The sequence below is a fragment of the Flavobacterium sp. genome (assembly GCF_004211145.1).
Classification (GTDB): domain Bacteria; phylum Bacteroidota; class Bacteroidia; order Flavobacteriales; family Flavobacteriaceae; genus Flavobacterium.
This window is the reverse complement of record NZ_SEBS01000005.1, coordinates 1-57,671: the sequence shown is the minus strand read 5'-3', so window position 1 is coordinate 57,671 and position 57,671 is coordinate 1. Positions and strand designations below refer to the sequence as shown.

Below are 57,671 nucleotides of genomic sequence, written 5' to 3'. Positions count from 1 at the left end.
ATGGTCGACGTTCGAGACGTTCAATGTCGCGGTGATGTTGTTCGCGATCGAGAATTTGTTGCGGATGTGATTTCTCTGGAAGCCCGGACGTTGGTTCGCGAATCCCGTCTGATAATTCATATACCAATCGAAATCGCCCATGTCAAAAGCACTCCAACGTTGCGTGTGCTCAGGAAGTTCAGGGAAAATGACATCCTTCATCGCGTTCATTTTTCCAGTGACGACAGCCGGTAAATAATAACTGTTCATCATGTCGGCAAAACGGTTGACGAAGTAATTTTTAAAACCTTCGTTCTGGATCATCCGGCGCAACCAAAGCGTGGACCAAGCCGGATTTATGTTTTCAGATCCGACCGAGGTCGCGATTTGCAGATTGTTGTGGTTATAATCGTCGGTTCCGAATGAAAACGTATCGTCCATATCGTGGAAAACCCAACGCCAGCGACCGTCAGCGCCATAACTGGCCGTCGGTTCGTATTGTGCGGTTTTCTTTCTCCAGAACTGTTGGTTGTTTCCGGGCCAGTCAGAGTTGTCGAAATAAATATTCGCGATGTAATAATCGGCGAAACTCTCAGGATCAAGCTGCGTCACGACGTAATCGAAATCGGCCTGATTGGAAAGATTATGGCTTTGCATGTAGGCCGACAGCGCATCGTAATGATCATCGTCACCTTCTTCCACATCGCCATCGTTTTCCAAAAGATCGACATCCTCGAAACCATATACCTGTTTGAAGTAGTTGTTGTCGTAACGCTCGCGCAGGTTCATGATTCCCCAATATTCCCCATTTATAAATGTAATCGTGGGCTGGTAATCCTCGTTTTCGCATTGCATCTCATAACAGATGTTGTGACAAAGCGCATCGCGGAACATCGTGTTTCGGAAATCACTTCCCGATGTCGACAACGTCAGGCGTTCGTAATCCTGATACGGCAAATCTGAAAAGAACGGGTAGCTCAGGTTTTCGTCCCCAAATTCGGAACGCGCATAGATCGTAAGCGATTTGTTCTCGTATTTGCGGGTCGAAGCACCTCGTACCCGAATTCCGACATCCTGGCTGATTACCTGGTTTCCGTTTACGTAATAGGACATGTTGGCTTTTTGCTCGGTAGTTTCGCCACTTCGGTAATAATTCCCGACGCGAAGGCTTCCCGGATGAATACCCGGATTTTCAGCTCTCCAGTCTTCGAAGTCTTTTCCGGCGACGAAAATTCCATCCTCGTAATCGTAAAAACTGGTTTCAGTGAAAGAAAGGGAAACCACAGGCAATTCAAAACGGCTCGTGCCTTCAGGCGTTACGAAATACGTTTGGGAAATCGTCGGACTCGCGAGTGCTCCGGGTTTTACGACCTTCGAGCGAACGACCGTGCCTTTGAAAAGCGGATTGTCGGGAATGTAGAACGACGGATCGAAATGATAGGTCGATGAGATCGCGGCCAACTTATTGGGTAAAGGCGAACGATCGACGATGTTTATCGGAGTGTTGTAAGTAAGCGTTTCATAGCTGTTGGTGAGCATCGGGCCCGGCGTTTGCGAACCTGTCTCGTTATAGGAATTGCGATAGGTATAGGTTTGTCCGCCGATATTCGCTTCACTTGGTTCCGACCCGTCGAGCGTGTACAGAATCGTCGCGCCCGGTTCATTTGTGGAAAGCGTCAGGTCAAACGCCGATGTCGAAAATCCGCCTTGCTGCGAGAAAACAGGAGCCGACAAAAGGCCCGTGTAGCCAACCGCGGCGTTCATGGCCGACGGCGTCACATCCTGGAAAAACATGAAAGGTCCGGTTCCGTTCGGGAAACGTCCGAACGAGAAATTCTGCATGATAACCGTTGACGGGACTTGATTTACGGTAACGGCCTCGGCGTTCGTAAGTGTGATCGTTTCGCCCGACGAGCTGATTTTCCAATTCGTGTGCAAGGGCTGTCCGACGACGGTTCGGTTCTTGTCGGAACAATAGATGAGCAGGTATTGGCCTGAGCCTAAATTCACGTTCGGGAAAACCCATTTGAACGGCAACGTCGGATCGTCGGTAAGACCGTAACCGTTGAGGTTCACAGCACTCGGCCCGTTGTTGTACAGCTCTACCCAATCTTGATAATCTCCGTCTTCATCGGTGTTCAACGTCGTATTCGAAGTCACGATCTCGTTGATCACGACTTGTGAAAACGCGGGTGAGACAAATGTAAAAAGTGCCGATGCAAGCAGCCAGAACGTAATTTTTTTCATGTTTTTTACCTGTTTTGTTGTGTAAAGTAAAGCGGGATTTTAAGGCAGTTGATTTTTAATCGATACAAAACTATGTTTTTCGACGAACTACGAACAACTGCAAATCTGCCAAAAATGTAAAAAAGGAGACAGCGAAAAGCCATCTCCTTTGTAATCAATATCTTATCAAATTATCTTTTGATAATTTTCTTTGTTTCATTCGTTCCTTCAGATTGTAACTGTAACAAATAAATTCCTGAAGTCAATCCGTCGAGGCCGATTTGAGCGGAAGTCCCTAATTTTCCTGCCTTCACCAAGCGTCCGTCGATTGCGTAAAGCGAATAATCGGCATCGGCGTTCGCACCTGAAACGTTTACGATCGAGCTTGTCGGGTTCGGATACACCGAGATTTTCGATGCGACCGGAGTCGTCGGCAATCCCAATGTCGAAGTTCCGTGGACCGCGATGTTGTTGAACGTGATGCGGTTTCCGGCATCGACCGTCATGTCGCCCGAACCTGTAAAACGCACGCGTATCTTGAAGTTCACGTTGTTGTCGGCCGCCGTGATAGACGAGAAGTCAACAGTGAACAAGGCGAAATCAGCGGTCAGCGGCAATGTCGATGAAGCCAAACCTGTCGTGATCCAGTTCGGAGTTCCGGCAACGGTCGAGTAATCCACGACGATGTTCTGCGCGTTCGTCAATTCGTTTTTGGCGGCGAACGAGAAAATAATGTTCTCGTAATTCACGGTCGTGAACGCGAAAACCATTGTGTTTTCAGCACCTGCGCTCTGCAACGGTTCCTTGATCTGGATGCCGCGCATCGCACTTGCAGCGTAAGCCGCGCCTCCGTTTGCCTCGGCGATGTAGTTGATCGGAGTCGGTGAATTTCTTCTTTCCATCGACGCGTGTTGGAACAACGGGTTTCCGGCTGCATACGGATATCCTGGCAAGCAAGACGTGTAGTTGATTACCGCGTCGGTTGCCGGAACTTCGAACGAAGAGTTCAAGGTCAAAAGTGGCGTGTCGTTCGCGATCGCAGTTCCCATGTACCAGAAATAGATCGGTTGGCTTGCGTTGGTATTCGTCGGAACAAAAACCGCTTTCACTGAAAACGCCGCGGTTTGCGTTAGCGTAATTTGATCAGTTGTCGCAGTTGAGGCGCCTTCCCAGTGATCGAATACGAAACCTGCGTTCGGGATCGCTTTCAACGTAACCGGAATTCCTGAAAAGTAAACGCCTGTCCAAGGATATGGATTCGCGGCGATATTATCGGTTGTCGATTTAAGGTCGATCGTGTTCATTTTCACATAGCCGTGCGCCACGTTTGAAACGTCGACGGTCGCGTTGATGTTCGCTGCGATCGTGAATTTGCTGCGGATGTGGTTTCTCTGGATCGCCGGACGTTGTGTCGCGAAGCTCTGTTGAAAACCGTAATAGAAATTGAAATCGCCCATGTCGACCGGAGCCGTCCAACGCTCGATCTGTTCTTCGAGTTCAGGAAGGATCACGTTTTTCATTTCTTCCATCGTCGTATTTACGAAAGCCGACGAATACGTCGTGTTGATCTTGTCGGCGAAACGGTTGATGAAGTAATTCTTGAACGTCGTATTTTCGAGCATCTTGCGCAACAGGAACGTACTCCATTCCGGGTTTGGCCATTCCGGGCCGCCGGTTGCAGTGGCGATCGCCAATGAATTGCGGTTGATGTTCTCAGATGTGGTTGCGAAAGTCGCATCCATGTCGTGACCGATCCATCTCCAACGTCCGTCGTGCGGAGCGGTTGCATTTGGGGCGTCGACCTTTTCTCTCCAGAATACGATGTTGTTTCCAGGCCAGTCGAGGTTGTCGAAGAAAATGTTGTGGATGAAATAATCGGCGAAGTTCTCGTAATCGAGTTGCGTCAGAACGTAATCGTAGTTCGCTTGCACCGACAATGGATTTGCAGTGATATAGTCGATCATCGCGTTGTAATCATCGGCGTCGCCTTCTTCGATCTGCGCCTCGCTCTCCAAAATATCGACTTCTTCAATGTCGTATACGCGCTTGAAGTAATTGTCATCGAACTTGTCGCTTAAACTCAGGATTCCCCAATATTCACCGTTCATGAACGTAACGGTCGGTTGGTAACCTTTTGCCAGTACGTGAGATTGCTTGAGCAAACGCATGTTGAGCGCGTCGCGGAAATGAGTCTCGTAGAAATCGGCACCTGAATTACGCAGGATCAAGCGTTCGAAATCGATCGGTTGGTTCGGGAAGAATGCGTAGTCCATGGTCGCGTCCCCATAATCGGAACGTCCGTAGATGTTGAACGACTTGTTCTGCCAGTCGCGCGACGAACCTCCGTGAAGGCGCAAACCTACGTTCTGGTTGATCACTTGCGTGCCGTTTACGAAATACGTCATGTTGGCTTCGCGTTCCCATTCGAGGCCGCGTCGGTAATAGTTAGCCAAATCTTCCTGGCCTTCAGGCTCGAGATCGGGGTTGTCGATTCTCCAGTTGTCGAAATCGACTCCGGGAACGTAAATTCCGTCGTTGTAGTCGAAAAGTGTTTTCTCGGTGATCGCCAATGAAACGACCGGCAACGAAAAACGGCTGCTGCCTTCAGGCGTCACAAAGTACGTGTTGCTCGCCGTTTTACTCGGCAAAGCGCCCGGTTTCACTACTTTCGCGCGAACGACCGTTCCTTTGAAGATGTTGTTTTCAGGCAAATAGAACGCATCGAAATACGTCGTTGAAATCATCGATATGTCGTTGGGTTGTGACGTACGGTCAACGATCGCGATCGGAGCCGTGTAGGTCAAACTGTTGAAGCTCTTCGTCAAAAGCGGACCTGTCGCATCGCCCGGATGGTGCGGATATACGTTCTTGTATTGATATGTCGTTCCCGCCAAGTTTGCCGGATCGGGCTCGCTTCCATCAAGCGTGTAAATAATCGTTGCGCCCGAGGTTGCAGTCGCGAGGCTCAAGTTGAAAGCCGTCGTGAAAAATCCGCCGCCTTGTGAAAATGTCGGAGGCGTCAAAATTTCGTTGTAACCGACAGTCCCGTTTTGCGCAGCCGGCGTTACGGCCGAGAAGAACACGAACGGTCCGGTTCCATTGGGAAGACGTCCGTACGAAACATCGCTCGGGATCGCAGTCGCTGGAACCTGGTTTACGGTAACGCTTGCCGCGTTCGTCAATGTAACGGTTTCGCCGCCCGAACTGATCTTGAAATTAGTATGCAACGGCTGGTTTACGACCGTGCGGTTTTTGTCGGAACAATAAATGATCAGGTACGAACCCGGCGCCATGGTTTGTGCTGGGAAAGTCCATTTGAAAGGCAACGTCGGATCGTCGCTTAGTCCGTAACCGTTGAGGTTTACGGTAGCGGCCGTTCCGTTGTAAAGTTCAACCCAGTCTTGATAATCGCCGTCCTCATCGGTGTTTGTCAAGGTATTCGAGGTTAAGATTTCGTTGATGACGAGATTTTGTGCGAACGATGCAACGCTCATCAGCAAAAACACACCAACGAAAAATGGGGTAATTTTTTTCATGACTTTTTAACAGTTTGATTTTTAAGGGAGTGAAATTAGATAACTAATTGGTAACGTTTTCTTTTTGTCGATATATAGCTTATTTATACCCGTGAATTACATTTTTTAAGACAATCCCGATGTAATCGGACGATCAACCTCGATGTTTGGGATGATTCGGTGCGATTATGGGAATGGGTTACCGCTACGTGAAATACGCGTTTCTGAGTTGAAAGAAGCTCGACAGCCGCCGCGTAATTGGGATCGGGCATTGCGATATCCGATGCTCAAACTCTTGTAAAATCTACTTTTTACTTCAGAAAATTCGCAAAAATGAATAGCTTTACGCCCGATTAACTAATTGTTTTACCGTGACCGACATCTCTATTGTAGTCCCGCTATATAACGAGGAAGCCGTATTCGATCAACTCATCGCAAGGTTGCAAAGCGTGATGGACTCGACACCGTTCGAGTGCGAAACGATTTTGGTCAACGACGGCAGTTGTGACGACACGGCCTCGCTCATCGAGCGGATTTGCACGATCGACAAACGTTTCGTTGGCGTGTTGCTTTCTAGAAACCACGGGCATCAACTCGCTGTGACCGCCGGACTGGCGAACGTCACGGGCCGAAAGGGAGCGATGATCATCGATGGCGATTTGCAGGATCCGCCTGAACTGGTCGTCGATTTTTACAAATTGCTCAACAACGGTTACGACGTGATCTACGCGATCCGCAAGAATCGCAAGGAGAGTTTCTTCAAGAAACTTGCGTATTCTGCCTATTATAGATTGCAAAAGAAGATTTCCAATTTCAACGTCCCGATCGACAGCGGCGACTTCTCGATGTTGAGCAGGCGAGTCGTGGACCGCATGAACGAAATGCCTGAGAACAGTCGTTACCTGAGAGGCATGCGCGCTTGGGTCGGATTCAAGCAGATCGGCTTCGAATACGACCGTGACGAACGTCAGGCCGGAGAGACCAAATACAGCTGGAGCAAATTGTTTGAGTTGGCGTTTAACGGAATTTTTAATTTCAGCGATTTCCCGGTACGCATCATCACGCGATTGGGTTTCATCACGATCATGTTCTCGTTGGCATACTTCGCCTATAATTTATACCGAAGATTTTTTTATAACGACGTCCCGCCAGGATTCACAGCTACAATTTTGGCGATCATACTTTTCAGCGGCGTGCAATTGATCTCGTTGGGACTTATCGGCGAATACGTACTCAGGATTTACAACCAAGTGCGAAACAGGCCGTTGTTCATCATCGACAAAGTAATCCGAACCAACCAAAGTCCGGAAATAGAAAAACCACAATAACATGCAACAGGAATACTACAGGGAATACTATGAACTTGAGCGCTACCATTGGTGGTTTACGGCGCGCGAAGCGATAATTTCAGGTTATATTTCATCGATGCAAAAGAAAGGACAATTGCCACAAGGCGCGTTGAAGATATTGAACGTCGGATGCGGTCCGGGCAGGAGTTCTGAATATTTATCGAAATTCGGTGAAGTTACCTCGATTGAATACGACGCCGAATGTTGCGTTTTCGCCTCAGAACTTACCGGATTGAACATTCAACACGGCTCAATCACCGAACTTCAATTTCCTGAAAATACATTCGATTTGGTGTGCGCCTTTGACGTAATCGAACACGTTGAAGACGATCAACTCGCAGTCTCGGAATTGATTCGCGTCGCGAAAAACGGGGCCAACGTCTTCATCACGATCCCGACGTTCATGAGTTTGTGGAGCCATCACGATGTGATCAACCATCATTTCAGGCGTTATCGCAAGACGCAGATCCAGGCACTTTTCGCGAAGTTCCAGGGCCGACAATTGTTTTCGTCCTATTTCAATTTTTTCCTGTTTCCGCCGATTTACGCGTTCCGAGCGATCAGCAACATGCTCAAGTCGGGCGAGAAAAGAACCGGTTCGGGCAGCGATTTCGAAGCGTTCAAACCCGGATTGCTCAATAAGATCCTGTTTTGGGTGATGCGACCTGAGGGTTGGTTTATGAATGTTGGGCTGAAGTTTCCGTTTGGAGTTTCGATATTACATTCCTGGAAAAAAGGAGAATGAGTTAGTCGCGAGGTAATTTAACCGCGCACGTTGCGTCATGCCAAAAAAATAGAATAGTTTTACGACTACTTTTTTCGCCTTCGGGCTAACAGTAAAAATAGAATCGATGTTAAGAATATTGGTAACAGGAGGCGCAGGTTTCGTAGGCTCGTCGCTTTGCTTGCAACTAAAACAACGCTATCCCAATTATGCGATAACCGCTTTCGACAACTTAAAAAGGCGCGGTTCTGAATTCAATTTGTCCGACCTTCAAAAAGCCGAAATCCCGTTTATTCATGGTGATATCCGCAATGCTGAAGATCTCGCGGGCGTCGGCGCTTTCGACGTTCTGATCGAAGCTTCAGCCGAACCGTCGGTAATGGCAGGTTTGGATTCTGACCCGACATACGTGATCAACAACAATCTTTACGGATCGATCAATTGTTTCAACGCGTGCCTCAAAAACAAGGCGAAGGTTATTTTCCTGTCGACGAGCCGCGTATATCCGATCGAGAAAATCGAAACGGCGAATTTCGTCGAAGCCGACACACGATTCGACTTTAGTTCCGACCAAACACAGATCGGAATCTCTGAGAAAGGAATCTCGGAACAACTTTCACTTGAAGGCGCACGCTCGTTTTATGGAACGACGAAACTGGCATCGGAACTTTTCATCCAGGAATACGCCGCATTTTACGGGCTTCAAGCCGCCATTACGCGTTTCGGAGTTATCGCCGGGCCTCGCCAAATGGGTAAAACCGACCAAGGCGTCGTCACACTTTGGATGGCGAAACACTACTGGAATCAATCGTTGAAATACATCGGATACGGCGGAACCGGAAAGCAAGTGCGCGACATTTTGCATGTGGACGATCTCGTTGACCTCGTCGATTTGCAAATTCACGAGACCGAAAAATTCACGGGCAAGATTTTCAACGTCGGTGGCGGACTCGAAAACAGTGCGTCGCTATTGGAAATGACGAACATTTGCGAGAAAATCACGGGGAATACGATTACCATCGGATCCGAAACTGAAACACGTCCTGCCGATTTGCGCAGCTATGTCACGGACAATTCCCTTATCGAAAAGGAAACGGGCTGGAAACCGACGCGATCGGTGGAAACTATTTTCAAGGATATTTTTGAGTGGATTAAGGAGAATGAGAAGCAACTTGAACCGATACTGAAATAAATGAAATTCGAAATTAAAAATACCTATCTCAACGCTGTCTCGTTCGTACTGATTGTAGGTCTGATCGGCTATTTTTATTTTGAGTTTTTCACGTACACGAGTAACATTCCCGTAAACGACGATTACAAAGCGATCCTGGAATTCTTAAATAATTTTAAGGCCGACGAATCGTTTTCATCGCGCATGTCATTGCTGTTCGCGCAATTCAACGAACACCGAATCGTATACGACAGGATTTGGACGTTGGTGAGTTACAAACTTTTCGGGAAAGTCGATTTTAATTTTCTGGCGTTGATCGGGAACTTGAGCTACCTCGGCATTTTTTTATTGCTTGCTTTGCCGTTGCGAAAAAGAGGCTGGTTTTATGTGCTTCCGGTCGCGATCCTGATTTTCAATTTTGCGTTCCACGAAAACATGACGTTCCCGATGGCGACATTGTCGAATAATACCGGCGTACTGTTTTCGTTGCTAAGTATTTACTTTGCCGTGAAAAGTGAAAAACATGCATATTTAAGCATTGTGTTCTTTGTTTTGGCGGTGCTTACGGTTGGTTCAGGGTTGTTCCTGATATTTTTGTTGCCCGCAATTTTTTGGTATAGAGGCAAGAAGAAACTTTTTTGGGCATTCATTGGTGTGGCAGTCGCGACGCTTGCTTTGTATTTCATCGGATACCAAAAACCACCGCAAACGCCTGATGTTTTCGAAACGATTTTATATTTCAAACTAAAAGCGACTACGTTCTTCTTTTCGTTCATTGGAAGTATTTTTTCATACAACCTCATTTTTACGAACGACCTGACCGATTCGGTCGTGTTCTCCGCGATGTTCGGATTGGTCATGGTAATTTTTTACGGCTATCTCATCAGGAAAAGATACTACAAGGACAATTTGTTGGCTTTCGCAATGATTTCATTCGTCATTTTGGTTGCGGGCATTACGAGCGTGACGCGCGCCCAGTTCGGGATTGAAACGGCGATTGCCTCGCGTTATAAATTATATAGCGCGATCATGTTGGTATATTGTTACTATTATTTTCTCGAAAAGGTCGAGTTGCGTCAAAGTTGGCGAGACGGTATTGTCGCGTTATTTTCGCTTGTATATTTTTTTGGGATCAGCAACAAGCAAACCGAATATCTCGCGTACAGGCAGCATTTGAATTATCTTGGCGTGGTCAATTTCTATTCTGGCAACCATAAAATGCTCAACGGTTTCGAGCAGGATTTGTACAAGGAAATTCTGGAAAAGGCCAAAAATTATAAAATTTACACGTTGCCCGACGAATCGGAAGTAAATGCGCTGTACCCGTTTTCGCAAAAAGTGTCGAATCTCACGCAAAACACGAACACTGACGCTTGGTTTACGCACGACGTCGAACAGATCTACGAATTAAAAGACAGCTTCCTAATTTTCGGGAAAGGCTTTCTGGACAGGCAATCGTCATACGAACAAAATATTTATTTGGAGTTGCAGGACAGCGCTTCGGGAGAAAAACGCACCTTTGCCACGCAAAGAATGAAACGTTACGACACGAATCCGTATTTCAAGAAAGGCAACCTCGATTACGCAGGTTTCGTATGCCGAATCAAGAAGGAAGATTTGGGTTCGGCCGAATATTCAGTCATCACAAGTATTTCAAACGACGGATTGTTCAGAAGAGAACCGACCGACAAAAAAATCAAAAAGACATTTTAATGAAAATTTGCATAATCACAGGTTCATCAGGACTTATCGGAAGCGAATCGGTAAACTTTTTCGCCGACAAATTCGACAAGGTCGTAGGTATCGACAACAACTTGCGCCAGGCATTCTTTGGAGCCGACGCGTCGACCGAATGGAACACGAAGAAACTCATCGACACGATTCCGAATTTCGAGCACCACGCCGCCGACATCCGCGATGAAGCAGCGATCGATGAGATTTTTGCAAAATACGGCACCGACATAAAGTTAGTCGTCCACACCGCTGCGCAACCAAGCCACGATTGGGCGGCATCAGCTCCGTTTACTGATTTTACGGTGAACGCAAATGGTACGCTGAATTTGTTGGAAGCGACGCGGAAGCATTGTGAACAAGCGGTTTTTATCTTTACATCGACCAACAAAGTCTATGGCGACACGCCGAATTACTTGCCGCTTATCGAACTCGAACACCGTTGGGAAATCAACGAATCGCATCCGTATTTCGAAAAAGGAATCGATGAGAAAATGAGCATCGACCAAACCAAACACTCGCTTTTCGGGGCTTCAAAAGTGGCCGCCGATATATTGGTTCAGGAATACGGGAAATATTTCGGCATGAACACCGGAGTTTTCCGCGGCGGATGCTTGACGGGTCCGAACCATTCGGGAACAAAATTGCACGGCTTCTTGTCATATTTGATGAAATGCGCGATCACGGGCGACAAGTACACGGTGTTCGGATATCACGGCAAACAGGTTCGCGACAACATTCATAGTTGGGATTTGGTGAACATGTTTTGGCATTTCTATCAAAATCCGAAGCAAGGCGAAGTCTACAATGCCGGCGGCGGACGTTTCTCGAATTGCTCCATGGCCGAAGCGATCGCGATGTGCCAGGAGATTACGGGCAAACCGATGAATTACGAATATACTGAAGCGAACCGCATCGGTGACCACATTTGGTGGATCAGCGACGTTTCAAAGTTTCAGTCGCATTATCCTGAGTGGACTTGGAAGTATAACATCAATGACATCCTTACCCAGATTTATGCGGCTACGTCTGCAAAAAATTAAAATGAACTTATCAGGTTTATCGTTTTGATATTCTTGCGGCAGAAATATACAACCCAGTGAAGTTAAGTATTGTCATTCCGGCCTACAACGAAGAAGAATCGATCATCGAAACCATCGACCAGATCGAAGATGCTTTTTCAAAGGTCAATATCGATCACGAAATTTTTATCGTCAACGACAATTCGAAAGACGGCACGCTCGCGGTCCTGGAACAGTTGGCGGCCAAATATCCGTCGGTGAAATACGAAACCAATTTGGGGCCGAATGGTTTCGGATACGCCGTACGTTACGGTTTGGAGCGATTTTCAGGCGATTGCGTGGCGGTCATGATGGCCGATTTGTCGGATTCTCCGTATGATCTGATCCGCTACTACACGACAATGGTCGAAGGCAATTACGATTGCGTTTTCGGAAGTCGATTCATTAAAGGCGGGAAAGTAATCGATTATCCGTGGATCAAGAAAGTCATAAACCGGATCGCGAATTTCATTATTCGAATGACGATGAGCATCCGCTACAATGACACGACGAATGCATTCAAATTATACAAACGCGAAGTGATCGACGGCGTAAAACCGATTTTGTCTCCACATTTCAATCTCACGATAGAACTTCCGTTAAAGGCAATCATCCGCGGTTTCTCGTACACGGTCGTCCCGAATTCGTGGACCAATAGGAAATACGGCGTTTCAAAATTGAAGATTAAAGAAATGGGAAGCCGCTATTTCTTTATTTTAGTGTATTGCTTCGTGGAGAAATATTTTTCGAGGGGTGATTTCAATAAAAAGTAAATTCATGAGGGTAATCAATCGGATCAGACAAAATAAATGGCTACTCGTAATTTTGGTTGTAGGAGCATGTCTTCGTTTTTTTCGTCCCGACCAACAAAGTTTTTGGCTCGATGAGGTACTGACGATGATGAGCAGCGACCCTAGTTTTACTTTCGGTCAAACTTATAAAAGCGTCCTGTTCTGGGAAGCGCTCCCGCATTTGTACTTTTTGGGATTAAAATATTTTATGTTGGTGTTTGGGTATTCGACATTGAACGCAAGGATTTTTTCAGCCATCATTGGTTTGTTTGGTGTTTATGCCATGTATCTTTTAGGCAAGGCCATTTATAATAGGCGCTCGGGGTTGATTGCCGCCGCGATTACGTGTGTTAGCGTGTTTCACATAACGTATTCGCAAGAAGCAAGACCTTACGGGATGTTGTTCCTTTTCACCGTTTTATCGTATTACAGGTTGATCTTGTTTGTCAGAAATCCGACGATGAGAACGGCATTGATTTATGGTGTATTCTCTGGTTTGATTATCAACTCGCATTTTTTCGGAATATTGACGATCGGCGCGCAAGCGTTATTGCTGTTGTTGATTTTGTTTAAACAGGATGCGTCAGACCGAATGAAATTTCTGCGTTTGTGTTTCGCGTCTGCAGGCGTAATTTTAATATTGGCGCTTCCGAATATTGAAGCTTTGCTGCACGTGGCTCAAATCAAGTCGTTTTGGATATTGCAGCCAGGTCCTGAGGCTTTTACCAACATGTTCAAGGAGTTTTTTGGAAACGCCGAATTGCTCATGTTTGTAATCAATGTGCTCATCATCTATTACCTGTTTTCAGTCTTCCGACAAAAACTTGTCCCTGGAATCAAAAACTTTAACGGCAATCGACTGATTCTAAGTTTTTTCGTTTTGTGTTCTTGGCTCGTCGTTTCGCTCGTTATTTCGATGCTCAAATCGTATCTCGACGTGTCGATGATCCTTTCGCGCTACTTCATTAATATTCTACCGGTTTTTATTATTGCAACCGCTATCGGTGCGGCTCGCATTCGAAATGCAATGGTGCGCAATACCATAGTTGGCTGTCTTGTGGTTTTTAGTTTAATTGATTTGGTTGTCGTTCGAGATTATTACAACAGGCCGTCGAAATGCCAAATGCGCGAGATGACCACAGCTCTTAAAGCGGCCAATACCAATAACGCGAAAATTGTGACCTTCTACTCGTGGATTTATCCTTTTTGGTTCAAGGATCAACCCGAGACAAAATTCGAGAGCAAATCTTTTGACGATTACGTAACGGCCATGCGCGCGAACGAAATTGGACATGAGCCTTTTTGGTATAGCAATATCAATCCATATGCGCTTAGTGAGGTAAATGAAAAATACCTTAAAGAGCATTTTATCCGAACCAAAAAACTGGAATATTTCGACTGTTGGGCCTACTATTACAAACCGAAAAAAAATTCGACGCAGGATGGCGAAGGAGAAATAAGCCTAAAAATTTTCAAGACGGCAAAGTTTTCTGATAAGGGAATTACGTTCAACCAAAGCGGAAGCTACATTTCACCACCTCTGGACTTCAAGAACGGGCAATACGAAATGATTCTCTCAGGCAGCAGCGCTGAAAAAACCCATTTTAAGATTAAAGCCAACGGCAATGAGATCGCCGATTTCTTTTGGGAAGGTGAAAATCAGCAGCAAAAAATTACATTTGATAATTTGAAACAAAATAAAGTCCGTTTTCAGATTATTTTTGACAACGGCGCAACGCAACGAACTGCGGTTATAAGCGACATGAAACTGAACATGAAATAATTCGGTAAATAAAAAAATAGAAAACACGCATCGAAAAAGTTAAACTATTATTTTTGCAAAAATTTAAAATAAAAAAACATGAAGAATATTGTTATCGTCGCCATGCTTGCTTTGGCGTTTGTAGGCTGTAAAGACGAGAAAAAAGCAGAAGATGCCGCCCAACCGGTTCCTGAGGTAGTCAAAAACGACTTTTTCCAAGTAACACTCGATGTTACCGTAAAGAAAGACGATCATTTCCATGTTTACTACACTGAAGACGGAAGTATTGACTTTGTAGATGATAATTCAGTTTGGGCCGACGTCAAAGGAAGCGACGCGCCGCAAAAAGTCACATTCAATTTGCCAAAAGACGTCTTGGCTACCCAGTTGCGTATCGACTTCGGTTGGGCAAAAGATCAAGGAGAAATTGTCATCAACAACTTGGAAATTTCATATTTAGGGAAAACAAGATCTATAGCAGGAGCTGATTTCTTCAAATATTTTAGACCTAATGAAGGTTATACGATCGTAAATATGCAGAATCATTCTGTAAAGTCAATCCAAAACGACGGCAAAGTCGGACCATCAGTTTATCCGTTAGCGCCGATTGCTGAGGAGTTGGAAAAGTTGGTTAGCCAATAATCTATTGGCAATTAAACTTGCTTAATCTTTATCAACGTCCCCGGACAATTTGAGTCGGATTGGATTTGTCCAGTAAAAGCAAGCCGTAAAGTTCAATTTACGGCTTTTGTTTTTTCACACACCGACTTTTTCTCGACGTCAACCCTGCATTTACGAAATTGCTACTTACCTTGGTACGCCAGTTTATGTGTACAAAATAGTCCAAAATGAACTGCAAAATCTGCGCAAGCCCATCCCAAAAAATTTTCACCAAAAAAGTACTCTACAAATACGACGTAGCCTACTTTCAATGCCCGTCCTGTGATTTCGGACAGACTGAAGAACCGTACTGGCTCGACGAAGCCTACATAAGTTCCATGAATTTGTCAGACACGGGCGTGATGCTGCGCAGCGAACGTATGTCGAAAATTACGACGTCGCTTATTTGCCTTTTCTTTAAAACCAGGGGACAATTTTTGGATTATGCGGGCGGATTCGGCGCTTATGTCAGGACGATGCGCGACATCGGGTTCGATTTTTATTGGGCCGATCCTTATACTAAGAACGAACTCGCACGCGGATTCGACGGTAGCCTCGACCGCAAATACGACATCGTCACGACGTTTGAAAGCTTCGAACATTTCAAGGATCCGTTGCCCGAAATCGAAAAAATACTCGCGCTTACCGATACCATAATTTTCACGACCGATCCGGTTCCGGCCAACCCAATTCCAAAAGATTGGTGGTACATCGCGCCTGAACACGGCCAACACGTCGCCTTCCATTCCCGGAAATCGCTCGCCTTCACGGCAAAGAAATACGGCATGCGTTATTACTACACGGCGAACGTTCACATACTCACGAAAAAGAAACTCAATCCGCTGGGTGCCTTGTTTCTGAAACTTCCGTTTTCGAAGCACATGTTGTACGCGGCTTACTTTATCTTTACGCCGTTCCTGAAATCAAAATCGGTTTCAGATATGAACAGTTTCTACATCAAGGACAATCGATCGTAAGACATAGCCGCAAAGCATGGCAAAAACAGACGGGATTTACAACAAGAAAAAACTCAGCGACCTTTTGGTTTACGGTTTTGGACAAGGCTTTAATCTTTTGGGGCCATTGCTTGTCATTCCGCACCTTATCTCGATTTGCGGTCAGGACGGTTTGGGCCGAATTGGTGTCGGGTTTGCAATGGCGCTGACACTGAACGGCATTATCGATTACGGTTCCTACATAAACGGAGTGCGCGATATTTCGATAAACCGCGAAGATCCGAATTACGTGAGGCGCAAATTCCACGCGATCTATTTCTCGAAATTCCTGTTGTTGCTTGCGGTCACGGCCGTAATGACCGTCCTGATTTTCACGGTTCCGTATTTCTCCAAAGACAAACCGTTGTTTTTCTTGAGTTTTGCCGTCGTGCTCGGGCAATTCATCAGTCCGGCTTGGTTTTTTCAGGGAATCGAAAACTTCGCGGCTATTTCATTTGCGAACATCCTTTCAAAAATCCTGTATATCGCAGGCGTTTTCCTGTTTGTATTAAAACCCGATGATTACATTTATGCGAACCTGTTTTTCGGCATCGGAACCATCGTCGCCAACCTCTTGATCTTTCTTTTCGCGGTCAGGAAAGTCGGTATGATTTGGGGAAAGACTGATATCGTGCCCGCGCTCGAAATCCTCAAAGGCGAATTCTCTTTCAGCTTTTCGCAGTTTTTCCTGTCGATTTACCAGTTTTTCCCAATTATGGTTATCAGCTATTTGGGCGGAGATTTCATGGCGGGCGAATATCGCGTGATCGACCAGGTCGTGTCGATCTTCAAATCCTATCTTACGCTGTTCTTCTATTTTTCGTACTCGGGCGTGTGTTTCGCGATCAATGCCGACTTGAGAAAAGGAATAAAAGTGTGGTTCCAATATCATGGCGCGAATTTGTTCGCCGTGCTTGTGCTGCTCGCGATTTTCTACCTCAAGGCCGAACTGTTGTTCACGTTTTTCAAGATCGACGCGGCATCGATTCCTGAAATCTCACATTATTTCAGGATCGCGTTGTGCATTCCGCTGATCATCGCATTCTCGCTTCCGTTGCGACAGCTCATGTTCGCGTTCGAGAAAAACAGGATCTACATCACCATGACCATCGCAGCTACCGTTTTTAATGTCGGTTTGTTGTTCGCGTTGACGAAATGGGCGGGACTTCAAGGCGCCCTGTTTTCAATTGCCGTAACCGAATTTATCGTCGTAACTTTGTACCTTGTCATCCTGAACCGATATTTTACAAAAGCGCTTAAAATCCAGTAATGTCTCGCACAGTCTCTAAAAATTTGCCGTATCAGATACTCTTCGCGCTTTGTGTATCGGTTACGTACCTCAATAATTACGAGCTTACGTTCGCTGTCTGGTCACTGTCGATCCTGGCGACGCTAAAAAAGCGGTATTCGATGACGCTCGTGCATCTCCTGGCGTGCTTCGCCGGAATTTTCGCGGTCGCATTCGTGGTCGCGTTCTTCAAGGAATTCCCGTTTTATGTCTATGTGCGCGATGTCACGTATCTGCTCAAACCGATTTTGGGCATTCTACTGGGTTATCAATTGTGCCGAAATTACGAGGTCAAACCTTTCGAAACGATCATCTACACGAGCCTTTTCATCGGTGTGATCCATATCGGGATCATCTTTTACAGCGCGATGTATTACAAGATCCTCAACATACACGAGCTGCGTTTCTACGGCGGTTACTTTGGGGATTTCGAGTTCTTCGCGTTGATATTCCTTTTTTTCAGCAAGGAGTTCCAGCTCGATATCAGCCAAAAGCGAAAATGGTTGCTGTTGTTGGTTATCGGATTTTCAGCATTTCTATACGTTTCCCGAATCAACTTCATCCAGTTTTTCATTATCCTGCTCGCGCTCAAAGGCTATTTCAGGTTGACCAAGCGTGCGATCATCATCATGACGACGTTCATCGTGGTCGTCGGGACCAGTTACACGATCATCTACAACATGCACTTGTCGCGCAACGGAAACGGCATGGAGGCATTTCTCTTCAAGATAAAAAACGCCCCGATCGAAGCCTTCAAGACCAAAGTCGATAAAGACGATTGGCAGGATTTCAATGACAATTATCGCTCGTTTGAGAACATTATTACGGTAAAGCAAGTCAGTTATGACGGCACGGTGACGACACTTTTCGGGAAAGGAATGGGATCTCGGATCGACCTTGGGCGCAAGCTTTGGACAAACGATCAGGAATTTATCCGATATATCCCGATGCTGCACAACGCGTTCATGACCATATTTCTAAAATCAGGACTCGTCGGGATAATCCTGTGCCTGATTTTCTTATATCTCCTGGGGCGCCGGAAAGCCTCGACCGATCCCGTCGTACACCAATTGAACCTGTTCTTTCTGGGCATGGCTATTTTCATGCTGTTCGCGCACTGGGTGTTGATGGGCTTTTACCTCAAGACCGACAACAAGGCGCTCGTAGTCGGGTTCCTATTGTGTTACCGCGAAATCCTGATCAAACGAACGCGAGAATTGCCGCAGCATGAATGATTTGAAACGCACGAGGATTTTTGTCGATTGCCACGTATTCGATGGCGGGTTCCAAGGCACGCGGACTTATATCAAGGGATTGTATTCCGTTTTGGTGCAGGACCGATCGCGCGACTTTTTCCTCGCGGCCTGCAACGTCGAAAAACTCAAAGCCGAATTCGGCGAACAACCGAACATCACCTACATACAATATCCCGGAGAGAGCAAAATCAAACGGTTGCTTTTTGATTTGCCGCGCCTGTTAAAGAAACACAAGATCGATTACGCGCATTTTCAATATCGCGTGCCGCCCGTCAAAGTGTGCAAATACATCGTGACGACGCATGACGTGCTGTTCGAGGATTTCCCTGAATTTTTCCCGAAGTTGAATAGACTCCAAAGCCGCATCACGTACAAGTACAGCGCGCGAATGTCGGATATCGTCTTCACGGTTTCATCGTATTCCAAGAACGAGATCTCGCAGTATCTTGGCGTGACCGACGCGATTGTGATGCCCAACGGCGTTGACGACATATTCTTTGAAACGTACGATAAAACCCAGATTAAACAAGAAGTCGCCCAATCGTATGGACTCGGCGATTATTTGATTTACATCAGCAGGCTCGAACCAAGAAAGAACCAGCATTTAGTATTGCAGCATTTCATCGACCTCGAGCTATACAAGACCAGGCAATTGGTATTCGTCGGGCATGAAACGTTTTACATTCCCGAGTTGCACAAGATTCTCGACGGGTTGTCGTCCGACATAAAAAAGCGCATCATTTTCATCGAACATCTCGCATATCCTGAAATGATCAAATTATTGCGCGGTTCAAGTGCGTTCATTTATCCGTCGATTGCCGAAGGTTTCGGAATTCCGCCATTGGAAGCCGCGGCTGCAGGAATTCCGGTTTTGTGTTCGAACCAAACCGCGATGTCGGACTTTACGTTTTTCGGGAATAATTTATTTGATCCGTCGAATGAAAAAGAATTCAAGGAAAAGTTATTGCGCATCGCTACGTCGGCTCCAAATGAAACGCAACTCAATTCGCTGCAGCAAACCGTAAAGGAAAACTACAATTGGGAGAATGCCGCGCGAATCTTCAATTCGTCGATAAAAGAAAGATAATTATTGGTTTTTGGCCGTCGCGCTTCCAAAGAATTTGTTCTTGGTCTGAACCAGGAAATTGTAATTCTTGGCCAATTGTTTTTTGAGGAAAGACGAATCTTCGCTCGGGAACCAATCGGTAGTGCGTGGCGTCTCGATTAATCGTTCGTGCAATTGATACGCATATGTCGCGATCGACGTACGATATCGGCCTTCAGGAAAACTCGTCATGTCGTAACCGTGCAACGAATACGGCGCGCATTGCTGGATAATCATACGATTGAACGGAACGGCAAGTTCAGCCTCGTCGTTCGTGCGCAAATCCTTGATCTTCAAATGACCTTTGTATTCAGGTTTCCAATCTTTGTTGAGGTACAAAAGCAGGTTGAGTTCGCGGTACCAGTTCTTGTGCAACGGATGGTAATTGAAATCCAGGTGCATGTCAAGGAAGCTGTTTTTCTTGCCTTGGTGAAGCCCGCCTCCAAAGTTTTTGGGATCTACGAAAGTCTTTTTCGCGGTTATGAAACTCAATATTATGTTGAACCGCTCTGATGAAAGATCATCGTAAAATTCCTTGAGTTCCGGACAGATTTCCTTGTAATTTGATTTTTCGAACTTGTTGTTGGCAAAGGCGTAATCGCGGCTCTTATTGTTGAGTTCCGGAATTTGATCGTACGCGCGCCCAAGTTTTTCGGAATCGCAAAAATCATCGATTATCAAATGCGGGAACGGTTGGGCGGTTAGATATTTTATGCGCAGGTCTTCAAGATTTTGTTCAAGGAAATCAAATCGGATCATGAGTCGTATAAATTGCAGATTACCTCACAAAAGTAGCAATTAATCGACAACGCAATCATGATGGATATCATTTAACACTATAGTTGCATTGCGTATTTTGGCAGATCGAGTCGCTTTGATTTTAATTTACGTATAAGAAATCGCTGTTTTTTAATAAATAGGTCGCGCCCGATTTTTGAAAACCCCAAAAGATGCTATTTTTGCAACAGATTTTAAATGCCTGTATGAAAGTAGCGATTCTCGGAACCCGTGGAATACCCAATCACTATGGTGGTTTTGAGCAATTTGCCGAATTTTTCTCAGTGTATCTCGTCGAGAAAGGGCATGAGGTCTATGTGTATAATTCGCACAACCATCCGCATCAGGAAAAGACGTTCCGCGGCGTGCACATCCTGCATTGCAACGATCCCGAACACAAAATGGGAACATTCGGGCAGTTCATCTACGACTACAATTGCATCATGGACGCGAGGAAGCGCGACTTCGACATCATTCTACAATTGGGTTATACGAGCAATTCGGTTTGGTTTTTCCTGCTCCCGAAAACCCCGCTCATCATCACCAACATGGACGGCTTGGAATGGAAACGTACCAAATATTCGCGCCCGGTTCGCCAGTTCCTGAAATTCGCCGAACGTTTGGCGGCCGTCAGCAGCGATTATCTCGTGGCCGATTCGCCGGGAATCAAGTCGTATCTCAAGAACCGATATGGAAAAGAATCGACGTTCATCGCTTACGGCGCACATCCGTTTAACGAACCGAATCTTCAAATTACGGAACAATACGACGTAACGCCCGGAGGTTACAATATGATCATGGCACGTTTCGAACCCGAGAACAACCTCGACATGGTGCTCGAGGGCGTCGCCAAGAATCCTCATAATCCCGTTATTCTCGTCGTCGGAAACCACAAGACCAAATACGGCGAATATCTCAAGTCGAAATTTTCGGCCAAAACCAACATCAGGTTCATGGGCGGGATTTACAACATCGAACACCTGAACAGCCTGCGTTATTACTCGAACCTTTATTTCCACGGACATACCGTAGGCGGAACCAATCCGTCGCTGTTGGAGGCGATGGCGTCCCAGGCATTCGTGGTCGCGCACGATAACGAATTCAACAAAGGAATTCTAGGTGACAACGGGATCTATTTTTCGTCGGCCGATGATGTCGATCACATTCTTTCCTCTGTCAAAAAAAGTGATAACTTGCACCGCGTGCGCAACAATTACGACGCCATAGTTAACAAGTACAACTGGAACAAGATCAATGGCGAATATCTCCAATTATTTGAGACGACTCTGGCAAAAGGCGCTTGAACTCGGTAAAAATCACCCCGTTTCTCTTTTTGTGCTTTTCTTGCTGTCGAGCATTCCGCTGTCGTTGGCTCTGGGCAATATCGCACTCATGTTATTTGCCGCAGCCAGTCTGTATTTTTTCTCGAAACACAAGTTTTTCAGGGTTGAATGGCAGTTGTTGTTGCCTGTGGCGCTTTTCATCTCAATGGCTTTGTCAATTGCCCGGTCGATAAATCCATCGCGATCGGCCAACGCCTTACCCAAGGAAATCGTGCTGTTCGCCGTGCCGGTTTGTTTCATGATGTTTCCGGTTTTTTCGAGGACGCAAAAAAGCGCACTGCTTCAGAACTACGCGTATGTGATGACGGCATTGGGCGTTCTTTACGTACTTAAATCACTTTTCAGGTTCTTTCAAAGCGGCGATAAAAACGTGTTTTTTTACCACGAATTGGTCACCAAGGAAGTCAATGCCATACACGTTTCGATTTATATGGCAGTCGCGTTTTTCGCATTGCTGCCTAAAGTCGGGAAACAGAGATATGATTGGTGTTGTCTCGGATTCTTGGGCGTGCTGATGGTACTGCTTTCGTCTAAAAACGTGATTGCGATATTTTTGCTTCTGCTTACGGCGTACGCGTTTTTCTTTTCCGGTTTTTCTACTAAAAAGAAAGTCATCGCGCTTACCTTATTAATTGCGATGATCGCGCTTCCAATCCTGGTTTTCGATAAAATCACTGACCGATTCCAAATCGAATATCAAACGGCTTTCACCGCGGGAACCGTGAATGAAGAATTAAGCAATGGAGAAGACAAAGTGTACAATGTAAGTGTTCCCCAGGCTTGGCAACAGGAAATGTTCAAACAAAACGATTTTTTTCCCGGAACGGCTTTTCGCGTCTATCAGGCTCGGATTTTCTTCGAGATGTTAAGCGAAGACAACGTTTTCTTTACGGGTTACGGGCTTAACGCATCGAATATCAAGATCCGCGAAAAGTCGATTGAACACAACTTATGGGCAGGCGATGCGAACGATGCCGGTTACAAAGCCAAAAACTTCCACAACCAATACATCCAGAACTTCGCCGACCTTGGAATTTTCGGGTTGATCCTGCTCGTTGCGATGCTCGTCGTAACCCTAAAAAATGGTCTCAAGATGAAAGATTTTACACATATTTCTTTCGCAGTTCTTATGATAAGTTTATTTTTGACCGAGTCCTTCTTGTGGAGACAACGCGGCGCCGTGTTTTTCGTTGCGATGTACTGTCTTTTCAATTCGGGCGTGGTTGCTGTTGCTGCCCCAAAAAAAGAATAAGTCTATGAAAAGAATATTGATTACCGGCGCTGCGGGCTTTTTGGGTTCGCACTTATGCGACCGTTTTATAGCCGAAGGATATTTCGTTATCGGCATGGACAACCTGATCACAGGCGACCTTAAAAACATCGAGCATCTTTTCAGCCATAAGAATTTCGAATTTTACCACCACGACATCACCAAGTTCGTGCACATTCCCGGCAATCTCGATTATATTTTGCACTTCGCTTCACCGGCAAGCCCTATCGACTATCTCAAAATTCCGATCCAAACCTTGAAAGTAGGCTCGCTCGGAACGCACAATCTCTTGGGGTTGGCACGCGTGAAGAAGGCGAGAATCCTTATCGCATCGACATCTGAAGTATATGGCGATCCGCTTGTACATCCGCAAACCGAGGAATATTACGGGAACGTAAACACCATCGGGCCGCGCGGCGTGTATGACGAAGCCAAGCGTTTCCAGGAGTCGATCACGATGGCGTATCACACTTTTCATGGCGTCGAAACCCGTATCGTTCGGATTTTCAACACCTACGGACCAAGAATGCGCCTCAACGACGGACGCGTAATTCCCGCTTTCATCGGGCAAGCTTTGCGCGGCGAGGATTTGACGATTTTTGGCGACGGCATGCAAACGCGTTCGTTCTGCTACGTCGACGATCAGGTCGAAGGTATTTTCCGACTGTTGCATTCTGATTACGAACAGCCGGTCAACATCGGAAACCCTGATGAGATCACGATCAAAGACTTCGCCGACGAAATCATAAAACTCACGGGCACGAACCAAAAAGTGGTGTTCAGGGATCTTCCCGTAAACGATCCGTTGCAACGCCAACCTGATATTACCAAGGCGAAAGCGCTTTTAGGCTGGGAGCCGAAAGTTTCGCGTTCCGAAGGCATGAAAATCACGTACGATTATTTCAAATCCCTTTCAACTGAAGAGCTTCTCAAGGAAGAGCACAAAGATTTTACAGGATACATCCACTAGTATATGACGGCAGCGCAAAGCGGTAGATATTCCAAATTCATCAGGCCTATTAGTATTGTGCTTGATTTGTTGGTTATCAACGTATTGTCGTTGTTTTTTTTCCGTGACTTAAATCTCAATCTCGAATATTATTTACCGTATCAAAACGCGGTCTGGATTTCGGTCGCATTCCTCATAAAATTCTATGGCGTGTACCGTTTTACGACGCCTGTCGAGATTCTGTCGAAACTCGTCCGCCAGGGAATTTTATTCCTTTTGCTCGTCATCGCATTTTTCCCGTTCGCCAAGGAGACCATTTTCAGCGGGCGGGCGATCGCACTTTTCATGTGTTCGTCGATGGCATTGATCACGGTTTTCAAATGGTTGCTGTTTTATTACCTCAAGAAATACCGCATCATCACGGGAAGCAATTTCAGGAATGCGGTCATCATCGGTTATACGCCCGAAGCCATCCGCCTGAAGCAACTCTTCGAGAACAGGAACGATTACGGATATCGTTTCATGGGATTCTTTTCAGACAAGAAATCGAACGAAAACATCAAGGGAAAACTCGATTCACTTAAATCATTCGTGCTCGAAAACCGCGTCGATGAGATTTATTGCTCACTGAATGAAATTACGAACGACCAGCTCAAGGACTTGGTCGAATTCGCCGACGACAACAACCGTACGATAAAATTCATTCCCGACACGAAAGAGATTTTCGCCAAGAACCTAAAAATTGATTACTACGGATTTTTCCCCGTGCTTTCGCTTCAACGCACCTTATTGCACGAACCGATCGTAAAAGCATTCAAGCGCGCGTTCGATATCGCGTTCTCGCTTTTCATCATCATTTTCGTGCTTTCGTGGCTCGTTCCAGTCTTGTCGGTCCTGATAAAACTTGAGTCGAAAGGTCCTGTATTTTTCAAACAAGGACGTCCCGGGCTCGATGAGGAAGAATTTTACTGCTACAAGTTCCGATCGATGCGCATGAATAAAACCACCGAGAAGGAAGCGTCAAAAAACGACCCGCGCGTCACGAAACTCGGCCGAATTTTACGCAAGACGAGCATGGACGAACTGCCGCAATTCATCAACGTCTTGGCTGGCGACATGTCGGTTGTCGGGCCGCGTCCGCACTTGTGGTCGCAGAACAAAGCCTACGGATCGAAGATCAAGAAATACATGGTCAGGCATTATGTAAAACCTGGAATCACAGGATTGGCGCAGGTTCGCGGCTTCCGGGGTGAAATCGAAACTGACGAGGACATGATCAACCGCATCAAGTTCGACGTGTTCTACATCGAAAATTGGTCGCTGCTGCTCGATTTGAAGATCATCCTGCAAACCATCATCAACATATTTAAGGGAGAAGCGAAAGCGTACTAGAAAACGCCTTGCGAGATCAGTTCCGACATTTGGTTGTCGAGGTTGAAATTGCGTTTCGCCGTTTCCAGAATTTCAACTTTCATAGGCTGTAGTTCCGTTTTTCCGAGGTTCGAAATGTCGGACAATACGGTATTCAATTGCGCGAAATCTTCCACTCGGGCAACCCAGCCCAATTTATTTTCACGCACGATATCTTCGCCTTCGCCTCCGCCAAAATACAGGATCGGCATGCCGAGCGCGCCGTATTCAAAAATTTTTGAAGGCACCGAACCGTAAATCCTCGTAGCAAGCGGAACATACGCGATGTCGAATTCCTCGAGTTTCGAATGCAGTACTTTGCGATCCACCATGCCGTGAAACACGATGTTTTTTTGAGGATGCGATTTGATGTACGATTCGATTTGCGTTTTCTCGGCTCCGTCGCCAAAAATGTGGAATTCGAAGTTGGCGGGAATCTGCATTTTCTCGCACGATTCCAAAACGCCTTGCGCCACGCCCAGCAATCCGGCGTAAAACATTTTTATGTTGCCCGAATCCGACGGTCGGAAATTAAAAACCTCTTTGTGGTCGGGGAAATTACGATACAAAAAGCGTTTTTTGTCGGGAAACATTTGTCCGACATGCGCCAGAATCTCATCGGACTGACCCAAAACCAACGACGCGTTTTTGTAGATGAATTTCTCGAAAAACAGCGCGAATTTATGCGAAAAACAACCGTATTCCATCACCTTGAGCTCGAGCGCGGCCATCGGCCATAAGTCGGAAACATTCAGGATGATTTTCCTGCTTCGGAATTTCAGTGCCAGAACCGCGATGAACGATAGCAGCAACGGCGGCGATTGCACGATGACTTTTTGCGGCAATTTCCCGAACAGCAACCTAAAGAACAAAACCGTCGAAAACGAAAGTATCGACAACAGACGTTTCGCGATATTCTTGCTGTTGCTCGGATAAATCCAAAGCCGGTTTACCGTAATATTTTGACGATTTTCAACGACCGAGAACTTGCCTCTGTATTCTGAAAAAAGTTTTCCTTCGGGATAATTCCCAAGCGGGCAAATCACCGAAACCGCAAAATCGTGCTGCGACAATTTAAGCGCCAATTGCTCGATGCGATTGGCCGCGGCACCTTTTTCAGGCGGATAATAATTTGATACGATTAGGATTTCTTCCATCCTGAAAGTAAAATTTCGATGATTCTTTCTGACGCTTTCCCGTCCCAAAGTTCAGGAATGCCACTTTCGCGTTTGCCATTTTGAAGGAATTCGGTGAAGTGTTTTTCGAGTTTTTCGATTGAAATTCCCACAAGCGTATTAGTGCCGATCGTTTGCGTTTCTGGACGTTCCGTATTTTCTCGCATCGTGAAACACGGGATGCCCAAAACGGTGGTTTCCTCTGAAATTCCGCCCGAATCGGTAATCACCGCAAAGCTGTTTTTGATCAGGTACATGAACGCGAGATAACCTTGAGGTTCGGCATACACGATGTTCTTGAAGTCGAGTTCCGCGTCGCCCAAGATCGCTTTCGTGCGCGGATGGATCGGGAATACGACTTTTTTATCTCCTGCTAATTTATCGATGCCGAGCAGTAAATGCTGAAGCGATTTCTCTTCATCGACGTTCGACGGCCGGTGCAAAGTCAAAACGATGTAATTGTCTTTTTCAAGCCCGAATTCATCCCAGAAATCAGGTTTTTTGATGCGAGGCAAATTCTGCGTGAGCGTATCGATCATCACGTTCCCTACGAAATGCACGTTGTTCTTATCGGCTCCGAATTTCAAGAGGTTTTCGTTTGCCGTAGTCGATGTCGTAAAGAAATAGTCGGTGATCGAATCGGTGACGATGCGGTTGATTTCCTCGGGCATCGTCCAGTCGCCCGATCGGATCCCGGCCTCGACATGCGCGACTTTCACATTGAGTTTCTTGGCGACGATCGCACACGCCATCGTGGAATTTACGTCGCCCACGACCAGAACCAAATCGGTCGGATTCGCAAGCAATTCCTGTTCGAATGCAACCATGATCGCCGCTGTTTGGACGGCCTGGGAACCGCTTTTGACTTCGAGATTGGCGTCAGGATGCGGAATATTGAGTTCCTCGAAAAACGTATCGCTGAGGTTCTTGTCGTAGTGTTGGCCCGTGTGCACGAGTCGGAAATCGACATCGGCGCCGGAATCGCGTTTGTCTTGTATCGCCTTGATGATCGGGGCGATCTTGATGAAATTGGGCCGTGCGCCGGCGACTATTGTGATTTTCATTTTGTGAGTGCCTGAGTGCCTGAATACCTGAGTACCTGAGACGCTACGGTTTGAGATTACTGACTTTTATTTATGATGGAGGCGAATTGTTTCAGTTTCCCCGAAGCAGTGCGTTCCAAAAAAGGTTTGTGATTGAAAACGAACGTCAGGCCGGGTTCGAGATAATCTTCCATGATGTTTCCCATTCGGATTTTCTCGTCGCCATTAAGCGGTCTTTCGCTCGTATAATCGATTTCAAAAGTATCTAATTTTGTTTGTTTTATCACAAATTCCTTGACGTTTCCGTCGTCTTCGAACAGTTTTTTCGTGATGGAGTAGAACGTCATTCCGGCCGGTTTTTTACCGCTCGGAAGAATCGCAAAATCATTTGTGCGTCCGACCAATTTCTTGAGCAACGGTTTCTTGGCCGTGCTTTTCTCGTCGAGAATCCCGTAATCGCCCACATCGTATCGAATGAACGGGTGCGCCTTGTTGAACAAACTCGTCACGACGATTCGGCCTTTATTCCCATTCGGAACAGGTTTGTCGTGCTCGTTTAAAATTTCCACGAAAATCGTTTCGGCGTTGACTTGCCATTCGTCGTCCAAGTTTTGAAAGGCGATGACTTCGAGTTCCGACGCGCCATATTCGTTCACGACAGGAACGCCGAGCCAGGTTTCGAGCAACTTCTTATCGTCGGCAAAAAGCATTTCCGATGTGACGACGCACACTTTCAACGTCGGACAAATTCGGTTCAAAACAGTATTTTCCTTGCGCAGAAATTTTGCGAGCTGTACGATATTGCTCGTGTAACCGTTTATGTAATCGAAGCGTTTCGACCTGAATTTTGCTACGACTTTTTCGAGCGATTCGTCACTCAAATCGAAAATGTCAAACCGATGCCGCTTGCTCAAATAATCCTTGACTTTGAGTTTGATATTGGCGATCGAATCGAGTGACCGACCGTAAAAACGCGCTTGCCACGAACGATTGAAGTCGATTCCGTACCATGCGAAACGTCGGATAATATTGGCCCAAACAAGCGCATGACACGGTTTGTCTTTGGCGAACGTCATCGGGTTTCCGCTCGAGCCCGAAGTTTTGTTGATGAAGACATTGGATTCGGAATAACCATTGGAAAGCCGCTGCGAAAGCGGTCGCTGGAAATCGCTTTTGCGCATGACGGGCAAATCGTTCCAGTTTTTGGATCCCGATGCTTTGGCAAGTTCTTGATAGAACGGATTATTCGCGAGATGGAATTCGACGATCTCGGATTTTTTGCGTTCGATGAAATCTGCGTAATCGGTTTCCGGAACGGCCAAAATCGCCTCGAGTTCACGCTTCGCCGCGTTGATCGGGAATCCGTTTAGTTGAAGCGATAAGTCGAAAATTCCGGGCACGCGAGTAAATTTTTACCAAAAATAGCACTAAACGCAGCGACCCGCAAATAATTAAAATATATTGCCATTCCCACCAAAAGCGAGTATTTTTGACAATCTAAAACACACGACTCAACATGACCATTTTACTGCTCGGATCCGGTGGCCGCGAACACGCTTTGGCCTGGAAGCTTCTCAAAAGCCCGCTTTGTACCAACCTTTTAGTCGCGCCCGGAAATGCGGGTACGGCCAAAATCGCAACGAACGTCGACATTTCACCTGTTGATTTTGCGGCGGTCAAGGAATTGGTTATTGAGAAAAATGTGGAAATGGTCGTCGTCGGGCCTGAAGATCCGCTCGTTGCCGGGATTTACGATTTTTTCAAATCCGACGAGGCGCTTTCGGGAATTCCGCTTATCGGGCCATCGAAACTCGGTGCGACGCTCGAAGGCAGCAAGGAATTCGCGAAAGAGTTTTTGATCAAACACAAAATTCCGACGGCGGCCTACGATAGTTTCACGGCCGAAACCGTCGAGAAAGGCTGCAAGTTTCTGGAAACCCTAAAACCGCCTTACGTTCTCAAAGCCGACGGATTGGCTGCCGGGAAAGGCGTTTTGATCATCCAGGATATTGAAGAGGCGAAAGCTGAATTGCGAAATATGCTCGTCGGGCAAAAGTTCGGAGCGGCGTCGGCGAAAGTCGTGATCGAGGAATTCTTGGACGGCATCGAACTTTCCTGTTTCGTTTTGACCGACGGGAAAAGCTATAAAATTCTTCCGACGGCCAAAGATTACAAGCGCATCGGGGAAGGCGATACCGGTTTGAACACGGGCGGAATGGGCGCGGTTTCACCGGTTCCGTTTGCCGACGCCGAATTCCTCGAGAAAATCGAAGAACGCATCGTGAAACCGACTGTCGACGGCCTGCACAAGGACGGTATCGAATACAAAGGTTTCGTGTTCATCGGATTGATCAAAGTAGGCGACGATCCGATGGTCATAGAATACAACGTGCGATTGGGCGATCCTGAAACCGAGGTCGTGATCCCGCGTTTAAAGTCGGATCTCGTCGAATTGTTTTTCGCGGTCTGGAACGAACGCCTCGATGAAGTCGCACTCGAAATCGACCACCGCGCGGCAACGACCGTCATGGTTGTCTCGGGCGGATATCCCGAAGATTATGAAAAGGGAAAATTGATTACAGGATTGGACGCGATTTCAGATTCTCTGGTATTCCACGCGGGAACGAAATTGGACGCTTTCGGAAATGTCGTTTCGAACGGAGGCCGCGTGATTGCCGTGACATCGTACGGTGACGATTACCAATCGGCCATAAAAAAATCGTATCAAAATATAGAAAAGCTACATTTTGATACGATGTATTATCGTAAGGATATCGGTTTCGACTTAGCCTAAGAACGAATGCGCGGTCGTATCCTGTTCGTCAGCGTCTTTGGTGATGTTGATTTGCTTGATCCAATAGTATGTGAATCCGGCGCAGATGAACATGAAAACCCAGTTGATCAGGTTGGCTCCAAACCATGTTTCCAATTCCAAAGCTCTCAACCAGTCAAGCGGTTTGAAAAGGAAATCTACGAAAAGCCACTGTATCGCTTCAAAAAATGCTCTCATTTTTGGACAAGTATTAAATTTGGTCTCACAAAAGTATAAAATATTGGCATGATAGCAAGCCTTTTCCGAAAATCTACGCCATTTAATTACGCGGTCCTCATCGGGGCAGTCGCGGTATTTTATGTGATCTATCAAATCAGCGTTCCGGGTGAAGGACCGACCGTGGCCTCGATCCTGGAAAAATTGCTGTTGTTCGGAGTGGTGTTCGGGTCGTTGTTCGTGCTCAATTTCATCGTCAAGAAAAACGGTTTGAGTCGGGACAATTCGTATACGATACTGTTTTACTTTTTGTTTTTGCTGTTCTTCCCGTCGGTGTTCGACAATTTCAACCTCGTGATCTCGAATTTCTTTATCTTATTGTCGATCAGGAGATTGGTGTCGTTACATTCGTTGAAAACGCCCAAGGAAAAGATTTTCGACGCCTCGGTTTGGGTTTTCGTCGCCACGCTTTTCCACTTTTGGAGCATCCTTTTCATCGTGCTCGTTTTCATCTCGATCCTGTTCCACGTGTCTCGCGATTTCAGGAATTGGCTGTTGCCGTTCATCGCTTTCGTTGCCGTTACGACCACATTTTTCCTTTTCGCGTTGTTGCTCGATGATGCGTGGATCGACTTCGTATTACAAAATATTCCGATCGATCTGACGATTGATTATTTCACCGACACCAAACAAAACATCGCCTTGTCGCTTTTTTCTCCGGTCGTGGCGTATTTCGTGGTCGTGACGTTCCTCACGTTGTCGAATCGTCCGTTGATTATCCAGGCGACCTACAAGAAAATAATTTCGGCGTTCTTTATCGCGGTTGCCATCTTCATTATCTCGCCACACAAAAGCAACGACACGCTGATTTACGCGTTCGCACCTTTGGCCATCATGGCTTCGACGATCTTAGAAACGTCGCAAAGCCAGTTGAATCGCGAGTTGATTGCGGGAATTACCGCGGCGTTGGCGATCGTTTGTTTTTTCCTTCAGCTATAATTTCTGGCCATACGCCAAGTCGCCCGCATCACCCAATCCCGGGACGATGTAATTTTTTTCGTTGAGTTTTTCATCAAGCGCGGCAACCCATAAATGGCAATTCTGGGGCAATTGTTTTTCGAGAAATTCGACACCTTCGGGCGCGGCGATCACGACCGCGATGTGGATTTCTTTCGGTTGTTCAAAAGCGAGCAACGTATCCAAAACCGCGACGATCGATTGTCCTGTCGCGAGCATCGGATCGACCAAAAGCAACGTTTTGTTTTCGACCGACGGCATCGCGCGGTATTCGACTTTTATGTCAAAATCGTCGTCGTCGTTGTAGTGATGTCGGTATGCCGAAATAAAACCGTTCTCGGCCGCATCGAAGTAATTCAAAAACCCCAAATGCAAAGGCAAACCCGCTCGTAAAATCGAACACAGGACCAATTGTTCGTCGATTTCCGTCGTCGGTTTTTGGCCCAAAGGCGTGTTTACTGAAATCGTTTTGTACTGCAATCGCTTGCTGATCTCGTATGACATGATTTCGCCGATCCGCTCGATATTCCTGCGAAAACGAAGGCTGTCTTTCTGCACGTCGACATCGCGGATCTGCGCCAGAAAATGGTTGAGGATGCTGTTGTTTTCAGATAAATAGCGAGTGAGCATAAGTAAGTATGTTTACGGTAAAAGTATAAAAAGTATCTTTGCATTTTAAATCAACAACATGTTCGCAAAATTAGCCTATTCCGTTTTTGAGCAAAGCATCAACGACTACCACAAGTTCGACAACGTCGACCAGCCGATCAACAATCCGTACGACAAAAGCGAATTCGAGCATTTGCTGTATTTCAAGAATTGGATCGACACCGTGCAATGGCATTTTGAGGACATTATCCGCGACCCGAATATCGATCCGGTTGCCGCTTTGACATTGAAGCGACGCATCGACGCATCGAATCAGGAACGCACGGACATGGTGGAATTCATCGACAGTTATTTCCTAAAAAAATATTCGGATGTGCGCGTGAAACTGCATGCGAAAATCAACTCCGAAAGTCCTGCCTGGGCGTTCGATCGCCTTTCGATTTTGGCGCTCAAGATCTATCACATGAACGAGGAAGCGACACGAATTGATGCTCCGCAAGCGCACCGCGACGCCTGTCAGCTTAAATTAAATATTTTGCTCGAGCAACGCAGCGATTTGTCGACCGCGATCGACGATCTGCTTCACGACATCGAAAACGGCGACAAATTCATGAAAGTCTACAAACAAATGAAAATGTACAACGACGAGGAATTGAACCCTGTTTTGTACAAAAAATAAACGGTTTGCCCAAGCCGATTTCACATATAGCCGTCATCCGATTGAGCGCCATGGGCGACGTCGCGATGACGGTTCCTGTTTTGCGCGCATTCGTGAAACAACATCCCGCGATAAAAATCACAATGGTTTCTCGCGCGTTTTTCAAGCCGTTTTTTGAAGGAATTCCGAACGTTGAATTCTTCGCGGTCGATCTGAACCAGCGTCACAAAGGAATTTTGGGATTGTATCGATTGTACTCCGATTTGAAAAAGTCGGACGTCGACGCGGTTGCCGATCTGCACAACGTGCTGCGCTCAAAAATCGTTCGGGCTTTCTTTACGATCGTCGGGCGAAAAATCGCGCACATCGACAAAGGCCGCGACGAGAAGAAAGCGTTGACAAGAGCCGAGAATAAAATCTTCAAACCGCTGAAATCGACGTTCGAGCGTTACGCCGACGTATTTCGCGAACTCGGATTTCAAATCGATTTATCGAATCCGGAATTTCCGACGAAGCAACGTCTGTCAGCTGAAGTCAGCGCGATTTCGGGCGACAAAAACCAGAAATGGATCGGGATCGCGCCATTTGCAAAGCATGCGGGGAAACAATATCCGTTTGATTTGATGCGCGAAGTCATTTCGGAATTGGCAAAAAACGAGTCCAACAAAATCCTCCTTTTCGGAGCTGGTTTCGATGAGATAAAACTACTCGAATCTTTCGTCGCACAGCAACCGAACGTCATCGTCGTCGCCGGAAAACTTAACCTCGGACAGGAACTCAACCTGATCCAAAACCTCGATCTGATGCTCAGCATGGATTCGGGAAATGCGCATTTGGCCGCGATGTTCGGCGTGAAAACCGTAACGCTTTGGGGCGCCACGCATCCGTTTGCGGGATTTTATCCGTTCGCGCAATCGGAGTCGAACGCTTTGTTGTCAGATCGCGAGAAATTTCCATTGTTGCCGACGTCGGTTTACGGAAACAAAATCGTCTCGGGTTACGAAGACGCGATGCGCACGATTTCGCCCGAAACGGTTGTCCAAAAAATCAATTCGTTATCGCAAACGCCATGAAGAAATCGATCGCCAATGCCGAACACTATTCTTGGGGAGAAAATTGCGACGGCTGGCATTTGCTGAAATCCGACGATTTGAGCGTGATCAGCGAGAAAATGCCATCGGGAACATCAGAAATTTTGCATTATCACGTAAACAGCCAGCAGGTTTTTTATGTGCTTTCAGGCGAAGCGACGTTTGAGATTTCGGAAGAGGAAATAATCGTCGGTGCAAACGAAAGCGTTCACATTGCGCCCAAGACGTTGCATCGGATTTCGAACCGAACCGATCGCGATTTGACGTTTCTCGTTATTTCCCAACCAAAATCCCAAGGCGATCGCATCGAGATCATCGATTATTCGGACGAATACAAAGACGACATCAAAATCCTGAATTACGAATGGCTCGAGAAATATTTCAAGGTCGAGCAAGGCGATGCGCGTTCGCTGTCAGACCCGAAAGGTAAAATTCTCGACAAAGGCGGTTGTATTTTCTACGCGAGGAAAAACGGCGAAATCGTGGGAACGGCGTCGTTGCTTAAAAAAACGAACGGAGATTTCGAACTTGGAAAGATGGCGGTTTCTCACGCATTCCAAGGTTTCGGCATCGGGAATATGTTGATGAAACACTGCTTCAACGAATCGAGAAAACGCGGCATCAGGAAATTGATTTTGTATTCCAACACGAAATTGGAGAACGCGATCCATTTGTACCGCAAGTTCGGGTTCGTCGAAATCCCGCTCGAATCGGGTCTTTACGAACGTGCCGACATCAAGATGGAAAAAGTCTTCGAATAAAAAACGCCGTCGGTCAGGACAGCGTTTTCATTTATATTTTTGGCGGTTTAGACATCGTCGTAATCCACGAAAATTTCGTCTGAAGTCGGATGCGCCTGACACGTCAGGATCAAACCTTGCGCGATTTCGCCGTCGGTCAAAATTGCATTTTTCGCCATTTCGGCCGAACCTTTGGTGACGCGCGCCAGACAGCTGCTGCAGATTCCGCCCTGGCAAGAATACGGAGCGTCGATGCCTTGTTTCAAAGCCGCTTCGAGAACGGTTTGCTTTTTCGACATCTCGAACGTGGTTTCCTCGTCGTCGACCATTACCGTTATTTTGGTATGTCCTTCCATGGTTTTTTCTTCGAGTTGTTTCTCAGTCTTTGGCGGCACGAAAAGTTCAAAACGGATGTCTTTTTCCTTGACGTTGTGCTCTTTTAAAACCGTACTTACGGTCATGATCATTTCTTCAGGACCGCACAGCCAGAACTTGTCGAATTCCACTTCCTTGAACTTGTTGTTGAGGATGAAATTCACCGTCGAACGCTCGATGCGACCAAAAAGCTGGTTCTCGACCTTCGCTTGGCTGAATACGAAATGTACGAAAAATCTACCCGTATATTGTTGTTCGAGTTCGTGAATCTTTTGATAAAATATGGTATGCTCGGGCGTTTTGTTGCCGTAAACCAATACGAAAGTACTGCTTGGTTCGCTCGCCAAAACGCTTTGCACGATAGCCATTACGGGCGTGATTCCGCTTCCTGCGGCGAAGGCTGCGTAGTTTTTGCGGCGTCCGGCTTCAGGCGTGAACGTGAACGTTCCTTCAGGCAATCCGACTTCCATCGTATCGCCGGCCTTCAATTGGTTGTTCGCGAAATTCGAGAACGCGCCCGGTTTGATGGCTTTGATCGCGATGCGCAGTTCGTCGCTTCCGGGAGCGGAGCAGATCGAATACGCGCGGCGCAATTCTTCTCCGTCAAGCGTGAATTTAAGCGTGATGTATTGACCGGCCGTAAATTTATAGTAATCCTTTAGTTGGTCGGGAATGCGGAACGAAACTGAAATCGCTTCAGGTGTTTCGCGTCTTACTTCCTGTATGTTGAGTTTGTAGAACGTTGACATGTTCGAAAATTTTTGCAAAAGTACGAAAACGTGAGGTGTTTTTTGGCTTTGGTTATCGATTTCAATCCTAAAACGATTTTAACGTAACATTTCCGTACTTTTATGAACCAATACACAAACAACGAAAACTGATATGTTCAAACACTTTTTCATGCTCGAATGGAAGGCTTTTTTCCGTTCATCGGCATTCGGCGCGAATCTCGTCATGAAGATTTTCATGGGATTGTTCGCCGCTTACTTCGCGTTCATGTTCGTCATAGCGGGAATTTTCATGTATCCGGGTCTCGAAAAAGCAGGGTTAAAACCGCTTGAGGTGATCAATCAGTACATTATTTTTTATCTCGTCGGCGACTTGATCATCAGGTATTTCATGCAGAAAATGCCAGTGATGAACATCAAGCCGCTGCTCATCACGCCCATAAAACGCAGCACGATCGTGCATTTCGCGATGGGAAAAAGCGTGATTTCGTTCTTCAATTTCGCGCATGCGTTCGTGTTGATCCCGTTCACGATTTCGCTACTGATCTACGAGCCCGACAAATTGCACATGATCTTGTGGCATTTCTCAATCGTCGCGTTGATCTTGGCGAACAATTTCATCAACTTGATGGTCAACAATAAGAACAGCGTTTTCTATCCGGTGCTCATCGTCGTGTTGGCGTTCGTTTTCGCTACGTATTACGGATGGTTCGACGTCACGGTCTACACAAAATCAATCTTTCAATTGTTATCGTCGACGTATTATGGCTTTTTGATCCCGATGCTTTTCCTTGGCGGTTTATACTGGGGCGCGTTCAGATATTTCGACAAAAGATTGTCGCTTGATACTGGCCTGGCAAAGAAGACCGACATCGCCAAAAGCGAGGATTTCAACTGGCTCAACCAATTCGGGAGCATGGGCGTTTTCCTAAAGAACGACATTCGGCTGTTGAAACGAAACAAGCGTTCGCGCACCACGGTTATCATGAGTTTCCTGTTTATTTTTTATGGACTGATCTTCATGACGGGCGCCATCGAAACCTATCGCGGTCCGTTTTGGCAAGTGTTCGCGGGCATTTTCGTCTCGGGCGGATTCATGTTCACGTTCGGCCAGTTCGTGCCGAGTTGGGACAGCGCCTATTATCAATTGATGATGAGCCAGAACATAAAATACAAGGAATATCTCGCCTCGAAATGGTGGCTGATCTCAATCGCGACGGTTATTTCCACGATAATCGCATCGTTTTATCTGATGTTCGGATGGAAAGTCTATTTGCTGATCTGCGTCGGCGCGATCTACAACATCGGTGTGAATTCCTACCTCGTCTTATTTGCGGGCGCTTACGTGAAAACGCCTATCGATTTGAGCTCGAGCAAGCAGGCGTTCGGAGACAAGCAAGCGTTCAACGTAAAGACGCTGTTGATCACGTTGCCCAAAATGCTGCTTCCGATCGCGATCTACGGTATCGGATATTATACCGTAAACGAAATGTTCGGATGCGCGTTGCTCGCCATTTTCGGGATTGCAGGACTGGCGTTCCGAAACAAGATGTTCTCAGTCATCGAACGCATCTACAAACGCGAAAAGTACAAGACGATTCAAGCCTACAAACAAAAATCATAATCATCAATCATGATACACGTTTCACAACTCACAAAACAATACAACGGCACGACGGTTCTCAACATTTCGAATCTCGATATTCCGAAAGGACAAAGTTTCGGGCTTGTCGGGAACAACGGCGCCGGCAAGACCACGTTCTTCAGTTTATTGCTCGACTTGATTGAACCGACGACAGGTAAAATCGTAAACAACAACGTCCAGGTCGACGCGAGCGAAGGTTGGAAACCGTTCACTGCCGCGTTCATCGACGAGAGTTTCCTGATCGGATATTTGACGGCCGAGGAATATTTTTACTTCATCGGCGACATCCGAAACCGTAACAAGGCCGACGTCGACGCATTGCTCGCCAAACACGAGGAATTCTTTAACGGCGAGATTTTGAACAGCAAGAAATACCTGCGCGATCTCTCGAAAGGGAATATGAAAAAAGTCGGGATCATCGCGGCGCTTATCGGAAATCCTGAGGTCGTGATCCTCGACGAACCGTTCGCCAATCTGGATCCGACGACCGTAAACCGCCTCAAGAAAATCATCACCGAACTCGCCGAGGACGACAATGTGACCGTTCTGGTTTCCAGCCACGATCTGTCGCACACGGTCGAAGTCTGCAACCGAATCGTCGCGCTCCAGAAAGGCGAAATCGTGAAAGACATCCAGACATCGCCCGAAACATTGAAAGAGCTCGAGGAATTCTTCGCGGTTTAATTTTTTGGGCGTGCCGGCGGTCAAACGATCCGCGCCTGCCGTTCACGAGTAAAAACCGCCGTCGTGCTGACCCGCTTCAATCTTTTTTGGATTCGTCTCCACTGCGCTTCACCGAATCTTTTCGATTTGACTCCACTGCGTTTCGCCGAATCTTTTTGAATTTGTCTCCACTGCGTTTCGTCGAATCTTTTTGAATTTGTCTCCACTGCGTTTCGCCGAATCTTTTCGATTTGACTCCACTGCGTTTCGCCGAATCTTTTTGAATTTGTCTCCACTGCGTTTCGCCGAATCTTTTCGATTTGACTCCACTGCGTTTCGTCGAATCTTTTTGAATTTGTCTCCACTGCGTTTCGCCGAATCCAAAAAAGGATTTACGCTTGCATCACTCACGCAAACCGTTGTCTGCCGCTTTGGTGTTAATTCTAATTGACGAATCGGCAATATTCAACCCAAAAATTTTCCCATATCCAAAAGAAACGTATTTTTACCCGTTATAGAAAGTTTGCACGAATCATACTAAAAACGGCTTTTAGCAGTTAAAGCATAAAACGGTGACCACCTTGAAAACCAACATATTCCGAATCATAACGATTTTCGGCCTCATTGCCTTGCTGGTAGCCTGTTCTACGCGGCGGGATACTTGGCTCGCGCGCAACTCGCATGCGATGAGTACCAAATACAACATTCTCTACAATGGCGACATCGCGCTCGAAGACGGCGTGAACGAACTCAAAACGACGTACGGAGACAATTTCTGGGAAATCCTTCCCGTGGAGCGCATGCAGCCAGAAGCCGAAAAACCGGTCGAGCCAGTTGCAAGCGCACCCGTTCCGACGGGAGGAAAAGAGCCACAGATTCCACAACAATCGAAAAACGCAAACTTCCAACGCGCCGAGGAAAAAGCCACGAAAGCCATCCAAAAACACTCGATGAACATCGGCGGGACCGAAGTCAACTCTCAGATGGACGAGGCGCATTTGCTTCTCGGGAAAGCGCGTTATTACGACAAGCGTTACCTTCCGGCACTCGAGGCGTTTAACTACGTTTTGTACAAATACCCGAAAAGCAGCCGTATCTACGAAGTCAAAGTGTGGCGCGAAAAAACCAACATGCGTCTAGAGAACGACGGTCTCGCGATCACGAATCTTCAAAAATTGTTGGGCGACGAGAAAGTGAAACTCAACGACCAGGTTTACGCCGACGCAAATGCAGCTTTGGCTCAGGCATTTTTGAACACCGAGGAAAAAGACAGCGCCATCGCACGTCTTAAAGTCGCGATAGACAAAACAAAAGCCGACGAGGAGAAAGCGCGTTACCGTTTTATCGTCGCACAAATCTTCGAACAGAAAAAAGAGAAAGACAGCGCCTACAAATATTACGATGAGGTCATCGACATGAATAGGAGTTCGCCCCGCATGTACGTAATCCAGGCGCACGGCCGCCAATCGTTGCAATTCGATTACGAAAAAGGCGACACCGTCGTATTCCTTGAAAAGTATAGAAAATTACTAAAGGATCGCGACAACCGCGCGTATCTCGATGCGATCAACTACCAGATGGCATTGTTCTACGACAAGCGCAAACAGCCGGACATGGCCGTGAAATACTACAATAAGTCGCTCGATGCACAGCCTCAGGACGCGTATCTGAACGCTTCGAACTATCGCAATATTGCTGAGATTTACTTCAACAAAGCCAAATACGTTACGGCCGGAATGTATTACGACAGCACGCTCGTGCACCTGAAACCGCGCACTCGTGAATTCAGGATGATCGAGAAAAAGCGGATGAATCTCGAGGATGTGATCAAATACGAAGGTATCGCGACCAGGAACGACAGTATCATCAAAGTATGGTCGATGCCTGAAGCCGCTCGCGTAGCCTATTATCAGGAATACATCGACAAGCTCAAGATCGAGGACGAGAAAAAACGAATAGCCGAAGAAAAAGCGCGTGAGAGAGCTGAAAATGCCCAAAACGCATCGGCGAACGACGTGGCTTCGAACAGCACAGGCGCAAAGTCGGCGATCAGTAGAAGCGACGCGAAATCAGCCGCCGATGCCGCAACCGGAGCAACGCCAATTACAAAACCTGCCAAACCAGGAGAATTTTATTTCTACAACGCGGCGACCGTCGCTTACGGAAAATCGGAATTCCGAAAGAATTGGGGCACTCGAAAATATCAGGAGAACTGGCGTTTTGCCAAATCGTCTTCGAGCGACACGCCAGTCGAGGAAGATCGGGAACTGACCGAAGAAGAAATCAAAGCCAAAGCCGACGCGGCCCAAATCGCCGAGGCCAAATACACGCCGGATTTCTACATCAGCCAATTGCCGACATCCAAAGTCGTGATCGACAGTTTGGCCAAGGAACGCAATTTTGCGTATTACCAACTCGGCGTCATCTACAAGGAGAAATTCCGCGAGTACCAACGTTCGGCCGACAAGCTCGAAGCTTTGCTCATGAATAACCCCGAGGAACGATTGATCCTTCCGGCACAGTACAATCTGTACAAAGTTTATGAAATCCTCGACAAGCAAAAAGCCGCCGTCGTAAAGAACGATATCATTACGCAATATCCCGATTCGCGTTACGCGCAGATCCTGAAGAACGAGACCTTGACGGGCGACGCGGCACTTACTCCGGTCGCGGCCTTCAACAAATTGTTTAAGGAATATGAAGCCGGCGATTACAAAGGCGTGCTCATAAAAGTAGAGGATGCGATCGACCAATACACTGGCGAGGAAATGTTGCCGAAGTTCGAGATATTGAAAGCGCGCACCGTCGGAAAATTGAGAGGACTCGAGGAATATAAAAAGGCGCTAAATTACGTGGCGCTTACGTATCCGAACGTCGAAGAAGGAAAAGAAGCCGAAAAAATGCTCGGGCGCGACATCGTGATGATGGAGGCCATGCAGTTCAACGACACCGATCCGAAAAGCTGGAAGTTGTTGTATTACGCTCCGAATCCCGACGCCAAGAACATCAAGGTGCTTCAGGAGAAACTCAAGAAATTCATATCGGAACGCACGGCCGACCAGTTGTCGCAATCGCTCGACATTTATACGATGGACATGAATTTCGTCGTCGTCCATGGCATCCGAACTGAAAACGGAGCCGAAGGAATCGCGTCGGTCCTAAAGGAATTCAAGGAATACAAAGTCGTCGAGAAACCCATCGTGATCTCGAACGACAATTACGCTATCGTCCAGATCAAGAAAAACCTTGAGGAATATTTGGCCGATCCGCACAAAAAATCACCGAAACGCGCCGCTCCTGCATTAAAATCGGTCGATAACGGGCCTAAGAACCAAACGCCTCGAGGCGCGCGAATCCCGAAACAGCGTCCGGCTCAAACGGCGACACCATCGGGCGCACAACCCGGCGTAGGCCGTCCGCCACAAGACAGCGATGACCCGATGCAGAGCGCCCAGCCGCCAACAATGGGAGGTTCGGGTAAAACGCAAACCACGACAACTCCGCCAAGAAAATAATGTTCGAGAAAAGCCCAAAATCCTATACTGACCTGTTGGGTAAGACCAATCGGATTGTCGAGGGAACGGCGATCAAAGGCGATATTATTTCCCAAGCTGATTTTCGCCTCGACGGAACGCTCATCGGCAATATGCAATGCAGCGGCAAGATCGTGATCGGCCCGATGGGAAGCGTCACGGGCGACATCATTTGCAAGAACGCCGACATCGAAGGCAAATTCAACGGTAAAATCCAAGTGGCCGAACTGCTCAACGTCAAATCGAAAGCGAGCATCAACGGGCATGTGATCTGCGCCAAGCTCGCCGTGGAACCCGGAGCGGCTTTCAGCGCATCATGCGAAATGCGTCCGACACAAAAAAACCTCCCGCCTCATGAGCAACGACCAGAACAAAAAAGGGAATAAGTGGTTGGCTCTGATCAACATTCCGATACAAATGGGCGTGATTATTTTCGCGTTTGTCTACGCGGGAAAATGGCTTGATGAAAAATATCCCAACGAAAATAACCTTTATGTAAAAATTTTGGTGATTGTCGGCGTCGCGATCGCGATCTATAACGTGAACCGACAAGTTCAGGAAATCAACAAATCCGATGAGTAATAAGTTTGGGCGTTGGCGTCCGATTTTTGAGATTCTTGGAATTTCGATCGTCTTTGGCGCGCTTCACGTTTTGTTTTTTCGATTGCTTCAAGTCGACACCAGAATATTCGTGTATTCTAATCTGGAACTGTACGCGTACTTTCTTGTCGCGTCGATTTTGATTTTGGCGGTTCTGATCATAGCACAACGAAAGAATCAGGATTATGTAGGGTATACTTTTTTGATTGCGACATCGGCGAAAATGGTCGGCGCCTACATATTGCTACGACCCGTTTTGGAACAGAACATTAAAGCCGAGAAAATCAATTTCTTCGTGGTTTTCGCATTGTTCCTGGCTTTCGAAACCGTAACGGCGAGCAGGATGTTGAACAGGCAATGACATTTTTTTGACGGAAATTTTCGTGAGTCGGCCCAAATTTCTGAAATCGATTTCGCAAGAATATGTGAATTGCGTAAAATTTAGCAATCTACAGTCTTTTACTTTCCGATTTTAAATGTACCTTTGCGCCAAATTTAAAAACAGCTTTTAAGCTTCTTTATATTATGGTGTTTTCACGTAAATCGCTCACAATCATTGCCAGTTTGTTCATCACAGCCTTTTCGTTTGCAGGAATTGTCCAGCACGAGGAGCATAGCGCCCCTGTTTCTACTACTGAAGCGCATGCCGAAGCTGTTGAGGCCGAAGGTCACGAAGGCCACGCTGAACCAACCGGAATCAAAGGTCAAATCGACGCTTATAAAAAGCATCACGTGCTTGATTCGCATGACTTCACTTTATTTTCGGATAATAAAGAAGGAAAGCACTTTGGATTTCCTTTGCCTGTCATTTTGGTCGATGAAGGTTTCCACGTTTTCTCATCTTCAAAATTCAACCACGGAGAATCGGTTGCAGAGTCAAATGGAAAATTCTATGTGATCAATCACCACGACGGAAAAATCTACCGAACTGACGCTCAAGGGACCATTACTGAAGATGCGAATGGTCATCCGACAAACGTCCACCCGCTCGACCTTTCCATTACGAAAAGCGTATTTTCGATTTTGCTTGCCGCACTATTGATGTTTTGGTTGTTTACGAGTTTGGCCAAATCATACAAAAAGAACAACGGAATCGCGGTTGGAATCGGGCGTTACTTTGAGCCGCTTGTCGTGTTCATCCGTGATGAGATCGCTATCCCGAACATCGGCGTAAAACACCACAGAAGATACATGGGTTATTTGCTCACGATTTTCTTCTTTATCCTTTTCCTGAATCTTTTCGGATTGACGCCGCTGGGAATCAACGTTACCGGTAACATTGCCATTACGTTCGCTTTAGCGATCATGACATTCTTTATTACAACATTCACAGCCAATAAAAATTATTGGATGCACATTTTTTGGATGCCCGGCGTTCCCAAACTGATGCGTATCGTTTTGGCGCCGATCGAGTTACTCGGAATCATCATCAAACCGTTCTCGTTGATGATCCGTCTCTATGCTAACATTTTTGCGGGACACATCGTATTGATGAGTATCATCGGGCTAATGTTCATATTTAAAAGCTGGTTAGGAAGTTCGCTTTCTTTTGGATTGGCATTCGTGCTTTCGATCCTCGAGATTTTGGTGGCTTTCCTTCAGGCGTATATTTTCACGATGCTTTCGGCCTTGTACTTCGGTGCGGCAGTCGAAGAACATCATCACGAGGAACACCATTAATTAGTAATACTGTTTAATCTTAAATATAATTATCATGCAAATTCCAACTATTGTAGGTGCTGGTCTGATCGTAATCGGAGCCGGTCTTGGTATCGGTAAAATCGGTGGTTCAGCGATGGACGCGATTTCTCGTCAGCCAGAAGCTTCTGGAAAAATCCAGACAGCTATGTTGATCGCTGCCGCACTTATCGAAGGTATTGGTTTCGCCGCTCTTTTCGCTGCGTAATGAAAAAAGAAGTCAGTCGCAACGGTTGGTTGTGACTGGCTTTCTATTCAAAGATTAAAATTTAAACACAATATATTTTCCACATGGATAAATTAATAAATCAGTTCGAATTAGGTTTGTTCTTTTGGCAAGTGCTGATTTTTGTCGGCCTTATCATTTTGTTGCGCAAGTTTGCATGGAAGCCGATCCTTGGCGCCGTAAACGACCGTGAAGAAGGTATCAAAAACGCTTTGTCATCGGCTGAAGCGGCTCGCAACGAGATGAAAAATCTTCAAGCCGACAACCAACGCATCCTTCAGGAAGCACGTGCCGAGCGCGATTTGCTTTTGAAAGAAGCGCGTGAAATGAAAGAGAAAATGATTTCGGACGCCAAGAATGAAGCCGCCCAAGCCGGTCAGCAAATGATCGCCCAGGCGAAAAATGCTATCGACGCCGAGAAAAACGCTGCGATGGCCGAAATGAAAGCTCAGGTTTCTAACCTATCTTTGGAAATCGCCGAAAAGTTGCTCAGAAGCGAACTTTCGAACAAAGAATCACAAGTGAAATTGGTCGACACGATGTTGGCCGACGCTAAACTCAACTAATATGTCAAGAGCAGCTATCCGTTACGCGAAAGCGATCTTAGATATGGCGCACTCGAGTGGTGTTGCAGCCGACGTGAACAACGACATGGCGCACATCAGCGAGAACATCGCCTCGAATGCCGAGCTCAACGAATTCATCCTCAGCCCGACGACGACGAACGAGGTCAAGGAAAGCGCTTTGCTTGAGATTTTCGACGCTGCGGGTAACATCACGAAAGGGTTGTTCCGACTGTTGAAGGAAAACAAGCGTTTCGAGATTTTGGGCGCTATCGCAACCGAATACAACAAGCAATACGAGATCATGAACGGTGTCGAAGTCGCTACGGTGACCACGGCGATTGAGATGGACGCCGAATTGCAGTCACGCGTGATGTCGAAAATCCTTGAGTTTTCAAACAAGAAAATCGCGATCGAGAACATCGTGGATCCGTCGATCATCGGAGGATTCATTTTGCGCATCGGCGACAAACAATACAACGCGTCGGTAGCGAATCGTTTGCAGACATTGAAACGCGAACTTTCAAATTAATGAAAAGCGCGATCTATATTTTAGCAATGTTTATCTCGGTGGCGGGATTTAGCCAGACCGTGCGTCTTAAGAAAGGCAATATCACCGTAGACGACAAACTGTGGTTAAAATATGATGGTTGCGGCGGATGGGATCGCGTTTGCTCGGTAATGAGTCTGGAAGGCGAAGAGATCATCTACATGACGCTTGAAACGGTCAAGTATTCGGAGGATAAATATTGGAAAGTAAAATTTTTGGGCTTGAACCAAACGCTTGAAATCCCATATGCGATGAACGGCGGGCTGCTTAAAAAGTTCTATGTGGCGAATGTTGTCAACGCGGACGGAACACTAAACCCGGACAAGGTTTCACGTATGGTCGAAAAGTACGGAAATCCGAATGCTGAAGCTCCTGAAACGAGCAACACGCAAACAATAATTATAAAAGATGAAACCCCGAAACCGGGTGTTCAAATTAATATAGGTAGATAAAAATAAAGTTATGGCGGAAATTAAACCGGCTGAAATTTCAGCAATATTGAAGAAACAGCTTTCGGCATTCGAATCCGGAGCTACGCTTGAAGAAGTAGGAACAGTCCTTAACGTTGGTGACGGTATCGCTCGCGTTTACGGATTGTCAAACGTACAATACGGTGAACTTGTCGAGTTTGACAACGGTATGCAAGGTATCGTTTTGAACTTGGAAGAAGACAACGTTGGTGTCGTATTGCTCGGCCCTTCAACAGGAATCAGCGAAGGTTCTACCGCAAAACGCACAAAGCGCATCGCCTCGCTTAAAGTAGGTGAGCAAATGGTCGGTCGTGTCGTGAACACGCTTGGTTTGCCAATCGACGGTAAAGGCCCGATCGGCGGTGATCTTTACGAGATGCCATTGGAACGCAAAGCTCCTGGGGTTATCTTCCGTCAGCCGGTAACTGAGCCGCTTCAGACAGGTATCAAAGCGATCGATGCGATGATCCCGGTTGGACGTGGACAACGTGAGCTTGTGATCGGTGACCGTCAAACTGGTAAATCATCGGTTTGTTTGGATACCATCCTGAACCAAAAGGAATTCTACGATGCCGGCAAACCGGTATTCTGTATATATGTTGCGATCGGGCAAAAAGCGTCGACCGTAGCAGGAATCGCAAAGACATTGGAAGAAAAAGGCGCGATGGCTTATACGGTTATCGTTGCGGCTAACGCTTCTGATCCAGCTCCGATGCAGGTTTACGCTCCGTTCGCGGGTGCTGCTATCGGTGAGTACTTCCGTGACACGGGTCGTCCGGCACTTATTGTGTATGATGACTTGTCGAAACAAGCGGTAGCATATCGTGAAGTATCGTTGTTGCTTCGTCGTCCACCGGGTCGTGAAGCTTATCCTGGAGACGTTTTCTACCTTCACAGCCGTCTTTTGGAAAGAGCTGCGAAAGTGATCGCCGATGACGATATCGCAAAAAACATGAACGACCTTCCGGATTCGTTGAAGCCAATCGTAAAAGGTGGCGGATCGTTGACGGCATTGCCGATTATCGAAACACAAGCGGGCGACGTTTCGGCATACATCCCGACAAACGTAATCTCGATCACCGATGGCCAAATCTTCCTTGACGGGGATTTGTTCAACTCGGGTGTACGTCCTGCGATCAACGTCGGTATCTCGGTATCACGTGTCGGAGGTAACGCCCAAATCAAATCGATGAAGAAAGTTGCAGGAACGCTTAAGCTTGACCAGGCGCAATTCCGTGAATTGGAAGCGTTCGCGAAATTCGGATCCGATCTTGACGCGGTTACCTTGAACGTAATCGAAAAAGGAAAACGCAACGTTGAAATCCTGAAACAAGGTTTGAACGATCCGTATACTGTCGAAGATCAGGTCGCTATCATCTACGCAGGTTCAAAGAACTTGCTTAGAAATGTTCCCGTGAACAAAGTAAGAGAATTCGAGAAAGATTTCCTTGAATTCCTAAACAACAAGCACCGCGACACTCTTGACGCTTTGAAAGCCGGTAAATTCAGCGACGAGCTTACAGACGTGATTGAGAACGTGGCGAAAGAAGTTTCAGCGAAATATAATTAATTGAATTAGTCTTGAGTATTGAGAGTTTAGATACGAGTTTCCCCGATCTGACCTCTCAATACTCATCACTCATATCTCAAAACTAAAATGGCAAACCTAAAGGAAATACGTAACCGGATTACCTCCGTTTCCTCAACGATGCAAATCACATCGGCGATGAAAATGGTTTCTGCGGCTAAATTGAAAAAAGCCCAGGATGCCATCACGGCTATGCGTCCGTATTCTGAAAAGCTCACGCAATTGCTACAAAACTTGTCGTCTACGCTCGATTCTGACGCAGGTGGCGAATTCACGGCCCAACGCGAAATAAGAAACGTGCTCATCATCACCGTGACTTCAAACCGTGGTTTGGCGGGAGCGTTCAACTCGAACGTCCTCAAAGAAGTGAAACGTTTGGGCGAGACGATCTACGCGGGCAAAAACGTCGACTTTTTGACCATCGGTAAAAAAGGAAACGATTTGCTCAAGAAAACCGGGAAAGTCGTATCGAACAACAACGGTATTTTCGACACATTGAATTTTGAAAACGTTTCCATCATAAGCGACGAAATCGTAAAATTGTTCCTCGACGGAAAATACGACCGCGTTGTTTTGGTCTACAACCAATTCAAGAACGCCGCGACCCAAATCATCAAAGAAGAGCAATTCCTGCCTTTGGTACCAGCGGTTTCGACAAGCAACAAGCAAGTCGTGGATTACATCTTCGAACCATCGAAAGAGGAAATCGTGATGACGTTGATCCCGAAAATGCTCAAAACGCAATTGTACAAAGCCATTCGCGATTCCTTCGCATCAGAACACGGCGCGCGTATGACGGCGATGCACAAAGCGACCGACAACGCGACGGCTTTGCGCAACCAATTGAAACTGACGTACAACAAAGCGCGTCAGGCAGCCATTACCAACGAAATCCTCGAGATCGTTGGCGGTGCCGAAGCTTTGAACGGATAAGCAAAAATCAAACATACAAAAGAGCCGGACATTTGTTCGGCTTTTTTATTTCCAAAATGTTGATTAAAATGGTGATAACGCCCATTTAACCTACTTTCAATCCCATTATAAATGGTTATTTTTGTTTACAATCCAAGTTGACGCGTGTACAAAAGCCTTTTCAAACAAACTGCCATTTACGGACTTGCCACGGTTTTGCCGCGCATGCTCAGTTTTTTGCTCGTGAGGTTGTACACGAAGGAACTTCCGCAGGGCGAATACGGCGAAGTCACGATCGTCATGGCGTGGATGGTTTTCCTGAACGTGTTCTTGTCGTACGGCTTCGAAACCGGTTTTTTCCGCTTTTACAACTCCGAAACCAATAAGGAAAATGTCGTCTCAACCTCAATGATTTCAATCTTCTGGTCGTCGATGCTGTTCCTCGGGATCGCATTGCTTTTCCGCAACACGATTGCTGAAATGGTCAACGTCGACACGTCCTACATAACCTACGCGATCTGGATTCTGGTGCTCGACGCGCTCGTCATCATCCCGTTTTCAAAACTGCGAGCCTTGCAACGCCCGATGGTTTATGCCGCGATCAAGATCGGGAACGTAATGGTAAACCTGGGCTTGAACCTGATCTGTTTGCTTTGGTTGCCGTATTTCGCACAGAATAATCCCGACAGTTTCATCAGCAGCCTGTACATCGAAAACTTCGAAGTCGGCTATATTTTCCTCGCGAATCTGATTGCAAGCTTCCTCACGTTCATCATTTTAAGTCCCGATTACTTCAAAATAAACTGGCACATCGACGCCGAACTCTGGAAACGCATGATGAAATACGGCCTCCCGATCTTGTTCGCCGGAATCGCCTTCGCCATCAACGAACATTTCGACAAAATCCTGCTCGAGAAATTATTACCGCCAAATATTGCGAAGTCTGAAGTCGGCGTGTATTCGGCTTGTTACAAATTAGCGCTGTTCATGACGTTGTACGCGACGGCGTTCCGTTTGGGAATAGAACCGTTTTTCTTCAGTCATTCGGGCAGCGAGAACGCCAAGCAAACCTACGCCGTGATCACCAAATATTTCGTGATTTTCGGATCGTTCATCCTGTTGTCGGTCATCGTTTTCGCCGACGTTCTAAAAGTGCTGCTACTCGACAATCCCGTGTATTGGGCCGCGATGCCAGTCGTTCCGCTGATTATTCTGGCGAATTTCTGCCTCGGGATTTACACGAATCTGTCGGTTTGGTATAAGCTCATAGACAAGACGTACATCGGCGCGTATATTTCGCTTGTCGGCGCATTTCTCACGCTGGCGCTCAACTTTTTGCTGATCCCGAAATTCGGATATTACGGTTCGGCAATCGCTACGATCGTCGCTTATGGCAGCATGATGCTGATCTCGTGGTGGCTCGGCAACAAACATTACCCAATCCCGTACGACATGAAAAAAATCCTGGGTTACATGGGCGTTTCCATCGTATTCTCGGGCGTGTCGTTTTACGGTTTCCGCGAAAATTATCTCATCGGGTTCGCGCTGCTCGTGCTGTTCCTGTATTTTATATATCACAACGAAAAAGAGGCTTTGCTTAGGATCGTCAAACGCAAGCCCAAGAATATTTAAATGATTTGAAGCTAATTCCGGCTGTCCGCTTTTAGCTTTCTCGAACAATGCAATTTTTGCAACGCGCCGCAACGGGCTTCCTTTGGTCGCCGTCGCAGCCCGGCAAAAAAAAGCATTCTTCCAAGAAAGGCTAACCGCTTCCATCCGGGCTAAACGTCCAGATAAAAAAGAAAAAATACTTCCGGGAACGCGAACCGTAAAAAAACTTCGCAGCGTCGGATCAAAAATAAAAGTAAACAAAACCGCAAGAAACTTCGAGCCTCCGTGCCTTCGTGTCTTCGTGGCAAAAAAAAATTAAAAACTAAAAAAAGAAAACTTAGTGTCCTCAAGACTTCGTGTCTTCGTGTCAAAAAAACATAAATCAAAAACAAGAAAACTTAGTCTCTCCTAACCTTCGTGTCTTCAAGTCAAAAAAAGTCGACTCTTTCAAATGAAAATAAACATCATAAACAAATCAGGTCACGCGCTTCCCAACTACGAAACCATCGCTTCAGCAGGAATGGATCTGCGCGCCGTACTCGAATCATCAATTACGCTGAATCCGCTTGAGCGCACGATCGTAAAAACGGGCTTGTTCATAGAACTTCCCATCGGATACGAAGCACAAGTCCGTCCGCGTTCCGGCTTGGCCGCCAAAAAAGGCATAACCGTCCTGAATTCACCCGGAACCGTCGATGCCGATTATCGCGGGGAAATCGGTGTGATTTTAGTAAATTTATCAAACGAGCCGTTCACGGTCGAAAACGGCGAACGCGTCGCCCAGCTCATCATCGCCAAACACGAACGCGCGGAATGGGTTGAGGTGAGCGAATTGAACGAAACATCTCGCGGCGCGGGTGGTTTTGGTTCGACTGGGGTAAAGTAGACGAAAGACAAATGATGAAAGACGAAGGACTGGCGTTTTCGTAAAAAAGCAACAGTTGGTCGGACATCGCGTCATTGAAAGCCGATACTGGTTTTAGCAGGATCGAAAGTCCTTAATGATTAGTCTTTCGTCATTCGTCAAACAAAAATTCGCCCTCGGCAGGCAAGCATCAAAAAACAAATAAACGCATCAACGCATAAACAAATGAAAATAATAGTCCCAATGGCCGGTCGCGGTTCACGTCTCCGTCCTCACACGCTAACCGTCCCGAAACCGCTTATCCCAATCGCAGGCAAACCGATCGTGCACCGTCTCGTTGAAGACATCGCAGGCGTGATCAACCAGGATATAGAAGAGATCGCATTCATCATCCACAAAGATTTCGGGCCTCAGGTCGAGAAAGACCTGATCGCGATCGCTGAAAAACTCGGTTCGAAAGGCACGATCTACTACCAGGAACAACCACTTGGAACGGCTCACGCGATTATGTCGGCGAAAGAATCCATGAGCGGCCCGATTGTTGTGGCCTACGCCGACACACTATTCCGCGCCGATTTTACGTTAGATACAAGCGCCGACAGCGTGATCTGGGTCAAGCAAGTCGACGATCCGAGCGCGTTCGGAGTCGTGAAACTCGAAGGCGATCGCATCACCGATTTCGTCGAGAAACCAAAAGAATACGTTTCAGATCTGGCGATCATCGGGATCTACTATTTCAAGTCTGGAGAAACGCTTCGTGCGGAACTGCAGTATTTATTGGACAACGACATCGTCAAAGGTGGCGAATACCAACTCACTGACGGTCTCGAGAACATGAAGCAAAAAGGCCTCAAGTTCGTTCCCGGTAAGGTTGATGAATGGATGGATTGCGGCAACAAGAACGTAACGGTCGAAACCAATTCGCGTTTGCTCGGATTTTTGCATTCCGACGGTGAAAACCTCGTCGACGAAAGTGCGAAACTCGAGAACTCGACGGTCATTCCGCCGTGTTTCATCGATAAAGACGTAGTGCTGATCAACGCAACGGTCGGCCCCAACGTATCACTCGGACGCGGCACGCACGTATCCGACAGTACGATAAAAAACAGCCTGGTGCAAACCCACGCTCATATCAAGAACGCGAATCTCGACAACGCCATGATTGGCAACCACGCGAGTTTCGACGGGAAATTTACAAGTATCAGCATCGGAGATTATTCGGTGCTCGAATAAAAAGCATGAAGAAACTTGCCCTGATTTTCGCCTTTGGCGTCCTGATTCAAACCTTCGGCCTGGCCCAAATCCAGGAACCCGAAGATATTGCCATGGAAGCGAACGAATTCCGAAACGAATTCTACGAATCACTCAAGCAAAAGGGAATCGAGAATTATGACAAAGCGGTCGCGGCGTTGTTGCGTTGCCAAAAGTTGCAGCCCAATAATTCGGTCGTATATTACGAATTGGGCAAGAATTACCTGTCGCAAAAAGACTACAAGAAAGCCTACGAGAATTTTGAGAAGACCACGCAACTCGATCCGCAGAACAAATGGGCCTGGGTCGGTTTGTACGACGTTTGTTACGAAACGCGCGATTATGAACAGGCGATCGTGATCGTCAAGAAACTCATCGAATTCAAGTCGGACTATAAGGAAGATCTGACGTCTTTGTACATGAACACGCAGCAATTCGACAAGGCGCTCGAACTCATAAACGAGCTCAACGAGTCGGTCGGGACGAGTGATTTGCGCGACAATTACAAGGCGAGCATCATGAAAGACACCAAATATCAAGGTTCTGAACGTTCGCTTCTGCTTGACAAGATCAAGAAAGATCCCAAAGACGAATCGAACTACGTGTCGCTTATGTTCATGTATTGGGACAGCAATCAGGACGACAAGGCGCTTGAGATCGCTCAGAAACTCGAGAAGGAAATCCCGGGTTCCGATTGGGCGCAGATCAGCCTTTTCAAATACCATTTGACCAAAAGCGAAGGTACGAAAGCCGTAAAAGCGATGAACCAGATCCTGGCGAGCAAGAAAATCGACGACAAGATCCGTCATCGCGTGCTCAACGAATTCTTGATTTTCGCGAAAGACAAACCGGAATTCGACGCCGATCTCCAAAAGGCGATCTCGTATTTTGAGAACGACCGAGAAGTAAAAGTGGCCAAAGAAATCGGAAAATTTTATCACAACAAGAAAAACTGGGAGCAGGCGATCCGTTATTACGAGAATCACCTGAAGACGAATCCTGACGATATGGAAGCTATTTTCCTCGTGCTTCAGGCATATACCGAGAAACAGGATTATCCGAATCTGGCTAAGCGAGCCGAAGGAATGATAGAATCGTATCCGTTGCAACCGCAATTTTATTTTTACGCGGGATTGGCCAACAACCAGCAAAAGAATTTCAAGAAAGCCAAGGATTTGCTCGAAGTAGGGCTCGATTACGTGGTCGATGACAAGCAACTCGAAACCAATTTCTACATCCAACTCGGAGAAGCGTGGAACGGTTTGGGCGACACCAAGAAAAAAGAATTTTATTTCCTAAAAGCCGAAAAATTGTTAGACAAGAAGAAATGAAAATGAAAAGGAATTTAATTTTAGTTGCAGTGGCAGTCGCAGTGGCAGCGTGCAAGTCCGCACAGCCCGCAGCGGCAGTCGAGAAACCTGTGGCCGAAGAGACGAGCGCATCGAAAATCATAACCGGACATTACGCGAACCTTAAGGATTTCAAGACGCTCAGCATCAAGGCGTCGGCGAAATACAAGGACGACAACCAAAGCCAAAGCATCACGGCCGACATTCGCGTGAGGAAAGACGAGACGATTTTCATAAGCATCCGATTCCTCGGCATCACGATGGCCAAAGCACTCATAACGCCAACTGAAGTCAAGTATTACGAGAAACTCAACAGCACGTATTTTGAAGGCGATTACGCAAAGTTGAGCCAATGGTTGGGAACGGAGCTCGATTTCAAGAAAGTGCAGAATTTGCTCATCGGGCAAGCGCTCGACGATTTAAGAAAAGGAAAATACGCCGAATCGGTCGAAAACAACCTGCAGAAACTCGAAGAAACTACCGACAGGACTACGAAAAAGATTTTCTATTTCGAGCCTGAAACGTTTTTCGTGAATAAGGAAGAAGTAAGCCAACCCTCGCAACGCCGCAGCCTTGAAGTCAATTATCCAGGCTATACGAAGCACGCCACGATGTCGTTGCCGTCAAAAATATTGCTCGAAGCCGTGCAGCCAAAGGGCAAAACCAATATCAGCATTGAATACAACTCGGTTTCCTTTAACGAAGAAATCTCGTTTCCGTACAGCGTTCCTGAAGGTTACGAACGCGTCGAAATCGAGTAAATGCAAAACCAAACACCATGAACAAACATTTAGCGAGCCTGATTTTACTGTTGATTTCCGTAACGACGTTTGCGCAGATCGACCAGCAAAAACTCGAAAGACGAAAGGCGCAGATTCAACGTGAGATCCAGGAAAGCCAGGAAAAACTCAACGCGATGAAGTCGCAGGAGAAATCCGTCAAAAGCCTCATCGAGGAACAGAACAACAAGATCAAGCTCAAGCAGAAACTCATCAGCACGACTGAAAAACAAACGCGTCTGCTCAACGACGATCTGTACACGACGCAGTTGAAAATCAACAAACTCAAACGCGATCTCGTCGTGCTCAAGGAAGATTACGCCGAAATGATCCGCAAATCCTACAAGAGCCGTTCGGAGCAAAGCCGTGCGATGTTTTTATTGTCGTCCGAAAATTTCCTGCAAGCCTACAAGCGCGCCCAATACATGAAGCAATACGCGAGTTACAGGCGTTCGCAGGGTGAGGAAATCAAGACGAAGACCGATCAGCTTACGCAGTATAACGACCGGATCGTCGTCCAAAAAACAGCCAAACAAAAGCTGCTCGTCGAGAACGAAAAGGAACGCTCCGAACTCTTAAAAGAGAAGGCCGAACAGGAAGTCCTGGTCAGTTCCATCAAAAAGGACAAGAAGAAAATCGCGGCCGAAATCAAGAAAAAGCAACAGGAAAGCCGCAACATCGACCGTCAAATCGACCGTTTGATCCAAAAAGCGATCGACGAGGCGAATAGGAAAGCAGCACTTGCCGCGGCGAAAGCGAGTCCCGCGAAAGCAACGGAGGTAAAAGCCAAGGTCGCCGAATCGCCAAGCAAAATCGTCTTGACGCCCGAAGCGAAAGTCGTCGCCGATAATTTCCGGGCGAACAAAGGTAGTTTGCCGTGGCCTGTCGAACGAGGCGCAGTTACGTTAGGTTATGGAGATCAGGCGCACCCGGTTCACAAATCTTTGGTCGTTCACAATTCCGGCGTCGAAATCACGACCGAGGAAGGTTCGAACGCACGTGCCGTCTTTGGCGGAGAAGTAATCAGCGTGATCGTACTTTCGCCCGTGAACAAAGCGGTAATCATCCAACATGGGGATTTCTTTACGATTTACCAAAACTTAGGTTCGGTTAGCGTCAGTAAAGGTGATAAAGTCCGCATCAAGCAAAATCTCGGACGCATCAGGACGAACGGCGATACCGGAAAAACGGTCTTGAAGTTCTTGATCAAGCAGAATACGGTTTATAACAATCCGCAGGCTTGGTTGTCGGGAATGTAGTTGTTGTTGATTCGTTTATGCGTTGATTTGTTTAATTGGTGCTTGCCTGCCGAGAACGAATCTTTGTTTGACGAATGACGAAAGACGAATGATGAAGGACTTTCGATTCCGCTTAGAATCATGATTGAACTTTGATTGACGTGATGTCGAAGCAACGATTACTATTGCTTTTTGCCGAAAGCGTCTGTCCTTTGTCTTTCGTCATTCGTCATTCGTCATTCGTCTTTTCCGACTATTCAATAAACAACGCCTTCAACTCAGTCGCTTCCGACGGTTTCAATTTTCCCGCAAGTACCAAACTCAACTGTTTTCTTCGCAACGCAGCGTCGTATCTTTCTATTTCAAGCTCGGTTTCGGGAACGATAGGTGCGACTTCAACGGGACGGCCAGTATCGTCGACGGCTACGAACGTGTAGATTGCTTCGTTCGCTTTTGTCCGAACGCCTGATTCGCGATCCTCGATCCAAACGTCGATAAAGATTTCCATCGAACTTTTAAAACTGCGCGACACCTTCGATTCGATCGTCACGACACTGCCGAGTGGAATCGAACGGTTGAACGCCACGTGATTTACCGATGCCGTAACGCAAACCCTGCGCGAATGACGACGCGCGGTGATACTCGCGGCCCTATCCATGCGCGCAAGCAATTCTCCACCAAAAAGGTTGTTAAGCGGATTGGTCTCGCTTGGCAAAACCAAGTCGGTTAGCGTAGTCAAAGACTCTGAAGGATGTTTTGGCAGCATGTGTGGATTTTTTGGCAAAGGTAACTCTTGCGCATAAAAAATCCCGGAAAACCGGGATAAATGTTAAAGCTTCTTGATTAGGATCCAAGCGTGCATGTCGCGCGATTCGTGGATTTTTATCATTTCTTCGCGTGCTTCCTGCTTCGAGGCGAAACTGCCATAGACAACAGGGAACAAGCCGCGGCGATCTTGAGGAATGCGACGTGATTTGTAGCCGAGGCCTTTTAGTTCGGCGCAGGCTTTGTTCGCGTTTTCTTCGCTTCGGAACACGCCGGCCACGATGTGATACGGCAATTTATCCTCGGCGACGGTAAGCGTCACGGTCGGTAGCGGCGTATCGATGAAGAATGTCGCTTCCTGTATTTTATCTTGAACTTGTTTCTGTACTTCGGTCTCCACGGCGAGCGTTTCGCGTTGGATCTGGCTTTGGAAAAGTTGGAAACCTCCGGCTCCGCCAGCCCCGATTGCCAATAAGAATACGGCCGCGTACTTCAAATACGGGCGGCTCTTGCGCGCTTCAGGCGTGAACGCGATCGGTGCTTTTTCCTCGAGCGCTTCGACTTCCTGTTTGTAAACCTCGCGTTGTATCGGAGGCGAGACGAAAGAACTCAATCCGAAAGCTTCGGTCAAATAATTACTGCTCTCGGTCGGTTGGAACACGATGTTGTTCTCGGCATTCAGCGAAAGCTCGCCAATGTTCTTCAACGTGAAGCGTCGGTTGACTTCAAGAATGTTTTTCCAGATGGAAACTTCGTTCTGTATGGCGTCGACAGCCTGCTCGTACGTCGATTTCTCAGCCTGCGCGATATGGTTGGCCAAAAGGCCGTCGTTGTTCTTAAGATACGTGTTGAACGAGATCAGCTTTTTAGGCGGATAAAAGGCGCTCGACGACTCGTGAAGTTGAGCCGACTGGAATTCCGTGAGGAAAGCGCCGAAGCCAGGAACCGTAACGCACTGGTAACGATACAAAAGCTGTGAAATATGGTGTTCGATCTTCATAGAAACAAAATTATGCAATGCGTTCGACGGGCAAAATTTTATCCACAATTTTTATTAACAATCCGCGCGAAATTTTATACTTTTCATTTTCAATCATTTACTATGCGCCACGAAGAATTATTTTACCTGTTAGCCTTGCAAAACGTAGAAGGAGTGGGCGATGTCAACGCCAAGAAACTACTTTCAGAGTTCGGTTCGGCCCGAGAAATCTTTAACGCCGACGACGCGAAACTGCGCACGATCGGCTTTTCCGAAAAAATCATCGGACATCTCAAAAGTACGTCGGTTTTGAAACAAGCCGAAGCCGAAATGAACTTTATCGAATCCTCAAAAATCAAGGTCGCGACCTATCTCGACGACGATTACCCGAAACGGCTCAAACATTGTCCCGATGCGCCGACCGTGTTGTTTTCGTCGGGCAATATCGATTTGTCGAACCGACGCATCATCTCGGTGGTCGGAACACGGCAGGTTACGGGTTACGGCGCGGATTTCTGCAAAAAATTAATGTCCGATTTGTCGCCGCTGAATCCGATTATCGTAAGCGGTTATGCGCTCGGCGTCGACATCACGGCGCA

52 protein-coding genes (1 of these 52 running past the window's edge) are annotated in these 57,671 nt (G+C 46.8%); 41 read left to right on the top strand and 11 right to left on the bottom strand.

Going from position 1 to position 57,671, the window contains the following annotated elements; translation table 11 throughout:
• Both EOO50_RS03595 and EOO50_RS03590 read right to left on the bottom strand, forming a co-directional pair.
• Positions 1-2,226: the 5' end (the start) of a putative Ig domain-containing protein gene (locus EOO50_RS03595; protein WP_290837993.1), read on the bottom strand. Its footprint begins 5,811 nt before the window's first position; the window shows 2,226 of its 8,037 coding nt (coding positions 1-2,226); its start codon is at positions 2,224-2,226; its stop codon lies off the left edge, out of view.
• Between the two features lie 170 nt (positions 2,227-2,396).
• Positions 2,397-5,741 (bottom strand): CotH kinase family protein, encoded by a 3,345-nt coding sequence (locus tag EOO50_RS03590; RefSeq protein ID WP_290837992.1) that lies wholly within the window; start codon positions 5,739-5,741, stop codon positions 2,397-2,399.
• A 350-nt stretch (positions 5,742-6,091) separates the two neighbouring features.
• On the opposite strand from EOO50_RS03590, the gene EOO50_RS03585 reads away from it, so the two are divergent.
• From EOO50_RS03585 to EOO50_RS03530, 12 genes are all read left to right on the top strand, one after another.
• Entirely contained in the window at positions 6,092-7,048 is a 957-nt protein-coding gene (locus EOO50_RS03585) for a glycosyltransferase family 2 protein (protein ID WP_290837990.1), read from the top strand.
• A 1-nt stretch (position 7,049) separates the two neighbouring features.
• Positions 7,050-7,814: a class I SAM-dependent methyltransferase gene (locus tag EOO50_RS03580; protein ID WP_290837988.1), complete on the top strand. Its 765-nt coding sequence runs from the start codon at positions 7,050-7,052 to the stop codon at positions 7,812-7,814.
• 106 nt (positions 7,815-7,920) lie between these two features.
• A complete protein-coding gene (locus EOO50_RS03575) occupies positions 7,921-8,985 on the top strand; it encodes an NAD-dependent epimerase/dehydratase family protein (protein ID WP_290837986.1) in 1,065 nt (354 codons plus the stop codon).
• On the top strand, positions 8,986-10,677 hold the full coding sequence (locus tag EOO50_RS03570; RefSeq protein ID WP_290837984.1) for a hypothetical protein: 1,692 nt from the start codon (positions 8,986-8,988) through the stop codon (positions 10,675-10,677).
• Positions 10,677-11,738, top strand: a complete 1,062-nt coding sequence (locus EOO50_RS03565) for an NAD-dependent epimerase/dehydratase family protein (RefSeq protein WP_290837983.1) — start codon at positions 10,677-10,679, stop codon at positions 11,736-11,738. Before EOO50_RS03570 ends, EOO50_RS03565 begins: the two co-directional genes overlap by 1 nt.
• A 56-nt stretch (positions 11,739-11,794) precedes the next feature.
• Positions 11,795-12,529, top strand: coding sequence for a glycosyltransferase family 2 protein (locus EOO50_RS03560; RefSeq protein WP_290837981.1), 735 nt, complete (start codon positions 11,795-11,797; stop codon positions 12,527-12,529).
• Between the two features lie 4 nt (positions 12,530-12,533).
• Complete coding sequence (locus EOO50_RS03555; protein WP_363331703.1) at positions 12,534-14,330, top strand: glycosyltransferase family 39 protein; 1,797 nt, start codon at positions 12,534-12,536, stop codon at positions 14,328-14,330.
• Positions 14,331-14,408: 78 nt separating this feature from the next.
• Positions 14,409-14,951, top strand: coding sequence for a hypothetical protein (locus tag EOO50_RS03550; RefSeq protein ID WP_290837979.1), 543 nt, complete (start codon positions 14,409-14,411; stop codon positions 14,949-14,951).
• 206 nt (positions 14,952-15,157) lie between these two features.
• Positions 15,158-15,946, top strand: coding sequence for a class I SAM-dependent methyltransferase (locus tag EOO50_RS03545; protein ID WP_290837977.1), 789 nt, complete (start codon positions 15,158-15,160; stop codon positions 15,944-15,946).
• Positions 15,947-15,962: 16 nt separating this feature from the next.
• Positions 15,963-17,234, top strand: a complete 1,272-nt coding sequence (locus tag EOO50_RS03540) for an oligosaccharide flippase family protein (RefSeq protein WP_290837975.1) — start codon at positions 15,963-15,965, stop codon at positions 17,232-17,234.
• A complete protein-coding gene (locus tag EOO50_RS03535; RefSeq protein WP_290837973.1) occupies positions 17,234-18,487 on the top strand; it encodes a hypothetical protein in 1,254 nt (417 codons plus the stop codon). The genes EOO50_RS03540 and EOO50_RS03535 overlap by 1 nt, the downstream gene beginning before the upstream one ends.
• Entirely contained in the window at positions 18,480-19,595 is a 1,116-nt protein-coding gene (locus tag EOO50_RS03530) for a glycosyltransferase family 1 protein (protein WP_290837971.1), read from the top strand. The genes EOO50_RS03535 and EOO50_RS03530 overlap by 8 nt, the downstream gene beginning before the upstream one ends.
• Here EOO50_RS03530 and EOO50_RS03525 read toward each other — a convergent pair whose 3' ends face one another.
• The gene (locus EOO50_RS03525) at positions 19,596-20,372 is read right to left on the bottom strand and encodes a 2OG-Fe(II) oxygenase (protein ID WP_290837970.1); all 777 of its coding nucleotides are present in this window, start codon (positions 20,370-20,372) and stop codon (positions 19,596-19,598) included.
• A gap of 224 nt (positions 20,373-20,596) precedes the next feature.
• Between EOO50_RS03525 and EOO50_RS03520 the strand changes: the two genes are divergently transcribed.
• The 4 genes from EOO50_RS03520 to EOO50_RS03505 are packed head-to-tail and all read left to right on the top strand — an operon-like array spanning position 20,597 to position 25,344.
• The gene (locus EOO50_RS03520) at positions 20,597-21,694 is read left to right on the top strand and encodes a DUF1972 domain-containing protein (RefSeq protein ID WP_290837968.1); all 1,098 of its coding nucleotides are present in this window, start codon (positions 20,597-20,599) and stop codon (positions 21,692-21,694) included.
• Entirely contained in the window at positions 21,645-22,985 is a 1,341-nt protein-coding gene (locus EOO50_RS03515) for an O-antigen ligase family protein (protein WP_290837966.1), read from the top strand. The genes EOO50_RS03520 and EOO50_RS03515 overlap by 50 nt, the downstream gene beginning before the upstream one ends.
• 4 nt (positions 22,986-22,989) lie before the next feature.
• The gene (locus EOO50_RS03510; protein WP_290837964.1) at positions 22,990-23,973 is read left to right on the top strand and encodes a UDP-glucuronic acid decarboxylase family protein; all 984 of its coding nucleotides are present in this window, start codon (positions 22,990-22,992) and stop codon (positions 23,971-23,973) included.
• Positions 23,974-23,976: 3 nt separating this feature from the next.
• Complete coding sequence (locus EOO50_RS03505; RefSeq protein WP_290837962.1) at positions 23,977-25,344, top strand: undecaprenyl-phosphate glucose phosphotransferase; 1,368 nt, start codon at positions 23,977-23,979, stop codon at positions 25,342-25,344.
• Here EOO50_RS03505 and EOO50_RS03500 read toward each other — a convergent pair.
• From EOO50_RS03500 to EOO50_RS03490, 3 genes are read right to left on the bottom strand one after another with little or no spacing between them, the layout of a single operon-like run.
• Positions 25,341-26,519: a glycosyltransferase family 4 protein gene (locus EOO50_RS03500; RefSeq protein WP_290837960.1), complete on the bottom strand. Its 1,179-nt coding sequence runs from the start codon at positions 26,517-26,519 to the stop codon at positions 25,341-25,343. The genes EOO50_RS03505 and EOO50_RS03500 overlap by 4 nt on opposite strands.
• Positions 26,504-27,601 carry a UDP-N-acetylglucosamine 2-epimerase (non-hydrolyzing) gene (wecB, locus tag EOO50_RS03495; protein ID WP_290837958.1) on the bottom strand — a complete coding sequence of 366 codons (1,098 nt, stop codon included), beginning with the start codon at positions 27,599-27,601 and terminating at the stop codon, positions 26,504-26,506. Before wecB ends, EOO50_RS03500 begins: the two co-directional genes overlap by 16 nt.
• A gap of 56 nt (positions 27,602-27,657) precedes the next feature.
• Entirely contained in the window at positions 27,658-28,980 is a 1,323-nt protein-coding gene (locus EOO50_RS03490) for a phenylacetate--CoA ligase family protein (protein WP_290837956.1), read from the bottom strand.
• A 116-nt stretch (positions 28,981-29,096) separates the two neighbouring features.
• Between EOO50_RS03490 and purD the strand changes: the two genes are divergently transcribed.
• A complete protein-coding gene (purD, locus tag EOO50_RS03485) occupies positions 29,097-30,374 on the top strand; it encodes a phosphoribosylamine--glycine ligase (RefSeq protein ID WP_290837954.1) in 1,278 nt (425 codons plus the stop codon).
• On the opposite strand, the gene EOO50_RS03480 is transcribed toward purD, so the two are convergent.
• Entirely contained in the window at positions 30,366-30,590 is a 225-nt protein-coding gene (locus EOO50_RS03480) for a uracil phosphoribosyltransferase (RefSeq protein WP_290837952.1), read from the bottom strand. The two genes, purD and EOO50_RS03480, sit on opposite strands and share 9 nt — an antisense overlap.
• 48 nt (positions 30,591-30,638) lie before the next feature.
• On the opposite strand from EOO50_RS03480, the gene EOO50_RS03475 reads away from it, so the two are divergent.
• Complete coding sequence (locus EOO50_RS03475) at positions 30,639-31,568, top strand: hypothetical protein (protein ID WP_290837950.1); 930 nt, start codon at positions 30,639-30,641, stop codon at positions 31,566-31,568.
• Here the strand turns inward: EOO50_RS03475 and upp are convergent.
• Positions 31,563-32,216, bottom strand: a complete 654-nt coding sequence (upp, locus tag EOO50_RS03470) for a uracil phosphoribosyltransferase (RefSeq protein WP_290837948.1) — start codon at positions 32,214-32,216, stop codon at positions 31,563-31,565. The two genes, EOO50_RS03475 and upp, sit on opposite strands and share 6 nt — an antisense overlap.
• A 58-nt stretch (positions 32,217-32,274) precedes the next feature.
• On the opposite strand from upp, the gene EOO50_RS03465 reads away from it, so the two are divergent.
• Genes EOO50_RS03465 through EOO50_RS17700 form a run of 3 tightly spaced genes read left to right on the top strand, consistent with a single transcriptional unit; the run spans position 32,275 to position 34,705 of the window.
• Positions 32,275-32,874, top strand: a complete 600-nt coding sequence (locus tag EOO50_RS03465; protein ID WP_290837946.1) for a DUF4254 domain-containing protein — start codon at positions 32,275-32,277, stop codon at positions 32,872-32,874.
• 50 nt (positions 32,875-32,924) lie between these two features.
• Positions 32,925-33,926 (top strand): glycosyltransferase family 9 protein, encoded by a 1,002-nt coding sequence (locus EOO50_RS03460; RefSeq protein ID WP_290838113.1) that lies wholly within the window; start codon positions 32,925-32,927, stop codon positions 33,924-33,926.
• Positions 33,923-34,705: a GNAT family N-acetyltransferase gene (locus EOO50_RS17700; protein ID WP_363331701.1), complete on the top strand. Its 783-nt coding sequence runs from the start codon at positions 33,923-33,925 to the stop codon at positions 34,703-34,705. Before EOO50_RS03460 ends, EOO50_RS17700 begins: the two co-directional genes overlap by 4 nt.
• 47 nt (positions 34,706-34,752) lie before the next feature.
• Here the strand turns inward: EOO50_RS17700 and EOO50_RS03445 are convergent, their stop codons facing one another.
• Positions 34,753-35,808, bottom strand: a complete 1,056-nt coding sequence (locus EOO50_RS03445) for a ferredoxin--NADP reductase (RefSeq protein WP_290837944.1) — start codon at positions 35,806-35,808, stop codon at positions 34,753-34,755.
• Positions 35,809-35,941: 133 nt separating this feature from the next.
• On the opposite strand from EOO50_RS03445, the gene EOO50_RS03440 reads away from it, so the two are divergent.
• The 19 genes from EOO50_RS03440 to EOO50_RS03350 all read left to right on the top strand — a co-directional run bounded on the left by EOO50_RS03440 (position 35,942) and on the right by EOO50_RS03350 (position 55,349).
• Complete coding sequence (locus EOO50_RS03440; RefSeq protein ID WP_290837942.1) at positions 35,942-37,411, top strand: DUF5687 family protein; 1,470 nt, start codon at positions 35,942-35,944, stop codon at positions 37,409-37,411.
• A 9-nt stretch (positions 37,412-37,420) separates the two neighbouring features.
• A complete protein-coding gene (locus EOO50_RS03435) occupies positions 37,421-38,116 on the top strand; it encodes an ABC transporter ATP-binding protein (RefSeq protein ID WP_290837940.1) in 696 nt (231 codons plus the stop codon).
• A gap of 560 nt (positions 38,117-38,676) precedes the next feature.
• Positions 38,677-41,610 carry a gliding motility protein gene (locus EOO50_RS03430; RefSeq protein WP_290837938.1) on the top strand — a complete coding sequence of 978 codons (2,934 nt, stop codon included), beginning with the start codon at positions 38,677-38,679 and terminating at the stop codon, positions 41,608-41,610.
• Positions 41,610-42,014 carry a polymer-forming cytoskeletal protein gene (locus EOO50_RS03425; protein WP_290837936.1) on the top strand — a complete coding sequence of 135 codons (405 nt, stop codon included), beginning with the start codon at positions 41,610-41,612 and terminating at the stop codon, positions 42,012-42,014. The genes EOO50_RS03430 and EOO50_RS03425 overlap by 1 nt, the downstream gene beginning before the upstream one ends.
• A complete protein-coding gene (locus EOO50_RS03420; RefSeq protein ID WP_290837934.1) occupies positions 41,983-42,210 on the top strand; it encodes an AtpZ/AtpI family protein in 228 nt (75 codons plus the stop codon). Before EOO50_RS03425 ends, EOO50_RS03420 begins: the two co-directional genes overlap by 32 nt.
• On the top strand, positions 42,203-42,589 hold the full coding sequence (locus EOO50_RS03415) for a hypothetical protein (protein ID WP_290837932.1): 387 nt from the start codon (positions 42,203-42,205) through the stop codon (positions 42,587-42,589). Before EOO50_RS03420 ends, EOO50_RS03415 begins: the two co-directional genes overlap by 8 nt.
• A gap of 164 nt (positions 42,590-42,753) precedes the next feature.
• A complete protein-coding gene (gene atpB, locus EOO50_RS03410; protein WP_290837930.1) occupies positions 42,754-43,908 on the top strand; it encodes a F0F1 ATP synthase subunit A in 1,155 nt (384 codons plus the stop codon).
• 34 nt (positions 43,909-43,942) lie between these two features.
• Complete coding sequence (atpE, locus tag EOO50_RS03405) at positions 43,943-44,134, top strand: ATP synthase F0 subunit C (protein ID WP_191019127.1); 192 nt, start codon at positions 43,943-43,945, stop codon at positions 44,132-44,134.
• Positions 44,135-44,217: 83 nt separating this feature from the next.
• Positions 44,218-44,718 carry a F0F1 ATP synthase subunit B gene (locus EOO50_RS03400; protein WP_290837926.1) on the top strand — a complete coding sequence of 167 codons (501 nt, stop codon included), beginning with the start codon at positions 44,218-44,220 and terminating at the stop codon, positions 44,716-44,718.
• Between the two features lies 1 nt (position 44,719).
• The gene (gene atpH / locus EOO50_RS03395) at positions 44,720-45,247 is read left to right on the top strand and encodes an ATP synthase F1 subunit delta (protein ID WP_290837925.1); all 528 of its coding nucleotides are present in this window, start codon (positions 44,720-44,722) and stop codon (positions 45,245-45,247) included.
• Positions 45,247-45,717: a hypothetical protein gene (locus EOO50_RS03390; protein WP_290837922.1), complete on the top strand. Its 471-nt coding sequence runs from the start codon at positions 45,247-45,249 to the stop codon at positions 45,715-45,717. Before atpH ends, EOO50_RS03390 begins: the two co-directional genes overlap by 1 nt.
• A gap of 10 nt (positions 45,718-45,727) precedes the next feature.
• A complete protein-coding gene (gene atpA / locus EOO50_RS03385; RefSeq protein ID WP_290837920.1) occupies positions 45,728-47,305 on the top strand; it encodes a F0F1 ATP synthase subunit alpha in 1,578 nt (525 codons plus the stop codon).
• 87 nt (positions 47,306-47,392) lie between these two features.
• Positions 47,393-48,256: an ATP synthase F1 subunit gamma gene (gene atpG, locus EOO50_RS03380; RefSeq protein WP_290837918.1), complete on the top strand. Its 864-nt coding sequence runs from the start codon at positions 47,393-47,395 to the stop codon at positions 48,254-48,256.
• A 144-nt stretch (positions 48,257-48,400) separates the two neighbouring features.
• Positions 48,401-49,867, top strand: a complete 1,467-nt coding sequence (locus EOO50_RS03375; RefSeq protein WP_290837915.1) for an oligosaccharide flippase family protein — start codon at positions 48,401-48,403, stop codon at positions 49,865-49,867.
• Positions 49,868-50,297: 430 nt separating this feature from the next.
• Positions 50,298-50,732 carry a dUTP diphosphatase gene (gene dut / locus EOO50_RS03370; protein ID WP_290837913.1) on the top strand — a complete coding sequence of 145 codons (435 nt, stop codon included), beginning with the start codon at positions 50,298-50,300 and terminating at the stop codon, positions 50,730-50,732.
• A 204-nt stretch (positions 50,733-50,936) separates the two neighbouring features.
• Complete coding sequence (locus EOO50_RS03365; RefSeq protein WP_290837911.1) at positions 50,937-51,944, top strand: sugar phosphate nucleotidyltransferase; 1,008 nt, start codon at positions 50,937-50,939, stop codon at positions 51,942-51,944.
• A gap of 5 nt (positions 51,945-51,949) precedes the next feature.
• Positions 51,950-53,293 carry a tetratricopeptide repeat protein gene (locus tag EOO50_RS03360; RefSeq protein WP_290837909.1) on the top strand — a complete coding sequence of 448 codons (1,344 nt, stop codon included), beginning with the start codon at positions 51,950-51,952 and terminating at the stop codon, positions 53,291-53,293.
• Positions 53,294-53,295: 2 nt separating this feature from the next.
• Positions 53,296-54,072, top strand: coding sequence for a DUF4292 domain-containing protein (locus tag EOO50_RS03355; RefSeq protein WP_290837906.1), 777 nt, complete (start codon positions 53,296-53,298; stop codon positions 54,070-54,072).
• A 17-nt stretch (positions 54,073-54,089) separates the two neighbouring features.
• Positions 54,090-55,349, top strand: coding sequence for a peptidoglycan DD-metalloendopeptidase family protein (locus EOO50_RS03350; protein ID WP_290837904.1), 1,260 nt, complete (start codon positions 54,090-54,092; stop codon positions 55,347-55,349).
• Between the two features lie 232 nt (positions 55,350-55,581).
• On the opposite strand, the gene EOO50_RS03345 is transcribed toward EOO50_RS03350, so the two are convergent.
• Both EOO50_RS03345 and EOO50_RS03340 read right to left on the bottom strand, forming a co-directional pair.
• The gene (locus EOO50_RS03345) at positions 55,582-56,094 is read right to left on the bottom strand and encodes an acyl-CoA thioesterase (protein WP_290837902.1); all 513 of its coding nucleotides are present in this window, start codon (positions 56,092-56,094) and stop codon (positions 55,582-55,584) included.
• 63 nt (positions 56,095-56,157) lie between these two features.
• Positions 56,158-57,093: an SPOR domain-containing protein gene (locus tag EOO50_RS03340; protein WP_290837900.1), complete on the bottom strand. Its 936-nt coding sequence runs from the start codon at positions 57,091-57,093 to the stop codon at positions 56,158-56,160.
• 102 nt (positions 57,094-57,195) lie between these two features.
• Here EOO50_RS03340 and EOO50_RS03335 point away from each other — a divergent pair.
• Positions 57,196-57,671, top strand: a 476-nt coding sequence (locus EOO50_RS03335; RefSeq protein WP_290837898.1) for a DNA-processing protein DprA, incomplete at its 3' end; no start/stop codon positions are given.

Coding starts and splice junctions, on each gene's coding strand:
- EOO50_RS03590 (WP_290837992.1), bottom strand. CDS start 5,741: ATGAAAAAAATTACCCCATTTTTCGTTGGTGTGTTTTTGCTGATGAGC.
- EOO50_RS03580 (WP_290837988.1), top strand. CDS start 7,050: ATGCAACAGGAATACTACAGGGAATACTATGAACTTGAGCGCTACCAT.
- EOO50_RS03575 (WP_290837986.1), top strand. CDS start 7,921: ATGTTAAGAATATTGGTAACAGGAGGCGCAGGTTTCGTAGGCTCGTCG.
- EOO50_RS03570 (WP_290837984.1), top strand. CDS start 8,986: ATGAAATTCGAAATTAAAAATACCTATCTCAACGCTGTCTCGTTCGTA.
- EOO50_RS03565 (WP_290837983.1), top strand. CDS start 10,677: ATGAAAATTTGCATAATCACAGGTTCATCAGGACTTATCGGAAGCGAA.
- EOO50_RS03555 (WP_363331703.1), top strand. CDS start 12,534: ATGAGGGTAATCAATCGGATCAGACAAAATAAATGGCTACTCGTAATT.
- EOO50_RS03550 (WP_290837979.1), top strand. CDS start 14,409: ATGAAGAATATTGTTATCGTCGCCATGCTTGCTTTGGCGTTTGTAGGC.
- EOO50_RS03545 (WP_290837977.1), top strand. CDS start 15,158: ATGAACTGCAAAATCTGCGCAAGCCCATCCCAAAAAATTTTCACCAAA.
- EOO50_RS03540 (WP_290837975.1), top strand. CDS start 15,963: ATGGCAAAAACAGACGGGATTTACAACAAGAAAAAACTCAGCGACCTT.
- EOO50_RS03535 (WP_290837973.1), top strand. CDS start 17,234: ATGTCTCGCACAGTCTCTAAAAATTTGCCGTATCAGATACTCTTCGCG.
- EOO50_RS03530 (WP_290837971.1), top strand. CDS start 18,480: ATGAATGATTTGAAACGCACGAGGATTTTTGTCGATTGCCACGTATTC.
- EOO50_RS03525 (WP_290837970.1), bottom strand. CDS start 20,372: ATGATCCGATTTGATTTCCTTGAACAAAATCTTGAAGACCTGCGCATA.
- EOO50_RS03520 (WP_290837968.1), top strand. CDS start 20,597: ATGAAAGTAGCGATTCTCGGAACCCGTGGAATACCCAATCACTATGGT.
- EOO50_RS03515 (WP_290837966.1), top strand. CDS start 21,645: ATGGCGAATATCTCCAATTATTTGAGACGACTCTGGCAAAAGGCGCTT.
- EOO50_RS03510 (WP_290837964.1), top strand. CDS start 22,990: ATGAAAAGAATATTGATTACCGGCGCTGCGGGCTTTTTGGGTTCGCAC.
- EOO50_RS03505 (WP_290837962.1), top strand. CDS start 23,977: ATGACGGCAGCGCAAAGCGGTAGATATTCCAAATTCATCAGGCCTATT.
- EOO50_RS03500 (WP_290837960.1), bottom strand. CDS start 26,519: ATGGAAGAAATCCTAATCGTATCAAATTATTATCCGCCTGAAAAAGGT.
- wecB (WP_290837958.1), bottom strand. CDS start 27,601: ATGAAAATCACAATAGTCGCCGGCGCACGGCCCAATTTCATCAAGATC.
- purD (WP_290837954.1), top strand. CDS start 29,097: ATGACCATTTTACTGCTCGGATCCGGTGGCCGCGAACACGCTTTGGCC.
- EOO50_RS03480 (WP_290837952.1), bottom strand. CDS start 30,590: ATGAGAGCATTTTTTGAAGCGATACAGTGGCTTTTCGTAGATTTCCTT.
- EOO50_RS03475 (WP_290837950.1), top strand. CDS start 30,639: ATGATAGCAAGCCTTTTCCGAAAATCTACGCCATTTAATTACGCGGTC.
- upp (WP_290837948.1), bottom strand. CDS start 32,216: ATGCTCACTCGCTATTTATCTGAAAACAACAGCATCCTCAACCATTTT.
- EOO50_RS03465 (WP_290837946.1), top strand. CDS start 32,275: ATGTTCGCAAAATTAGCCTATTCCGTTTTTGAGCAAAGCATCAACGAC.
- EOO50_RS03460 (WP_290838113.1), top strand. CDS start 32,925: ATGGGCGACGTCGCGATGACGGTTCCTGTTTTGCGCGCATTCGTGAAA.
- EOO50_RS17700 (WP_363331701.1), top strand. CDS start 33,923: ATGAAGAAATCGATCGCCAATGCCGAACACTATTCTTGGGGAGAAAAT.
- EOO50_RS03445 (WP_290837944.1), bottom strand. CDS start 35,808: ATGTCAACGTTCTACAAACTCAACATACAGGAAGTAAGACGCGAAACA.
- EOO50_RS03440 (WP_290837942.1), top strand. CDS start 35,942: ATGTTCAAACACTTTTTCATGCTCGAATGGAAGGCTTTTTTCCGTTCA.
- EOO50_RS03435 (WP_290837940.1), top strand. CDS start 37,421: ATGATACACGTTTCACAACTCACAAAACAATACAACGGCACGACGGTT.
- EOO50_RS03425 (WP_290837936.1), top strand. CDS start 41,610: ATGTTCGAGAAAAGCCCAAAATCCTATACTGACCTGTTGGGTAAGACC.
- EOO50_RS03420 (WP_290837934.1), top strand. CDS start 41,983: ATGAGCAACGACCAGAACAAAAAAGGGAATAAGTGGTTGGCTCTGATC.
- EOO50_RS03415 (WP_290837932.1), top strand. CDS start 42,203: ATGAGTAATAAGTTTGGGCGTTGGCGTCCGATTTTTGAGATTCTTGGA.
- atpB (WP_290837930.1), top strand. CDS start 42,754: ATGGTGTTTTCACGTAAATCGCTCACAATCATTGCCAGTTTGTTCATC.
- atpE (WP_191019127.1), top strand. CDS start 43,943: ATGCAAATTCCAACTATTGTAGGTGCTGGTCTGATCGTAATCGGAGCC.
- EOO50_RS03400 (WP_290837926.1), top strand. CDS start 44,218: ATGGATAAATTAATAAATCAGTTCGAATTAGGTTTGTTCTTTTGGCAA.
- atpH (WP_290837925.1), top strand. CDS start 44,720: ATGTCAAGAGCAGCTATCCGTTACGCGAAAGCGATCTTAGATATGGCG.
- EOO50_RS03390 (WP_290837922.1), top strand. CDS start 45,247: ATGAAAAGCGCGATCTATATTTTAGCAATGTTTATCTCGGTGGCGGGA.
- atpA (WP_290837920.1), top strand. CDS start 45,728: ATGGCGGAAATTAAACCGGCTGAAATTTCAGCAATATTGAAGAAACAG.
- atpG (WP_290837918.1), top strand. CDS start 47,393: ATGGCAAACCTAAAGGAAATACGTAACCGGATTACCTCCGTTTCCTCA.
- dut (WP_290837913.1), top strand. CDS start 50,298: ATGAAAATAAACATCATAAACAAATCAGGTCACGCGCTTCCCAACTAC.
- EOO50_RS03365 (WP_290837911.1), top strand. CDS start 50,937: ATGAAAATAATAGTCCCAATGGCCGGTCGCGGTTCACGTCTCCGTCCT.
- EOO50_RS03360 (WP_290837909.1), top strand. CDS start 51,950: ATGAAGAAACTTGCCCTGATTTTCGCCTTTGGCGTCCTGATTCAAACC.
- EOO50_RS03355 (WP_290837906.1), top strand. CDS start 53,296: ATGAAAAGGAATTTAATTTTAGTTGCAGTGGCAGTCGCAGTGGCAGCG.
- EOO50_RS03350 (WP_290837904.1), top strand. CDS start 54,090: ATGAACAAACATTTAGCGAGCCTGATTTTACTGTTGATTTCCGTAACG.
- EOO50_RS03345 (WP_290837902.1), bottom strand. CDS start 56,094: ATGCTGCCAAAACATCCTTCAGAGTCTTTGACTACGCTAACCGACTTG.
- EOO50_RS03340 (WP_290837900.1), bottom strand. CDS start 57,093: ATGAAGATCGAACACCATATTTCACAGCTTTTGTATCGTTACCAGTGC.